The following is a 56876-nucleotide window of genomic DNA, read 5'->3' as shown; positions in this document are numbered from 1 at the left end:
GCGGGTTGATGACGATGCCATGGCACAGGCCCTTGCCGCAATAAAGACAAAGTGAGATACCGAGGCATTGAAATTTCGACGCGCCCGCATCACATCGATAGCGGAAAAGTTTAGCTGAAAGGAGAGCCAGATATGGCTACCGTAAAAGTCGATGCCGCAAACTTCCAGTCCGAAGTCCTCGAATCCGCCGAACCCGTCGTGGTGGATTTCTGGGCCGAGTGGTGCGGCCCGTGCAAGATGATCGCGCCGAGCCTCGAGGAAATTTCGTCCGAGCTTGCCGGCAAGGTCAAGGTCGCGAAGCTCAACATCGACGAAAACCCGGAACTGGCTGCCCAGTTCGGCGTGCGCTCCATCCCGACGCTCGCCATGTTCAAGGGCGGCGAAGTGGCCGACATCAAGGTTGGCGCTGCTCCCAAGACAGCGCTGTCCGCCTGGATTTCCGGCGCCGCTTAAGCGCTGTCCGATAAAATAAAAAGAGCCCGGCATCATCGCCGGGCTTTTTTATTGGGGAACCGTGCCGTTGAAGGCGAGGGCGTTTCCGGCAAGATAAAGCGATCCGCCGATCAGGATGCGCGGCGCTGGTCCCTCGGGATCGATGCGGCGGGACAGCTCTTCCAACGCATGCGTTAGGGACGAGGTGGGCGCCGCCACGAGGCCGGCATCAAAAGCGGCATGGGCGAGCACCACGGGATCGATCGCGGCATCCGTACCGCCGATCGGCACGGTGAAGACATATTCGGCGATATCGGCGAAGGCCTTGAAATAACCCACCGGATCCTTGGTATTGATCATGCCGGCGATGATGAAGAGCGGGCGCGGCATCTTTTCCTCAAAGCCAGCCATAGCCTCGGCAATGACTTCGCCGGCGCCGGGATTGTGACCGCCATCGATCCAGATTTCCGCATTCTTCGGGGCCATTTCCGCTATTTTTCCGGTCAGGATACGCTGGAGACGACCGGGCCATTCCACCGTGGTCATGGCCTTTTCGATCATCCGTTCCGTCACTTCGAAACCGGCAGCCTTAACGGCGCGGATCGCGGCGGCGGCATTGGCGAGCTGGTGACGGCCGGGAAGCCGCGGCAACGGCGCATCGGCGAGGCCGAACTCGTCCTGATAGACCATGCGGCCGAATTCTTCATGGGCGGAAAAATCCTGTCCATAGACGGAGACAGGGCAACCGAGCCGCTCCGCCGTGGCGACAAGCGTTTCCAGCGCCGCATCATATTCCTGATGGCCGATAACGACGGGCGAGCCCTTTTTCATGATACCCGCCTTTTCGGCGGCGATCAGTTCCACGCGGTCACCGAGATAGGCCTGGTGATCCAGCGAGATCGGCATGATGACGGAGACGGCCGGATTGTTGATTACATTGGTCGCATCAAAGCGGCCGCCCAGACCGACCTCAACGACGGCGGCATCGGCCGGCTGTTCCGCGAAGAGCACGAACATTGCGGCAGTCAGGATTTCGAAAACCGTGATCGTCTGACCCGCATTGGCGGCTTCAATGCGGCGCAGCGCATCCGCGAAGACATCGTCCTTGACGTAGCGGCCTTTTTCGCCGGCGATGCCGATACGGTATCGTTCATGCCAGTTCACAAGATGCGGCGAGGTATGGACATGGACCGAAAGACCTGCCGCTTCAAGCAATGCGCGGCAGAAAGCCGTGACTGAACCCTTGCCGTTGGTGCCGGCGACATGAATGACGGGCGGCATCCTGTTCTGGGGATTGCCGAGTTTTTCCAGAAGACGGGAAATTCTATCGAGTGAAAGATCAAACCCCTTGGGGTGAAGCTGCATCAGCTCTTCAATAATCTTTTCGGCCTCACCGATCGCGGGCTTCGTCATGTCTTCCGTTCGCCTTTCAGGCGTTTTGTTTGCCATTTGTCCGCCGCACCAAAAGTGAAATCATGCAACGTATAGCATCATCCCGAAGGCAGTTTATGCCTTCGGGCGACATATTTTTTTCCTCAGGCCGAAGCGGCCAGCGGGACGACCGCATTTGCATTCTCAGCGGGCGCTTTGGTCATGATCTTGAGCATATTGGCCAGCGTATCGGGAATTTCGCGGCGGTCGATCACCATGTCCACCATGCCGTGTTCCAGCAGATATTCAGAGGTCTGGAAGCCTTCGGGAAGCTTCTCGCGAATGGTCTGCTCGATCACGCGCTTGCCTGCAAAGCAAATCTCGGCGCCCGGCTCGGCGATATGCACATCGCCCAGCATAGCGTAGGAGGCCGTGACGCCGCCCGTCGTCGGGTTCGTCAGAACCACGATATAGGGCATGCCGGCTTCTTTCAGCATGTTCACGGCAACCGTGGTACGTGGCAGCTGCATGAGCGAAAGAATGCCTTCCTGCATGCGGGCACCGCCCGAGGCCGGAAACATCACGAGCGGGCAACGCTCGGAAATGGCGCGCTCGAAGGCCTTGACGATGGCTTCGCCGGCGGCAATGCCGAGCGAACCGCCCATGAACTGGAATTCATGCACGACGGCGACGATCTTCAGGCCTTTCAGGAGGCCAACACCGGCAAGGATGGTATCTTCCTGCTCGGTCTTCGTGCGGCTGTCGCGCAGGCGATCAGTGTATTTCTTGGAATCGCGGAACTTCAAGGGGTCCTGCGCTACCTTCGGCTGCGGCAGGGCCTCATAGATGCCGCCATCGAAAAGATCGGCAAGGCGTGCCTTGGCCGGCATCTTCATGTGGTAACCGGAAGCGGGGATAACCCACTTGTTATCCTCCAGATCCTTATGGAAGACCATTTCGCCCGTTTCCGGGCACTTGATCCACAGGTTCTCCGGAACTTCCGGGCGGCGGCCAAGCATGGAATTGATCCGCGGCCGAACGTAATTGGTGATCCAGTTCAACTGTCTACTCCTGACTGGGCCGCGCGCTTATTCCGCAGCGGCAAGGCGCGACGCACGCACGCCCGTTGAAAGTCCCTTTACCAGCGTCGTAACCGCCGGCACGGTATCGGCGGTCGCCTGCCCGTCCTTGGTCAGGCTGCCCGCAATCTGATTGACGATGGCGGAACCCACCACCACGCCATCCGCTACTGCGCCGATCGCCTTGGCATGATCTGCCGTCTTCACGCCGAAACCGACACACACCGGCAGTTCCGTATGCGCCTTGATACGACCGACAGCGCCCGAGATCAACGATGGATCGGGAAGCGCTGAACCGGTGATACCGTTCATCGAGACGTAATACACGAAACCTGAGGTATTTTTAAGGACGGCAGGCAGGCGCTTGCCATCCGTCGTCGGCGTGGCGAGACGGATGAAGTTGATGCCGCGCGCAAGTGCCGGGATGCAAAGCTCGTCATCCATTTCAGGCGGCAGATCGACAACGATCAGACCATCGATGCCGGCCGCGATTGCGTCGTCCAGAAATTTTTCGACGCCGTAGATGTAGATAGGATTGTAATAGCCCATCATCACGATCGGCGTCGCGTCATCTCCCTTGCGGAACTCGCGAGCAAGATCGAGCGTGGTTTTCAGCGTCTGGCCGCCTTTCAGCGCGCGCTGGCCGGCCAGCTGAATGGCCGGGCCATCCGCCATCGGGTCAGAAAAGGGCATGCCGAGTTCGATAACGTCGGCGCCCGCTTCCGGTAGCGCCTTCATGATGCCGAGCGAGGTTTGGAAATCCGGATCGCCGCCCATGAAATAGGTAATCAGGGCCGGGCGATTTTCAGCGCGCAGATCGGCAAAGCGCTTGTCCATACGTGCAGTCATGATCTTATACATCCATTCCAAGGAACTTGCTGACGGTGTGGACATCCTTGTCGCCACGGCCAGAGAGGTTCATCAGGATGATTTCATCCTTGCCCATCTTCGGTGCGCGCTTGATGACCTCGGCCAGGGCATGGCTGGGCTCCAGAGCCGGAATGATGCCTTCGAGGCGGGTGAGCATCTGGAAGGCGCCCAGCGCCTCATGGTCCATGATCGGCACATATTCCACGCGGCCGATATCGTTCAGCCAGGAGTGCTCGGGGCCGATGCCGGGATAATCGAGGCCGGCGGAGATGGAATGGCCTTCCTTGATCTGGCCGTCCTCATCCTGCAGCAGATAGGTGCGGTTGCCATGCAGCACGCCCGGCGAACCGGCGGTGATGGAAGCGCAATGCTCATCACCCGAAAGACCCTTGCCGCCGGCTTCGACGCCGACGATGCGGACATTCTTGTCATCGAGGAAAGGATGGAAAATGCCGATGGCGTTGGAGCCGCCGCCGACAGCCGCGACGACCAGATCCGGCAGGCGGCCTTCCGCCTCCAGCATCTGCGCCTTGGCTTCCTCGCCGATAACGGCCTGGAAATCGCGGACCATCTCCGGATAGGGATGCGGGCCGGCTGCGGTGCCGATCAGATAATAGGTATCCTCGACATTGGTGACCCAGTCGCGCAGGGCCTCGTTCATGGCGTCCTTCAGGGTGCCGTGGCCAGCCGTCACCGGCTTCACCTCGGCGCCAAGGAGCTTCATGCGGAAAACATTCGGGGCCTGACGGGCAACATCCGTCGCCCCCATGTAAACGACGCAGGGCAGACCGAAGCGCGCGGCCACGGTAGCGGAGGCAACGCCGTGCTGGCCGGCACCGGTTTCGGCGATGATGCGGGTCTTGCCCATGCGCTTGGCAAGCAGGATCTGGCCGAGGCAATTGTTGATCTTGTGCGAGCCGGTGTGGTTCAGCTCTTCGCGCTTGAAATAGATTTTCGCGCCGCCAAGTTCCGCCGTCAGGCGTTCCGCAAAATAAAGCGGGCTCGGGCGGCCGGTATAGTGTGCGCCGAGATGCTTGAGTTCCGCCTGAAACGCGGGATCGGTCTTGGCCTTGTCCCATTCCGCCTGCAAATCCAGAATGAGCGGCATCAGCGTTTCGGCAACGAAGCGACCTCCGTAAATGCCGAAACGGCCGTCCTCATCGGGACCAGCGCGAAAAGAATTGGGTGTTGGCGCGTCGTTCACTTCAAGCTCCCTTTGGGCCTTTCGACCAATCATTCACCACATCGAAAAATGCGTCGATCATGGACAGATCCTTGACGCCCGGCGCGCTTTCCACACCGGACGATAAATCTAGTCCGCTTGCCCTGGTCTCCGCCAGCGCCTCGGCGACATTGTCCTTGTTCAATCCCCCGGAAAGCATGTAATCCACACTTCCGTCAAGTGATCGCAGGATGGTCCAGTCGAAGGAGACGCCGTTGCCGCCCGGCAGCTCGGAACCGGCGGGCGCCTTGGCATCCAGCAGGAAACGGTCGGCTATTCCTATATAAGGATCGATTTTGGCAAGATCAGCGGCATCGCGAATGGAAATCGCCTTCATGACAGGAAGACCGTAAAGCGCCTTGATGTTCAGCAGCCGTTCCGGGCTTTCATTGCCATGCAGCTGCAGGATATCCGGCTTTACGAGATCGACAATTTCATCGAGATAATCATTATCGGCATTGACGGTAACGGCAACCACTTTGGCGGCGCCACGGGCGCCTTCCGCCAGCCTGCCGGCAATATCTGGCTCGATGTTGCGCGGGCTTTTCTCAAAGAAAATAAAACCGACATGGGACGCGCCGCGCCTGACGGCGCGCTCCAGCGCTTCCGGTGTCTTCAATCCGCAAATCTTGATATCCGGTTTCATACCCGCGACCTGACATGAAATGCGACAAGAGTCGAGCCAAATCGCATGCATTCCCGATGGAATGTTTCACGTGAATCCAGATGGCGATCCGCGTTACCGGTTTCAATCGAAATCGATGGCGTGAAGTCTGGATCCGTGGCGTTTCAGCCAGTCCTTGGCTTCCTGTGTGTGCGGACACAGCTTTTCGCACAGGGCCCAGAATTTCGGGCCGTGGTTCATTTCCTTGAGATGGGCAACCTCATGGGCGGCAAGATAATCGATAACCTTTTCCGGAGCCATGACGATGCGCCACGAGAAACTCAGATTTCCATCGTGGGAACAGGAGCCCCAGCGGCTGCGCGTATCCTTCATGCTGATGGAGCGCACCGGCCGGCCGGCGGCGTGCGCATGAATGGCGACCAGCCGTTCCAGATCGGCCTTCGCTTCCTTTTTCAGAAAGGTCGCTATCCGCCGTCGCAGATGTTCCGGCGCGCCGCTCACGTTCAGAATGGCCGTACCATCCGCATCCGTGGAAGCATGGGTGAGGCCCCGCAAGCTGCCCGTATGGTCGATACGGTGGGATATGCCGCGAATATCGATTGTCGCTCCCGGACGCAAACCGTCATCAGGGCTGAATTTCAGAAGCTTGCCTTCCAGCCAGCCCTGATGCCTCTCGAGAAAATCATCGACCTGGCGGTGATGCAGGCCCATTGGGATCGTCAGCTTCAGCGCCCGGCCGCCAGGTTCTATGCGGAGCGTAATGCGCGTGGCGCGCGGATTTTCCCTGACCGTGATCGGCACCTGCCGGCCCGCCACCGCCACCGTGCGTTGGCTCGGCGCGACCTTCTTTGGCGCCGGTAACTTCAGGGATTTTCTGAGCAGCGAAAACATGAACCCTTCTTAGCCGATTCGTGCGTCGCTTGACCATGCAAATGCACTGCGCCGCCTGTCGCCGCGCCCTAGGCGGTCTTCTGGTGCTTGCCGATGAAATCCAGCATGCGGGGCACGATTTCCTTGCGGAAGCGCGAACCGTTGAAGACGCCATAGTGGCCGACATCCGGCTGCATGTAATGGGCGCGCTTGTCTTCAGGGATGTTCCGGCAGAGATCATGGGCCGCCCTTGTCTGGCCGACCCCGGAAATATCGTCATTCTCCCCTTCCACCGTAAACAATGCGACTTTGCGAATGGCCGCGGGATCGACCGCCCTGCCCCGGTGCAGCATGTTCCCTTTCGGAAGCGCATGGTCGATGAAGACCGTTTCCACCGTCTGCAGATAGAACTCCGCCGTCAGATCCATGACGGCCAGATATTCATCGTAAAATTCGCGGTGCTTTTCAGCGGAATCGCCGTCATTCTTGACGAGGTTGAGGTAAAAATCCTTATGCGCCGTCATGTGCTTGTCGAGGTTCATCGACATGAAACCGGACAGCTGCAGGAAACCGGGATAGACATTGCGGCCAAAAGCGGGCTGCGGCCACGGCACCTGCATGACGACATTATCGCGGAACCACTCTATCGGCTTGGCCTTGGCGAGACCGTTGACGGCAGTGGGGTTGATGCGCGTGTCGATCGGACCGCCCATCAGCGTCATGGATGCCGGCGCGAATTTGTCCTCATCCGCCTCCATTAACGAGACGGCGGCCAGTACCGGCACGGATGGCTGACAGACGGCGACCACATGCGTCCCCGGTCCGATCGCGCGCAGCATCTCGATGACATAGCTGATGTAATCGTCGAGATCGAAGGTGCCCTCACTCACCGGCACCGTTCGGGCATCGGCCCAATCGGTGATGTAAATATCCGCCGAAGGCAGCAGGGCCTCCACCGTCCCACGTAACAGGGTGGCGTAGTGGCCGGACATCGGCGCCACCAGCAGCACCTTCGGATCGGACTGGCGGGCTGGATCAAGTTCCTTCTTGAAATGAAGCAGATTGCAGAACGGACGCGACCACACGGTCTCTTCGACAACATTGACGGTCTGGCCATCGACAATCGTATTTTCGAGAGCGAATTCCGGTTTTGCGTAACGGCGCGTCATGCGCTCAAAGACCTCAAAACCGGCATCGAGGCTTCTTCCAAATGCCGTGCTGGAAAGCGGATTGAGCGGATTGTTGCAGGCCTGGCGCATCATGTCGGCACCGGCGCGCAGCGGCGCCATGGCCGCGTGGTTCATTTCATAGAGGTGGTAGAACACTGATGACGCCTCCCTCGCGATCACGCTCTTTTTTTCAACCATAGCAGCTTTTCGCAGGTGCACAAAATCGAAGGCGCCGGCGGGAAACCGCCGGCGCCTCACTTTCCGTTGAACGCCGTGGCGATCAGATATCGGCGACGAAAGTCTGCTTCTGGGAACCGAGGCCCTCGATACCGAGTTCCACGACATCACCAGCCTTCAGGTAGCGCGGCGGCTTCAGGCCCATGCCGACGCCCGGAGGCGTGCCGGTGGAAATGACATCGCCGGGATGCAGCGACATGAACTGGCTGAGATAGGAGACAACGTGGGCGACGCCGTAAACCATGGTCTTGCTGGAGCCGTCCTGCATGGTCTGGCCGTTCACCTTCAGCCACATGCCAAGGTTTTGCGGATCGGTGATTTCATCCTTCGTCACCAGCCAGGGGCCGATGGGACCGAAGGTGTCGCAGGACTTGCCCTTGGTCCACTGGCCTGCACGCTCCGTCTGGAAGGCGCGCTCGGAAACGTCGTGCGAAACGCAATAACCCGCGACGTAATCGAGAGCATCGGCCTCCGAGACGTATTTCGCGGTCTTGCCAATGACGACACCGAGTTCGACTTCCCAGTCGGTCTTTTCGGAGCCGCGCGGAATGGTGACGTTGTCGTTCGGACCGACGATGGCCGAGGTCGCCTTCATGAAAATCACCGGTTCCGGCGGTACGGTGGCGCCCGTTTCGGCGGCGTGGTCGGAGAAATTGAGGCCAATGCAGATAAATTTTCCGGTTCCCGCAACGCAGGCGCCGATGCGCTCTTCGTTCAGCACCGGAAGGGTGGCGAGGTCGATTGCGGCGATCTTCTTGAGACCCTCGGGAGAAATGGCGTCGCCGCCAATGTCTTTCACATGGGCGGACAGATCGCGGACTTTTCCTTCCGCATCGAGGATCGCAGGCTTTTCCTGGCCAGATTGGCCAACGCGCATCAATTTCATGGAACTCTCTCCCGGTTGTCTGACAAGGTGATGCATATATGAACGATGCATTCATACTTGTCACCCCTTGACGACGCCAAGTTTCGAAAAATACCTTTTCCTTCCCGGCAACCAAAAGGACGTGACCCTCGTGACGAACAGCAATAACCGGCAATCCGAATATCCCGTCGATCCGCTTTTCCTTGATCGCTGGTCTCCCCGAGCCTTCGACGGCAGCGCCATGTCTCAAGAGCATCTGCTGACCATTCTGGATGCGGCGCACTGGGCGCCCTCCGCATCCAACTATCAGCCATGGCGGTTTGTCTATGCGCATAGGGAGAGCAAAGACTGGCCGCTCTTCATCGAACTGTTGATGGAAGGAAACCAGCGCTGGGCAAGAAACGCATCGGTGCTGCTCTTCGTCGTTTCACGAAGCTACAATATTTCGCGCGAAGGTGAGAAAAGGCCCTCCGCCACCCATTCGTTCGATGCAGGCGCAGCCTGGTTTTCACTCGCCATGCAGGCGCATCTGCTCGGCTATCATGCCCATGGCATGGCCGGCATCCTGAAAGACAGGATTGTCGAAGCGCTGGATATTCCGGAGGGTTACAGGGTGGAAGCCGGGATCGCCATCGGTACGCTGACCGACAAGTCCATTTTGCCTGATGATCTGGCGGAGCGGGAAGTGCCGAGCAAGCGGCTGCCTCTTTCCGAGGTGGCTTTTGAAGGACGCTTTACGGGCAAGGCCGACTGACATCCAACCATCCGCGTATAACAAAAGGCCCGGCGGATATCGACCGCCGGGCCTTTTGTTAAAGTTTCGTTTCACGTGAATCGTTACGTGAAGTGCTTCACAAGATTAAATGTCGAGGTTGGCGACACTCAGCGCATTTTCCTGAATGAAGTCGCGACGTGGTTCCACTTCGTCACCCATCAGGCGGGCAAACAGGCCATCGGCATCGGTCGCATCGCTCACTCTTACCTGAAGCAGGGAGCGGACATTGGCGTCGAGCGTGGTTTCCCACAGCTGTTCGGCATTCATTTCGCCAAGGCCCTTATAACGCTGCATCGACAGACCCTTGCGGCCGGCGGCGAAAATCGCATCCAGAAGCGCGCGCGGACCGGCGAGTTCCATCGTGCCATCCTTGCGTTGCAGCACCGGCGGCGTGGCGTAGATATCGCGGGTGCGGGCTGCGAGCTGATCGATATGGCGGGCATCGGCCGAACCGAGAAGGCCCATATCCAGGGTCGAGACTTCCTTGACGCCGCGCACCATGCGCTCGAAGCGCAAGCCGCCATCCTGCAGCACCGTTCCGGACCAGCCGCGTTCGGTTTCTTCCGCGATCATGTCGAGACGCCGGGCCACTTCGGCAACGGTTTCCTCTGCGCGGGCGGCATCGGCCGAAAGCTCGGGGTTCAGCGCGCCGGCAATGGCGGCCTGTTCCACGATCGAGCGGCTGTAACGCGAATGCAGCCCGTCAATCAGCGAGCGCATGCGCACCGCATCCAGAATGACTTCGCGAAGATCGGCGCCGACGCGCACTTCGCCAGAACCGAGCGTCAGCGACGCCTCCTCGATACCCATGGAGATCAGGTATTCTTCCAGCGCCTTTTCATCCTTGAGGTACTGCACGGATTTGCCACGTGTGACCTTATAAAGCGGCGGCTGGGCGATATAGAGATGGCCGCGCTCGATCAGCTCCGGCATTTGGCGGAAGAAGAAGGTCAAAAGCAGGGTACGGATGTGGGCGCCGTCGACGTCAGCATCCGTCATGATGATAATCTTGTGGTAACGCAGCTTGTCGGCGTTGAACTCGTCCTTGCCGATGGAGGTGCCGAGCGCGGTGATCAGCGTGCCGATTTCCTGGCTGGACAACATCTTGTCGAAGCGGGCGCGTTCGACATTGAGGATCTTGCCACGCAGCGGCAGGATCGCCTGCGTCTCGCGCGAACGGCCCTGCTTGGCCGAACCGCCAGCGGAGTCACCCTCGACGAGGAAGAGTTCGGATTTCGCCGGATCGCGCTCGGAGCAGTCGGCAAGCTTGCCAGGCAGAGAGGCGATATCGAGCGCACCCTTGCGGCGCGTCAGCTCGCGCGCCTTGCGGGCGGCTTCGCGGGCGACCGCCGCTTCCACCACCTTGCCGACGAGGATTCTCGCGTCGGAAGGATGTTCTTCCAGCCAGGTGGAGAGCGCTTCGTTGACAAGGCTTTCCACGACCGGGCGCACCTCGGACGAAACGAGTTTGTCTTTCGTCTGCGAGGAAAACTTGGGGTCCGGTACTTTGACGGAGAGAATGGCCGTCAGACCTTCGCGGCAGTCCTCACCCTGCAGGCTCACTTTTTCCTTTTTCAGGATGCCCGAGGTTTCGGCATAGGAGGTCACCTGACGGGTCAGCGCCGCGCGGAAACCGGCCATATGGGTGCCGCCATCGCGCTGGGGAATGTTGTTGGTAAAGCAGAGCACGTTCTCATGGTAGCTATCGTTCCACCAGAGCGCGACCTCAACCGTAATGCCATCCTTCTCGCCCTTGATGGCGACAGGCTTATCCACCAGCGGCTTCTTGGCGCGGTCCAGATAACGCACGAAGGCTTCGAGACCGCCGTCATATAGCAGCTCTTCCTGCTTGATATCAGAATGGCGCTTGTCGGTGAGCAGGATGCGCACGCCGGAATTCAGGAATGCCAGTTCGCGCAGGCGATGCTCCAGCGTGCCGTAATCGTAATCCGTCATGGTGAAGGTTTGCGGGCTGGCGAGGAAGGTGACCTCCGTTCCCGAGCGGCCTTCATATTCGCCAATGACGGAAAGCGGCGCATCGGCGACACCGTGGGTGAAGCCGATTTCGTGCAGCTTGCCATTGCGGCGGATTCTGAGCTTCAGCCAGACGGAAAGCGCATTGACCACCGAGACGCCCACGCCATGCAGACCGCCGGAGACCTTGTAGGAATTCTGGTCGAATTTGCCGCCCGCATGCAGCTGGGTCATGATGACTTCGGCGGCGGAAACGCCTTCGGAAGAGTGAATATCGGTCGGAATGCCGCGCCCGTTGTCCGTCACCGTCACGGATCCATCGGCGTTCAGCGTCACCGTCACCAGGTCGGCATGGCCTGCAAGCGCCTCGTCGATGGCGTTGTCGACGACCTCGTAGACCATATGATGCAGGCCGGAACCGTCATCGGTATCGCCGATATACATGCCGGGCCGTTTGCGCACGGCATCAAGGCCCTTGAGGACCTTGATCGAATCGGCTCCATATTCCGCGTTCGCGCCGACTTCGCTTGACGATGTTTCGGTCATAAATACTCTTTCCAAAGTTTTCCTGGCCAGGTTTCCAGTGAGAGGGCCTGAAGCCAGCGAATCACTCAAATCCGACATGCGACTATAGAAATTCTATACCCAATCCCAAAGGCCACCTGCTTCAGGATGCTGCATAAAGCAGGGGATAGAGGGGTTTCAATCGCAAGAACGGCTTTTTTGCAGCACGGCTGACAGTTCCTCTACCACACTCGGCGGCAGCTTGCGAATATCCCGTGCGAGACGGTTGGCGAAAGCCGTATATTGCGGCGGCAGGCCGATGGTGTCGATCACTACTTTAGGGTCGGACGAGCCGGCCAGAAAAAACAATTCCTCCGCCTCGTCCCAGATGATGTTGAAATATCCGGCGATGCGCTGGAGCAGATCGAAACTCGGCTTGCCGCGCTTGCCATGCTCCAGCGCTGAAAGATAGGCCGGCGACACGCCGATTGCGGCGGCCATTTCCTTCTGGGTCACACCTTTGCGCTCACGCAGCTGCCGCACGGCCTCCGCAAAGGGCGTCATGATTTTTCACCCCGCCGTCGCGAAAGCCGCACATAAAGCGCGCCGTCGCCGCCGTGATTGGCAGATGCATCCTCATAAGATGAGATCAGGTAGCGATATTCCGGTTTGGAGAACCACATGGGCACCGCCCTTTTCAACGCACCGTCGCTACCGATTGAACGCCCCTTGCCGGTGATGACGAGCACGTGGCGAAGACCTCGCTCATGCGCCCGCAACAGAAAATCCAGGAGCACCGCATGGGCTTCGCTCTGGAACATGCCGTGCAGATCGATCCGTCCTTCCAGCGGCAACCGGCCACGCGTGAGCTTGCGCTTGACCGGTTTTTCCAGCGGTTGATGGATTTTCGGCTTTTTATCGGACGTCGCAGGCGATACCTCGGCCGCTTCCACAAGCATGCGCGGAAAGGCGCTTTTGCCGGCCTGCGGGAGAACCGGCTCCGCGGGCGCCTCCTCCACGTCGTCGAAAGCCAGCAGGTCTTCCAGCCTGCCGGAAATCGGCCGCGTGGTTTTTGCGACCTTTCCCCACAGAACACGTTCTTCCTTGCCGAGCTTTCGACTGCCCTTCATCGCCGATACCTCTCCGCAGCGGCCCGCGGCAGCAGTATATAAAAATCGGCCTCATTGCGCACCGGGCCGGCAAGCTCACCGGCTTCAAAACCGGACCCGGTGAAAATATCACCGCGCGCCGGGCCGACAATGGCCGAGCCCGTATCGAGCGCCAGCATCAGCCGGGCAAAAGGTTTTCCATCATCCAGATGGGTCAGCGTCGGCGCGTGGATGAAAAATGGAAGACCGAAGGTATGGATGAGCCTGTCCACCGCAAGCGCACGCCCGGCAACCAGCGGCACCTTGGCGGCGGCAATCGGCCCCATATTCAAATCGGCAACTTCCGCCTCCCGGAAAAAAATGTAGGAACGATTGTGCCACAGCACCCCGTCCACCTCATCGGGATGATCGGCGAGCCATTTGCGGATCGTCTGCATCGAGATCGTTTCAGGATCGAGTTCCCCGCGATCGAGAAGCAGACGACCGATCGGCGAAAAGGGATGCCCGGCCTTCGCCGCATAGGTGATGCGTTTTACCGCGCCATCCGGAAACACCAGACGGGCTGCGCCCTGCACATGAACAAAAAACAGGTCGACCTTCGATCTTGCCCAGGCAATCTCTAAGCCCCTGCCCTGCAAATAGCCTTCATCGATTGCCCGGCGGTCGGGAAAACAGGATATGCCGTCCTTATCCGCCTTGCCGAAAGCATAGGACACATCGAAACCGGCCGGCCGATTGCTGTCATCAACATCCACCAGTTCCGGCGGTCGGCGGTAGATCGGATAACGCCAGATGTCGTCAGGCGTGGCGGACACTTGCAGCTCGGGCTCATAAAATGCGGTCACGAAGCCGCTTTTTCCCTGAGAGGGAGAAATCCTGAACGGCACACAATTGGTTTCGAAAAACTGACGTGCCTGCTCGGGTGTATCCCCTTCTTCCCTTGCCTCGGCAGCCTCCAGCAGGGAAACCAGCTCGGCCGCACTCACCCCGAGCGTACCGGTCCTGTAGGGTTTGGCACCGCGAAGATGCGACAGGATCGTTGCCATCGCCGGAAGAAGCGTGGCGGGATCGTCTTCCCGCCATCCGGGCAGATCGCGGAAAGACACTTCATCAATCGAAAATGGCGTATTCATTGCTCGGATTCGGTGGCGATCAGCTTCCAGTTCGGATCGCGCGAGCGGATATCGCGTGAGAAGGTCCAGATGTCATCCACCTCCGCAACCGCATCGGGATCGCCATCGACCAGCTTGCCGTCCTTGTCATAGGTCGCCGAAATCAGCTGGCTGACAATCCGCAGCGTGACCTGCACTTCGGAATCGCGAACACCGGCCTGGGTAATATCGGCTTTTTCGATGCCGACGAAGGTAGACTTCACCACCTCGCCACGGCTTTCCCGCTCGGAAATCGCCGCCTCGAAACCATCGAAAACCTCCTTCGACAGAAGGTTCTTGAGCGTCTTGCGGTCGCCATCGGCAAAGCCCATGACGATCATTTCGTATGCCATCCGGGCACCGTTCAGGAATTCCTTCGGCCGGAAAGACGGGTCCTTGGTCATCACGTCGCGCAGCGATGCATTAAGCGGCGTATCGGCGGGCGCAAGCGCATCCGCTTCGGCGAAGCGGTTCTCATCTTCCGCCTCGCTGCGTTTCGGCAAGGTCACGACCTTGTTATCGTCGGCGACGGGTCCTTTTGCCACATCACGGGGGCTATAGGGGTCGAATGGCGGCTTCTCGTTGCCCGTGCGGCGGCCAAGGACACTGCGAAGCTGAAAGAAAATCAGCACCGCTGCAACGAGAAAAAACAATGTGATAAAGTCGCTGAAGCCCATCTTTTACCAAAACCGCCATTTAAATTCGAAAACCACACCATCATATAGTCTGCATCTTATCATCATTCAAATGTGCAGATTCAATCATCGGTGTTCCGGGAACCGGCAATCTGCCAGAGATGCACACGCAAGGCTAGAAGATGCGTTTTTCCTTTTTCCCCATCGTCATTCTGATGATGCCCATTCTCGAAATTGCCGGCTTCATCATCGTCGGCAAGGCAATCGGCCTGTGGCTGACTCTGGCGCTTGTTCTTTTCACGTCGTTCCTGGGTTTGCTCATCCTGCGTCTCGGCGGCATCGGCATGGTGAGAAATCTTCAGAACGCCGGACGCACCGGAACACAGCCGGCCGATGAGCTCGTTAATGGCGCCATGCGTGTTGTTGCCGGGTTGCTGCTTATCATTCCGGGTTTCATCACCGATATCATCGGTCTCCTGCTTCTTTCCCCGGCCATTCGCCGGTTTTTCTGGAAGGCCTTCGGACCACGCATCATCGTGGCGGGTTCATTCAGACAATCCGGACCCCAGTCCTCCGGTTATTCCGGGTTCCGCAATGGTCCGGGAACCCCGGGCAATTCCAAGGTGGTGGATCTGGACGAAGAGGAATTTCACCGTGAAGGCCCGAACGAGTCTCCCTGGTCGCACAAGCCGGACGATCGCGACCTGCCCAAACCCTGACCGGGCGGAATGGATGGTGACGAGCCTATCACGAAGGGTTGTAAGCCCCCGGTCGAAATGATAGACCGCCTTCCACGAATTCACGCCGCGAGGAAACGTAATGACCGCTGAAAATGGCGCACAGGGCGCAGTTAGCCCTTCTCTCAACATTCTTGCCCAGTACATCAAGGATCTCTCCTTCGAAAACCCGGGTGCGCCTCGTTCGCTTCAGGCCCGTGACAATGCGCCGTCGATCAACATCAATGTCAACGTCAATGCCAACCCTATCTCGGGCTCGGATTTCGATGTTGTCCTGACGCTGAACGCGGAAGCCAAGGATGGCGAAAAAGTCCTGTTCGCTGCCGAGCTGGTTTATGGCGGCGTGTTTCGCATTGCCGGCTTCCCGCAGGAACATATGCTGCCGGTCCTGTTCATCGAGTGCCCGCGCCTGCTTTTCCCCTTCGCCCGCCAGATCATCGCCGACGTCACCCGCAATGGCGGCTTCCCGCCGTTGATGATCGACCCGATCGATTTCGCGCAGATGTTCGCACAGCGCGTTGCCGAGGAACAGGCGAAGGCCCAGGTTCAGGCCGTACCGAACTAAGCGGAAATCACCGCTTTTTATCCCAGATAAAAAACCCGGGTTCATCGCCCGGGTTTTTCTTTATCCGCATATGCCATTTCGTCGTTGGCTGATGTCAATTCTGGTAGCGGTTCCAGATCGCCTTGTCGCCCATGCCGAGAACGAGTTTTCCATGAGCCGCGACCGTTTCTGCATCCAGTCTTGAGGGCAAGGCTGTCGGCCGTTGCAGCGGCTCAAGCGGCGTGTCTTCCTCGATGACGACAGTTTCCTGCTTGGCGGCTGATCCAAAGCCGAGCGCCGTCTGACGCCCGCCAATCATTTCAATATAGACCTCGGCAAGCAGTTCAGAGTCGAGAAGCGCGCCGTGCTTGGTGCGGTGGGAATTGTCGATACCGTAACGACGGCAAAGCGCATCCAACGAATTCGGCCCCATAGGGTGCTTGCGACGGGCAAGCGAAAGCGTATCCGTCACCAGATCGGCAGCGACGGGCTCAATACCGAGGCGGGCGAATTCCGCATTGATGAAGCCCATGTCGAATGTCGCATTATGCGCTACCCAGCGCGCGCCATCGAAAAAATCGCGAATCTGGTCCACGACCTCAGCAAATTTCGGTTTGTCTTTCAGAAACTCGTCGGTGATACCATGAACCGCAAGCGCATCGGGGTGAACCTTGCGATCTTCCGGGCTGATGTAGAGATGCAGCGTGCGGCCGGTGGGAAAGTGGTTGATCAGCTCGATACCGCCAATTTCGATGACGCGGTCAAGCTTTGATTCAAGGCCGGTGGTTTCCGTATCGAAAATGATCTCACGCATTCGTCTCTCCGCGGCGCGACTGATCGGCCAATCTTTGCAAAATCTCTCTTACCTGATCCCGTGCCGCTTCGGCACCATTTCCGGAGTCGACGATAAAATCGGCACGCCGGCGCTTCTCCGCATCGGGCATCTGCCGGGCGAGGATCATCTCGAACTTTTCTTCGGTCATGCCGGGGCGCGACAAAACCCGCTCACGCTGAATCTCCGGCGCGCAACTCACCACCACGACCTTATCGACACGGCTTTCCGCCCCGGTTTCGAACAACAGGGGAATATCGAGGAGAGCGAATTGTCGATCCTCTTTCCTTGCCGCTGCCAGAAAGGCTTCCTGCCTTTTGCGCACCAGCGGGTGCACAATCTCCTCCAGTTTGCCAAAATTAGCCGGATTCTGCCGCAAAACTTCGCCAAGTTTCTGCCTGTCCACTACACCGGAAACGGTGGTGCCCGGAAAAGCTGCTTCGAGCAGCGGAACGGCTTCCGCGCGATAAAGCCCGTGCACGACCTCATCCGAATCGAGAACCGGAACCCCTTCCCCCGCAAACAGCTTGGCGGTCGTCGTTTTTCCCATTCCAATCGAGCCGGTGAGACCGATGACAATCATCAATGTTTCTCCATGTCCGCGATGATGAGCGAACGCAGGGTTTCATCAACCTCAGGCATCTTGCCGAACCACCGGCTGAAACCGGGTTTTGCCTGATGAAGCAGCATGCCCAGTCCGTCGACCGTTGCGATGCCCTGCTCTTCCGCCATCTTCAGGATCGGGGTCTTTAAAGGCACATAGACGATATCGGTCACGACCGCCTGGGCGGCCAAGGGCGAAAAATCGAGATGCGGCGCTTCCGTTCCATCCATGCCGAGCGATGTCGTATTCACGAAAAGCCCAGCGCCCTGCATGACCTCATGAAGCGCTGCCTGGGGGTGGGAAAAGACCCGTGGCCCAAAACGGTCGGCCAGTTCGCGCGCACGTTCGACGGTACGATTGAGGACGTGGATCTCGGCAATACCGCGATCGCGCAGGGACTGAATGACCGACCGGCTTGCGCCACCGGCACCCAGAACCACTGCCCGCTCAGTCTTGTCCCAGCCCGGATGTCGCTCATCGAGATTGGAGACAAAACCATAACCATCCGTATTGGTAGCGTGAAGCTCGCCCCCCTCCACCCACACAGTGTTGGCGGCGCCGAGTTCTTCCGCCAGGGCATCGGGCCTGTCCGCCAGCCGATAAGCGGCTTCCTTATGGGGGATGGTGACATTGCCGCCGACCGGCGTGCCCGGCTTACCCTGCTTCAGCACTGCGATGAAATTCGTGAAATCATCCGGAGAGACTTCAACAGCTTTATAGGAACCGGCTATGCCGAATTTCTTCAACCAGTAAGAATGGATGATGGGTGATCGCGAATGCTTGATCGGGTAACCTACAACGAAGGCGTTTATGGTTAATGTTTCACGTGAATCAGCCATCGATGACATCCATGTCGCGCAGTTTCGATAAAAGCGGCAGAAGCGGCAGGCCAAGAATGGTGAAATAATCGCCCTCGATCGAGGTGAATAGCTGGATTCCCTCTCCCTCAAGCTGGTAGGCGCCGACACTGCTCAAGGCCTTTTCCCCCACCCGGTGCAGGTGACGGGAAACGAATTCTGCGCTCAAAGTGCGAACGGCCAGCTCGGCGCTGGAAACGATCTGCCACAGTACCTCACCATGTTGAACGAGAACGGCAGCGCTGTTCAGGCGATGAACCTTGCCGGACAATGACAGCAGATGCGCCTCGGCCTCCACCATGGTTTTCGGCTTGTGGTAGACGCGGGCGCCAAGCGCCATCGTCTGGTCGCAGCCGAGGACCAGTGCTTCCGGATAAAGCGCGCTGACGGCAAGAGCCTTGGCCTTGGCTAATTCCAGCGCAACCTCTTCCGGGCTGGCGCCATCTCGCTCCAGCCGCTCATCGAGTGCGCGCTCGTCAATATCCGCCGGGATCGCTGAAAATGTCAGCCCTGCGTTGCGCATCAGCATCTGGCGGGATGCGCTGGACGAGGCAAGGATCAGCTCTTGTTTCATCGACTGTCTGCTCTCCGAATGGTGCGATCCGGATTATCGCGTCCTCGGACGAAGGGCAAGGATAGCGGCGGCCGTTTCCTCGATGGAGCGACGGGTGACATCGATCAGCGGCCAATTATTGCGGGCGCAGAGCGCGCGTGCATATTTCAACTCTTCCATGATGGTGGCGCGATCCGTGTACCGGCCGCTGTCAAATCCGCCCGTTGCGCCCAGCTCGCGGTTTTCGCGTACCTGGGATATGCGATCCGATGTCGCGACAAGACCGACGATCAGCGGCCGGGTGGCGGCATAGAGACTATCGGGCAAAGGCACATTGGGAACGACCGGTATGTTTGCGGTCTTTACGCCTCTATTCGCGAGATAGATGCTGGTCGGCGTTTTCGATGTGCGACTGATGCCGACAATGACGATGTCCGCCTCGTCGTAGTTCTCCGGCATCTGCCCGTCATCGTGGTCCATGGCGAAATTAAGCGCCTCGATGCGGGCGAAATAATCCGCATTCAAGGCGTGCTGCGCCCCTACCCGCCGTCTGGATGGCGCGCCGAGATAAGTCTGGAAAATGCCGATGATCGGTTCAAGCACATTAACGCAGGGCACCCCGATCGCATGGCAGCGCAGATCGAGGAACTCGGCCAGCTGCTGGTCGACAATCGTATAAAGGACGATGCCCGGTTCCTTATCGATGAGATCCACCACCTGCGCGAGCTGCTTCTGGTTGCGGATCATCGGATAGACATGTTCCACCGGCATGGAAGCGTGGAACTGGGCGGAGACGGCACGACCCGCCGACATCAGAGTCTCTCCCGTTGAGTCCGAAATCAGGTGCAGATGGAAGAAGCTTTTTTTGTTCTCCACGCTGTTTTTCTCCCGCTGTTGATAAACCGGGACAAATCTCCGAATTGTCCTGCGGGCCGAACCGCGATGTGAATAAGGTGGTCTTTTTCCACAATCCGCAAGTGGCTTCAATCGTCTCCGACGTGCCTGTGAATTGTTGGAAGAATGTGAAACTGTTCGAAATTTTCCCCAGATTATCCACAGCTGTCCTGTTTTTCTGTATCACCGTAAATACATGAAGTTATTTATAAAACTTCTATTTTCCAGATTATTCCAAAACAGGCGGGCCAATGAAATCCGCAGGCGCACTTAAAACTTTGCGGCTGCGGCATTTCGACTGGAATGATTTTAATCCTTGCTACCCACAGACTCTAAGAAATAGAAAATCTTTTAAATCTCTTTGATTTTATTTTTTAGAAGCTGGGTGCCATGAGCGAACGCAAGGTTATGACGGTGTTGAACGGGCAGACGGTCACACCGCCGCCTATATGGCTGATGCGCCAGGCCGGGCGCTATCTTCCCGAGTATAGGGAAACGCGAAAGAGTGCCGGAAGTTTCCTCGATCTCTGTTATAACCCCGAGCTGGCGACGGAAGTAACACTCCAACCCATTCGCCGGTTCGGGCTGGACGCCGCTATTCTGTTTTCCGATATTCTGGTGATACCTGACGCGCTTCACCGCAATGTGTCGTTCAGCGAGGGAAAGGGTCCGGCCATGGACCCGATTGATGTAAGCGGTATCGAAAAGCTTGATGCGTCGAGCGTCATGGCGCATCTCTCGCCTGTTTTCGAAACGGTTCGGCGTCTACGCACCTCATTACCGGATGAGACGACGCTTCTTGGTTTTTGCGGCGCGCCCTGGACTGTTGCGACCTATATGATCGCCGGTCACGGAACGCCGGATCAGGCGCCGGCGCGGCTGTTCGGTTATAGGGAGCCGGCGGCCATGGAAAAGCTGCTCGCCTTTCTCGCCGAGGTTTCCGCCGATTATCTGGTGGCGCAGATCGATGCCGGGGCCGATGCCGTGCAAATCTTCGACTCCTGGGCCGGCGTGCTGGGCGAAAAGGAATTCGAGGATTATGCAGTAAAGCCGGTGGCGCGCATTATTGCATCGGTGCGGGCCCGCCGGCCCGACGCGAAGATTATCGCTTTCGCCAAGGGGGCCGGTTATCTTCTGAAGGATTATCGCCGCAAGACCGGGGCCGATGCCATTGGCCTGGACTGGTCGGTGCCTTTGAGCTTCGCTGCGGATTTGCAGAAGGAAGGCCCGGTGCAGGGTAATCTGGATCCCATGCTGATGGTGGCGGGCGGCAAGGCCTTGCAGGATGGTATCGACGCGGTGCTGCAGGCTCTGGGACAGGGCCCGCTGATCTTCAATCTCGGTCATGGCATCACGCCCCAGGCTGATCCGGAGAATGTCACCCGGCTGGTTCAGCGGGTGCGTGGTGAGGGGGGCGGGGCATGAGCGACGAGAAACAGACTTCCGCCCGTTCTGGGAACAGGGCCGCTTTGCGCGCCGGTATCGCCCTGGGGGTTTTTGCGGCTTTCATCGCTTTGCTGTTCTATGCCGATCCGACCGATCTGTATCTCTGGATCAAGGCGCTGCATATCATTGCCGTGATTTCCTGGATGGCGGCGATTTTTTACCTGCCGCGGCTTTTCATCTATCACACCGACGCTCCTGCCGGTTCGCAGCAATCCGAAACCTTCAAGGTGATGGAGCAACGGCTGATCAAGGTGATCATGAACCCGGCAATGATGATATCCTGGATACTGGGACTTTATCTCGCCTGGTCCGTTTATGGTTTTTCCGGCGGCTGGTTGCATGCAAAGATCGGGCTCGTGGTGCTTTTGACCATCACCCATGTTTATTTCAGTCGCAGTGCGAAACGTTTTGCGCGGGATGAAAATACGCGACCTGCCCGTCACTGGCGGTTGATGAATGAAGTTCCGACGCTGCTGATGATCCTGATTGTCATACTTGTGGTTGTGAAACCCTTCGGTTAAGTCGGTACGACGATAAATTTCGCGGAATTCGTGCTTTCCTCTTGCAGCGGCCGTGTTCAATCGCTATTTTCGGGCCACTCATCTTCGTGGCATGTGAATTATTCAGTCATCTGCGGTATCTCCCACAGCATCTGATTCGCGAACACGCCCTCCCCCGACATTACATTATCAAACGGTCTTCTCTTCATGGCTGAAATGAAGCTTCAGGAACTTAAGAGCAAATCGCCTACCGACTTGCTGACTTTTGCCGAATCCCTGGAAGTTGAAAATGCGAGCACCATGCGCAAGCAGGAGCTCATGTTCGCAATCCTCAAGGTTCTCGCGAGCCAGGACATCGAAATCATCGGCGAAGGCGTCGTTGAGGTCCTGCAGGACGGGTTCGGGTTCCTGCGTTCTGCAAATGCAAACTATCTGCCCGGTCCGGACGACATCTATATTTCGCCCTCGCAGATCCGCCGGTTCTCGTTGAAGACCGGTGATACCGTTGAAGGTCCGATCAGAGGCCCCAAGGAAGGTGAGCGTTATTTCGCTCTTCTCAAGGTCAACACGATCAATTTTGACGACCCCGAAAAGATCCGCCACAAGGTTCACTTCGACAATCTGACGCCGCTCTACCCGAATGAGCGCTTCAAGATGGAACTGGATGTTCCGACCTCGAAGGACCTGTCGTCGCGTGTCATCGATCTCGTCGCGCCGCTCGGCAAGGGCCAGCGTGGACTGATCGTGGCGCCGCCGCGCACCGGTAAGACCGTTCTGCTGCAGAACATCGCCCATTCCATCACGGCAAACCATCCGGAATGTTACCTGATCGTTCTCCTGATCGATGAGCGCCCGGAAGAAGTCACCGACATGCAGCGTTCGGTGAAGGGCGAGGTTGTCTCCTCCACCTTCGACGAACCGGCTGTCCGTCACGTCCAGGTCGCCGAAATGGTGATCGAAAAAGCAAAGCGCCTGGTTGAACACGGTCGCGACGTCGTTATCCTGCTGGATTCGATCACCCGCCTTGGCCGCGCCTATAACACGGTTGTTCCTTCCTCCGGCAAGGTTCTGACCGGTGGTGTGGATGCCAATGCCCTGCAGCGCCCGAAGCGTTTCTTCGGTGCGGCTCGTAACATCGAAGAGGGCGGTTCGCTCACCATTATCGCCACCGCGCTGATCGATACCGGCAGCCGTATGGATGAAGTCATCTTCGAAGAATTCAAGGGTACCGGTAACTCGGAAATCGTGCTCGACCGCAAGGTCGCAGACAAGCGCATCTTCCCGGCGCTGGATATTCTGAAATCCGGCACGCGTAAGGAAGACCTGCTGGTGCCTCGTCAGGATCTGCAGAAGATTTTCGTTCTTCGCCGTATTCTTGCACCGATGGGAACGATGGACGCCATCGAATTCCTGATCGACAAGCTGAAGCAGACCAAGAACAATTCGGACTTCTTCGAATCGATGAATACCTGATCCGTACTTTAGCCGGATTCATCATAAGAGCTTTAAAGCCGTATCCGTTCGTTCGGGTGCGGCTTGACTGTTTCAGACCGAGGTGAATGATGCCAGCTTCCGCCGATACGATTTATGCGCTTTCCAGCGGCGCCCTGCCGGCGGGTGTTGCTGTTCTCCGGATCAGCGGATCGAGGGCTTTTGACGCGTTGAAGCTGCTGACAGGCCGGGATTCCCCTTCACCGAGAAGGGCGAACCTTCGTTCGATTCGGAATCGAAACGGTGACATTATCGACCAGGCACTGGTGATTGTTTTTCCTGCGCCCCGTTCCTTTACGGGTGAAAACTGCGTTGAGATTCACAGTCATGGCAGCCGCGCGGTGATGGCTTCGATTTTCGTCGAACTTGAAAGCCTAGAAGGACTTCGGCCTGCGGATGCCGGAGAATTTTCCCGCAGGGCCTTCGACAACGGAAAGATGGACCTGCTTGAGGTCGAAGGACTGGCGGATCTGTTGCAGGCGGAAACGGAAATGCAGCGGCGACTGGCGGTGGAGCAAAGCACCGGTAGACTGTCGGCGCTCTACGATGGCTGGGCCAGCCGTTTGACCCGCGCCCGCGCCCTTATCGAGGCGGAACTGGATTTCGCCGACGAGGAGGATGTCCCGGAATCCGTGGCTGCCCAGGTCTGGGATGCGGTGGCCGCGCTGAAGGACGAAATCAGCGGCCATCTCCAGAGTGGTGGAAGCAGCGAAATCATCCGCGACGGCTTCAAGGTCGCGCTGGTGGGCGAACCAAACGCGGGTAAATCGACACTTCTTAATGCCCTGAGCGGCCGCGATATTGCGATCGTTACCGATATTGCCGGGACAACGAGAGACGTTCTGAGTGTGGATATCAATCTTGACGGGTATCTGGTTCGGATTTTCGACACCGCGGGAATTCGCGACACGCAGGACGTCGTGGAGCAGGAGGGCGTGCGCCGGGCGGTCCTGACGGCGGAAAGCGCCGATCTTATCCTATTGCTCCAGGATAAAGATTCGACTCCGAAACAATCAACGGTCCTATTGGAGAATAGGAACCATTTGCGCATTAGAACCAAAACCGCGCTATCATCCCCGGGTTCGGCTGAGGGATTTGATTTGTTCATTTCGGCCAAGGAAGGTTCCGGCCTCGGCGAATTGCGGTCGGTGATCAAGCAGGAAATAGAAATGAGAGTTGGCGCCGGACAGACTTTGGTTCCTGCTCGCGCCCGGCATAAAAAACGACTTGAAGAGACGCTGAACTATGTTAGTGATGCGCTCGATTCCGAGACTCTGGACCTTGCTATCAGGTCCGAATATTTAAGGCTCGCCGCGACATCGCTCGGACGAATCACCGGCCGCGTTGATGTGGAAGATTTGCTGGGTGTGATCTTCTCGGAATTCTGCATAGGAAAATGATTCACGTGAAACATCGGCGGCCGATACGGTAATGTCGATGTTGAGAGAACAGGGCGCAGGAATATGCACCAGTCATTCGATGTCATTATTATTGGTGGAGGCCATGCGGGCAGCGAAGCTGCGGCCGCCGCCGCGAGACATGGTGCAAAGACCGCGCTCATTACTCATAAGCGTGAGACGATTGGGGTCATGTCCTGTAACCCTGCCATCGGCGGTCTGGGTAAAGGTCATCTCGTTCGGGAAATCGATGCACTTGACGGGCTGATGGGCCGGGTTGCCGATGCGGCGGGTATCCAGTTCCGTATGCTCAATCGTAAAAAAGGTCCCGCCGTTCGCGGACCGCGCACGCAGGCCGATCGGCGGCTTTATCGCGAAGCCATGCAGCGGGAGATCGATGCGATCGGGAACCTGACCATTATTGAGGGTGACGCCTTCGATATTGAAATGGCCGATGGTCGCGTCGCGGCCGTTATCATGAAAGATGGTAGCCGGATTCCTTGCGGTGCAATCGTCCTGACCAGCGGCACTTTTCTGCGTGGCCTTATTCATATCGGTTCCGAAAAGATTCCGGCTGGACGGGTTGGGGAAATGCCGTCTCTCGGCCTTTCGGAAACGCTCTCGCGCCTTGGTCTCGCGATGGGACGGTTGAAAACCGGCACCCCTGCCCGATTGGATGGACGAACGATTGACTGGAATGCCGTGGATCGGCAGGCTGCCGACGAGGACCCGGTGCCGTTTTCATTCATGACGGACCGAATTCTCAATCCGCAAATCGAATGTGGTGTCACCCGCACCACGTCTGCCGGTCATAAGGTAATTCAGGATAATATCCACCTGTCTGCGATGTATTCGGGGCAGATCGAAGGTGTTGGCCCACGCTATTGCCCGTCAATCGAGGACAAGATCACCCGTTTCGGTGAACGCGATGGCCACCAGATATTTCTGGAGCCGGAGGGCCTGGACGACCACACGATCTATCCTAACGGCATTTCAACCTCCCTGCCCGCTGCCGTTCAGGAACAATTTATCCGAACGATACCTGGTCTCGAACAGGTCACCATTCTTCAGCCGGGCTATGCGATCGAATATGACTACGTTGATCCTCGAGAACTGAAACCGTCTCTTGAATGCCGGAAAATTCCGGGGCTCTTTCTTGCTGGTCAGATCAATGGCACAACGGGTTATGAAGAAGCCGGTGCTCAGGGCCTGGTTGCCGGGCTGAATGCTTCACTTTATGCGGGCAACGCTGATCCGCTTTATTTCAGCCGAACTGAATCCTATATCGGCGTGATGATTGACGACCTGACATCGAAAGGCGTCAGCGAACCCTACCGTATGTTCACATCCAGAGCGGAGTATCGTCTTTCGCTGCGTGTGGATAATGCGGATCTGCGGCTTACACCTGTTGCACTGAAGGCTGGCATCGTAGGCAAGGATCGTTGGGAGCGCTTTGCCGATTTCATCTCCGATCTGGATAGCGGTCGCGCCTTGATGAAAAACCTCTCCATCAGCCCTTCCCAGGCGGCAAAGCAGGGGTTGAAACTCAATCAGGACGGTCAGCGCCGTTCCGTTTATGAGCTGCTCGCCTATCCTGATATGACATTGCAGGCACTGGCGGAACATTGGCCGGAACTGCACAAGCTCGACAGCAAGGTTGCAGAGGTGTTGCAGATCGAAGCGAGTTACGCCGTCTATATGCAACGGCAGAGCGCCGACATTGTCGATATCAAACGGGATGAAGACAGGAAAATTCCTGGCGACTTCGATTTTCAAAGCCTGTCTGGTCTTTCCAACGAGCTTAAACAAAAGCTGGAAAAAGCGCGCCCCGAGAATATTGCCCAAGCTGCCCGTGTTGACGGCATGACACCGGCTGCGATATCGCTGCTGCTCGCACTGCTGCGGAAAGAGTCCGCAACGCGAAGTGAAAAATTGCGCATGCACCAATAGCGAGTCGGATTATAAAGATAAACGGCCAGAGTGTTTCACGTGAAACACAGGAGAGGCTCGAACATTTTGTCGAGCTTTTTAAGAAGTGGAATAAAACCACCAATCTGGTAGCGCCTTCCACTCTAACCGAGCTTTGGAGTCGGCACGTTGCGTATAGCGCGCAAATCTTTCAACTCTCCCCTCACCCGAAGAAATGGATCGATCTCGGCAGTGGCGGCGGCTTTCCGGGCGTCATTACGGCGATTTTTCTCGCGGAGCTCGGTGATGGTTGGGTGGATCTCGTCGAAAGCAACAATAAAAAGGCAGCATTTCTGCGAATTGCGCTGAAAGAGACTGGCGCAAGGGGTGCGGTGCATCCCGTCAGAATTGAGAGGGCACCCGAGGTTCTCATAAATTGCGATGCTGTTTCCGCACGGGCCCTTGCCGAGCTGGATCTGCTTTTTGATTATATTCATCCCTGGGCGCAGATTAACCCAAACCTCAAGGCCTATTTCAATAAAGGCCGGGATTATGATTCTGAAGTACAGAAAGCACATGGTCGCTGGGAGTTTGATCTGGTAAAACATCAGAGTGCCATTGAGGCAGATTCTGTTGTTCTTGAAATCAGCAACCTCTCATTGAGGCGCTGATAAGCTGGCCAGGTGCGGCATGACTTTTGAAAAAAATCGAATTATCGCAGTTGCAAACCAGAAAGGCGGCGTTGGTAAAACGACGACGGCTATCAATCTGGCTACTGCGCTGGCGGCCATTGGTGAGCGCGTGCTGATCGTCGACCTGGACCCGCAGGGCAATGCGAGCACCGGACTTGGAATTGACCGCAAGGAACGCAAGCTTTCATCCTATGATCTTCTGGTCGGAGACCATGGTGTGGCGGAAGTTGCCGTTCCCACGGCGGTTCCCAATCTCGATATCGTGCCTTCCACGATGGACCTGCTTGGTTTCGAGATGCAGGTTGCAAATGTTTCCAACCGCGTTTTCCTGTTGCGAGCGGCGATGGAAACAGAGCAAGCCAGAGACTATTCCTATATTCTCGTTGATTGCCCGCCCTCCTTTAATCTCCTGACCATGAACGCCATGACGGCAGCGCATTCCGTGCTGGTGCCGCTGCAATGCGAGTTTTTTGCGCTGGAGGGCCTCAGCCAGTTGCTTGATACGGTCAGTCAGATACGGGGTTCGGTCAATCCGCAACTGGATATACAGGGTATCGTTCTGACGATGTTCGATGCGCGCAACAATCTAGCGCAGCAGGTCGTTACGGATGTGCGAACGCATCTCGGAGAAAAGGTTTACCACACGCTCATTCCGCGCAATGTACGTGTTTCCGAAGCGCCGTCCTATGGTAAGCCGGCAATTCTCTATGATCTGAAGTGCGCCGGCAGCCAGGCTTATCTGCAACTGGCATCCGAAGTGATCCAGAGAGAGCGCCTGCGGAAAGCCGCCTGACGTTTGCTGGAATGTATGGAGTAATATCTTATGAGTGATGATCTTTCCAAGCGTCGGCTAGGGCGCGGTCTTGCCGCATTGATCGGAGAAATGGACCAGCCCGTACCGGTGGGTGAGCCTCAGCGCGCTGTTAACGCTGATCGTACCATTCCGATAGAATTCATCGCTCGCAGCCAGAGAAACCCGCGGCGTCATTTTGATGAGAATGAGCTGCAGGATCTTGCAGCTTCTATTCGCCAGCACGGAATTGTTCAGCCTGTGGTCGTACGAACGGTTGCGGTCAACCGTTACGAGATTATCGCCGGTGAGCGGCGTTGGCGGGCGGCGCAGCTGGCCGGCTTCACGGATGTGCCTGTCATTGTTCGTGATGTGGATGATCGCACGGCGCTGGAACTCGCCATTGTCGAAAACGTGCAGCGTTCCGATCTCAATCCGCTTGAAGAAGCGATGGGGTATGAGCAGCTGATCGCCGAACATGGCTATACGCAGAACGATCTCGGTGAAATCATCGGCAAAAGCCGGAGCCACGTTGCCAATAGTTTGCGGCTCCTCAAGTTGCCTGATCCGGTGCGGGATATGCTGTCGGATGGCTCGCTTTCTGCCGGTCACGCACGGGCGCTGGTGTCCACCTCCGATCCGGCGACGTTGGCGCGGACAATCGTGTCAAAAGGACTGTCGGTGCGTGATGCCGAGCGTCTGGCGCAAAACGATATCAAATCACAGGGTGAAACTGCTGAAAAGCGCCCGAGTGCGGAGAAGGATTCGGATACGATTGCGCTCGAACGCAGCCTCTCTGACGCACTTGGCCTTGATGTAAAGATAAGCCACAAGGGCGGATCTGGGCAGATTCGTATCGGCTACCGTACGCTGGAACAGCTTGAGGCCGTCTGCCGGCTGTTGGAACAGAAATAGTTAAACAACTGTTTTAATTGATAAATACCCGCATTTGGCGGGTATTTTCATTCCAGGAAGGCTCAAAAATCGATGGCCCGGCCTTTTATTTCGTAGTCACCGAAACGCACCGGTTCCGCGCCGCCGCGTCCACCCGTTTCAGGCGGCAACTGAAGGTCCGCCTGTTGCCGACGGCGCTCTTCCGCTTCCTGCAAAGCACGTTGCGCCGCGGGCGAAAGCTGCTTCACCTTTTCCACGTCCTTGTCCGTGGTGTTGTCATTATCCGCATTCTGCATGAAATCCTCCCTATGACGGGATATTGAAATACGTTTGCCGCGTACCAGATTATATAATCGAACGGGTTTTATAAACCCTGCAATATCCCGGATAAGTGATAAGGAGAATTTGACGGATGAACATGATGCGCACGGCAATGCTTCTGGCCTTCATGACCGCATTGTTCATGGGTGTCGGTTTTCTGATTGGCGGCAAGGGCGGTATGATGATTGCGCTGCTCATCGCCGCCGGTATGAATCTCTTTTCCTATTGGAATTCGGATAGGATGGTTCTCTCCGCCTATCATGCGCGGGAGATCGATGAAGCGAATGCGCCCGAATTCTTTCACATGATCCGCGATCTCTCGCAGAATGCCGGTCTGCCAATGCCGAAGGTCTATATTTACGACAGCCCGCAGCCCAATGCTTTCGCCACCGGTCGAAATCCGCAGAACGCGGCTGTCGCCGCCTCGACCGGACTGCTGGAACGCCTGACGCCGGAGGAAGTGGCCGGTGTCATGGCGCATGAACTCGCGCATGTGCAGAACCGCGATACATTGACCATGACGATAACAGCCACGCTGGCGGGTGCGATATCCATGCTCGGCAATTTTGCTTTCTTCTTTGGTGGCAACAGGGAAAATAATAATAACCCGCTGGGTTTCATCGGCGTCTTGGTCGCAATGATCGTGGCGCCGTTGGCGGCAATGCTGGTGCAGATGGCGATCAGCCGCACGCGGGAATATTCAGCCGACCGGCGGGGCGCGGAAATCTGCGGCAACCCGCTCTGGCTCGCCTCGGCCCTGCAAAAAATCTCGGGCATGGCTCAGCGCATTCACAATGATGACGCCGAACGCAATCCGGCGACGGCGCATATGTTCATCATCAATCCCCTCTCCGGCGAGCGCATGGATAATCTCTTTTCCACCCATCCAAATACGGAGAACCGCGTGGCGGCACTGCACGCCATGGCGCAGGAGTTTTCGCCGCGAGGATCGACGCCGCCGCCCTCGGGTGATAGACCCTTGCGCAAAGCAGGCTCCGTACCCAAAACAGGCTGGGGACGAGGCGATGAAAACGAGCGCAAGGGACCGTGGTCTTGACATCCGATATTCAGAATAAGCCGGTGCGGTCCAGAAAACCGAGGCCGGGAAATGGAAGGGGCCGTGAAGACGGCCCTTCGTCTTTCCAGGATAAGCCGGGCCTTGCCGCGCGCATTGCCGCCACCCGCATTCTGGCGGCCGTGCTTGAGAAGAAGACTTCACTCGATGGAATGCTCGATAGCGAAAACGGTAATCCCATCTACCGCGCCCTGTCCGTTGCGGACCGGGCACTCGTGAGGGCCATCGTCAACAGCGCGCTTCGCCATCTTCCCCGCATCGAGGCGGCGTTGTCGATGCTGCTTGACGGCCCGCTACCGCAGGGTGCGCGGTCGCTGCATCATGTTCTTGTCGTCGGTGCGGCGCAAATGCTCTATCTTGATGTGCCCGATCATTCCGCTGTCGATCTGGCGGTGGAGCAGGCTCACCGCGATCCGCGCAATCGCCGTTTCGTCAAACTGGTCAATGCCGTGCTCAGACGACTCGGCCGTGAAAAAACGGAGATTGAAAAGGCGATCGCCGATGTTGCGGTGCTGCCGGATTGGTTCTATGCGCGGCTCGTTTCGGCTTATGGCGATGAGGTGGCTCAGAGGATTTCGGAGGCGCAGCTGACGCCCTCTTCCATTGATCTCACGGTCAAGGCCGATCCCGCTCTTTGGGCGGAGAAACTGGGCGGCACGCTCATGCCGAATGGCAGCGTGCGCCTGGGGGAATTTGAAGGCCAGATTCCGTCGCTTGACGGTTTTGCCGAGGGTGCATGGTGGGTGCAGGATCTTGCGGCCAGCATGCCGGTCAGGCTGCTCGGCGATATCTCCGGCAAACGCGTCGCCGATCTCTGCGCTGCGCCGGGTGGCAAGACTGCTCAGCTTGCTCTGGCGGGCGCCAGGGTAACGGCGCTGGACCAGTCCGGCAATCGCCTCCGCCGTCTGCGGGAAAATCTCGACCGGCTTGGCCTCAAGGCTGAAACGGTTGAGGTTAACATGCTGAAGTATCAGCCGGAGCAGCTTTTCGACGCTGTTCTTCTCGATGCACCCTGTTCTTCCACAGGAACACTCCGCAAGCATCCCGATGTCTGCTGGACCAAGGATGAAAACGACATTGCCAAGCTTGCCGCGCTTCAGGGCCAGATGTTGCGGCATGCGCTGACCCTGGTAGGTCCCGGCGGCCTCGTGGTCTTCTCCAATTGTTCGCTCGATCCTTCCGAGGGTGAAGCGATGATTGCCGATGTTCTGGCGGAACATCCGGGTGTCGAGCGTGTCGCCGTGCGCAGGGAGGATTGGCCCGGAATGGAGGCCGCGATCAGCACCGATGGCGATCTTCGCACGACGCCTGACATGTTCGGCGGCGTCGATGGGTTTTTTAGCAGTGTCTTGCGTAAGAAGTAGAAAAAAGCCAAGCTTTCGCGAATCATTAGATATTTATCGAAAACGTTCCGGTCGTCGCGGTTCACTGATAAAAACAAAACATGTGAAACGGGAAACACAGCTTGTTAGGGTCCTTTGCAGGCAGCATGAATGCCGCCGGTCTTCTGTCGCGGATGGCGTATCGTCATCTGTGTGTCGGCCTCACGCCTTTGCGTTTGCATATGTCGCGGTTTGCCAACCGCGTGCCCGATGGTCTGGTGGCCGCGCCGACCGATCTCAGGGCAATCGATCCCTATTTCGCCGAGGAACTGTTGCGCGGCCGCATTGCATTGGCCGGGCGGGTGGTCGAAACCGCTGGCGCTTCGCCATTTCAGGTGGAATATCCTTCGGCGGTTTTTGAAGAGCGGCTGCATGCATTCAGCTGGCTGCGGCATATTCGCTCGGATAAATCGAGCGAAGCCTGCAAACGGGCGCGCCGTATCGTTGCCGAGTGGATGGCACTTCACGGCAAACGGCTTACCGGGACCGCCTGGTCACCGGAAATTGCGGCGCAGCGGCTGATTGCCTGGCTTTCGCATTCTCCCGTGGTTTTGTATGAGGCCGATGCGGGTTTTTATCGCCGTTTCCTGAAAAGCCTTGCCTTCCACGTGCGTTATCTCGAGCGGATCGTTAAACATGCGCCGGATGGCGAAGCGCGGCTGAGGATCAGGATCGCGCTTGCCATGGCTTCCATCGCCATGCCCACACGTTTGTCGCGGATCACCCGGAACGGAACGAAGCTGGCTCAGGAAATGGAACGCCAGATTCTGCCCGATGGCGGGCATGTTTCCCGTAATCCGCGGGTGATGCTGGATTTGTTGCTTGATCTTCTGCCGCTGCGGCAAAGCTACATCAACCTCGGCCACGATCTGCCCCCCGGTCTGGTGCCGGCGATTGACCGGATGTTTCCGGCGATCCGGTTTTTCCGGCATCAGGGCGGCGATCTCGCCTTGTTCAACGGTGCGACGGCGACGCTTGCCAACGAACTCGTTTCCGTGCTGCGTTACGATGAAACCGCCGGCCGGCCATCCAGGGTCCTTCCGGATGTGAATTATCACCGGCTTGCGACGGATGAGACGGTCATCATCGTGGACACAGGTCACCCCGGCTCGGCGGAACTTTCACGGAGTGCCCATTCGGGGTGCCTGTCCTTCGAAATGTCCTGCGGCAAGAACCGGTTCATCGTCAATTCCGGTTTTCCGCGCAACGCCGCGCCGGAATACCAGCGGGCCAGTCGGTCCACTGCGGCGCATTCCACTGTTACGCTTGCGGATACTTCGTCTTGCAGATTGTCGCGTTCCAGGCTGCTTGGCCCGATCATGGTTTCAGGTGTGAGTGAGGTCGATAGCCGACGTGGAATGGATGCAAATGGTAACGACGTCCTATGGGCGTCCCATGACGGCTATCTGCAGAATTTCGGCTGTTATCACGAACGGGAAATAGAATTGAATGCGGCAGGCACCAAGATAAAAGGCCGCGACCTGCTTCGAGCGGATGAAAGTGCGACGAAGGCGCAGTTGCAGTCAGTCTCGGCCGTGTCGCGTTTCCATATTCATCCCCATATACAGCTGCACCAGCGGGATGAGGAGTCGGTCTATCTGGAGGCCGCCGACGGAACCACCTGGCTGTTTTCCGCGCCTGGACTGGAGCTTTTTGTTACCGAGGATGTCTTCATGGCCGATGCGTCGGGCATGCGTCCCTCGCAGCAGATCGAGCTTCCCTTCAATCTCGTGAATACACGGGAAATTCGCTGGCTGATCGAACGTCAAGCCTAGGCAATTTTTCCGGCTCAGCCGGGCAAAAACTGCATAGTTCTCGCCGTTCTGCGTCCCCGCTGTTTATTAATGCGATAAGCTGTGTTAACGCGGCGGCAATTGCTGGATCATTCCCATTCCAGCCTGTCCTCCCCGTGAAACGGAGTATGCCCGATGGCCGTCGCGTCCAAAAAAATCCCCGCCCCCGATAAGGTCAAAATCCGCACGGCGCTTCTTTCGGTGTCCGACAAGACTGACATTATCGAGCTGGCGACGGTTCTGTCGAAGCTTGGCGTCAAGCTGCTGTCGACTGGCGGAACGGCGAAAGCCATTGCCGAAGCAGGCCTGCCTGTGACGGATGTCTCCGACGTAACGAATTTTCCCGAGATCATGGACGGCCGCGTCAAGACGCTGCATCCCAATGTCCATGGCGGGCTCCTTGCCATCCGGGACGATGCGGAGCATGTCGAGGCGATGAAGGCGCACGGCATCGAGGCGATCGACCTCTCGGTCATCAATCTCTATCCCTTCGAGGAAGTTCGCGCCAAGGGTGGCGATTATCCAACGACGGTGGAAAACATCGATATTGGCGGCCCGGCGATGATCCGCGCTTCCGCCAAGAATCATGCGTATGTCACGGTGGTTACCGATCCGTCTGACTATCCCGATCTGGTTGAGGCCCTGCAGGCTGATGACGGCCAGACGTCCTATGCGCTGCGCCAGCGTTTTGCCGCCAAGGCTTATGCTCGCACCGCCGCCTATGATGCGGTGATTTCCAACTGGTTCGCCGAAGCGCTTGCAATCGAAACGCCGGATTACCGCGCTATCGGCGGCGCGCTGAAGGAAAAGATGCGGTATGGCGAAAACCCGCACCAGAGCGCTGGTTTTTACCTCACCGGCGAAAAGCGTCCTGGCGTTGCAACGGCGACGCTTCTTCAGGGCAAGCAGCTTTCCTATAACAACATCAATGACACCGATGCAGCTTACGAGCTCGTGGCGGAATTCCTGCCGGGAAATGCGCCGGCAGTCGCTATCATCAAGCATGCCAATCCCTGCGGCGTGGCGACGGGTCCGACACTTGCCGAAGCTTACCGGCGGGCGCTGGCATGCGATTCCGTTTCCGCTTTTGGTGGCGTGATTGCCCTGAACCGCACGCTTGATGCGGAAACGGCGGAAGAGATCGTCAAGCTCTTCACCGAAGTCATCATTGCGCCCGATGTGACCGAAGAAGCCAAGTCCATTATTGCCCGCAAGCCGAACCTGCGCCTTCTGGCCGCTGGTGGCCTGCCTGATCCACGCGCGGCCGGTATTACCGCAAAGACCGTCTCGGGCGGCCTGCTGGTGCAGAGCCGCGACAATGGCATGGTCGAGGATCTGGACCTCAAGGTCGTCACCAAGCGTGCGCCGACGTCGCAGGAACTTGAAGACATGAAGTTTGCCTTTAAGATCGCCAAGCATGTGAAGTCCAATGCCGTCATTTACGCCAAGGATGGGCAGACCGCTGGCATCGGTGCCGGCCAGATGAGCCGTGTGGATTCGGCCCGTATCGCTGCCCAGAAGGCGGAAGATGCCGCCAAGGCTCTTGGCCTTGCCGAACCGTTGACGCGCGGCTCCGCCGTCGCTTCGGAAGCATTTTATCCCTTTGCCGACGGTTTGCTCGCCGCGATTGCTGCGGGTGCTACCGCTGTCATCCAGCCGGGCGGCTCGATGCGCGATCAGGAAGTGATCGACGCCGCGAATGAGCATAATGTGGCAATGGTCTTTACCGGCATGCGCCACTTCCGCCACTAAGCGCGGAAACAACCAGGAATAACGAAGGCCCGGAAATCGCTTTCCGGGCCTCTTGTTTCACGTGGGACAGTCTTGGTGCCGCAGGTTCAGGTCACGGCCCCAACCTGCCACGGCACAAATTCATTGTCGCCGTAGTCGTAGATCTCGCTGACGGTCTTGTCGCCGGAAGCGACGGCCAGAATATGCTCGAAAATTCGTTTGCCGGATTCTTCGATAGTTTCAGCGCCGGTGACGATCTCGCCGCAATTGATATCCATGTCTTCCTTCATGTGTTCATACATTTCGGAATTGGTGGCTATCTTGATGCAGGGTGACGGCTTGAAGCCCGAAACCGAACCGCGGCCGGTGGTGAAACAGATGACGTTGCAGCCGCCGGCGACCTGGCCGGTGACGGCAACGGGATCATAGCCGGGCGTATCCATGAAGACGAAACCCTGTTCCGTTACGGTCTCGGCAAATTCATAAACCGCCTTCAGCGGCATGGAGCCTCCCTTGGCGACCGCGCCCAGTGATTTCTCCAGAATGGTCGTCAGGCCGCCCAGCTTGTTGCCGTGAGAGGGGTTGTTGTTGAGTTCATCGCCATTGCGGGCCGTATAGTCCCGCCACCAGTCGATGCGCTGCAGCAGTTTCTCGGCCACGGCGGGCGTGACGGCGCGTTTTGTCAGCAGATGCTCGGCCCCGTAAATCTCCGGCGTTTCCGAGAGGACGGTGGTGCCGCCGTTGCGGACGATGAGATCGGATGCATAGCCCAGGGCCGGATTGGCGGATATGCCTGAATAACCATCCGAGCCTCCACATTCCAGCGCCACTTTCAGCTTGGAGAGCGGCTGTTCCGTGCGGCGGGCGGCATTGACCATCGGCAGCATGGCCCTAATCTCGGCAATTGCCGCATCGATCGTCTTGCGGGTGCCTCCATGCTGCTGGATCGTCATTGTGCGCAGCCGCTCACCCTCTTCCATCTTGTAGTGTTCGAGGATGGGTGCGATCTGGTTGGTTTCACAACCGAGGCCGATCAGCAGAATGCCGCCGAAATTGGGATGGCGGGCATAACCCTGGATGGTACGGATCAGCAGGCGGTAACCTTCCGATTTGGTATTCAGCGCGCAGCCGCCGCCATGGGTCAGTGCGACGACGCCATCGACATTGTCGAAACCATCAAGGCCGCCCTGCTTGTTGAAATAATCCGCGATATAACGCGACACCGTGGCGGAACAGTTCACCGAAGCGATGACGCCGATATAGTTTCGTGTCCCAACGCCGCCGAGGCCGCGGTCATAACCCCTGAACGTCCGGCGCTCGGCTTCCGGCACCATGCCCTTTTCTTCTATATCAACGCTGAACTGATGTGCGTGTTCGGAAGGCACCATGGCGAGATTGTGCAGGTGCACGTGCCGGCCGGGCTCGATATCCTGGGTGGCGATACCGATGACCTGTCCGTATTTCAGCACCTCATCGCCCGATTTGATGAATTTGAGCGCCACCTTGTGCCCGCGCCCGATCAGTTCGAGCGCCGCCAGACCGCCCCTGCCCGTCGCGCCGCCGGCCGGAATGGACCGACGCGCCACCGCGACATTGTCGTTGGCGTTCAGCAAAATGGTTGCCTCGGAATTCTCACTCACGGATTTTCCTCCTCCCGGTATATTGCCTGCTATGTTTCTAGATCAGTTTTCGACCCAGCGTCTCTTCGAACCTTCCAGATGGATATGCATGGCGGCCTGCGCCAGCAGCGGATCTTTCAGTTCAAGCGCCGCCAGAATGGCCTCGTGTTCTTGAAGCGCATGTGTCCAGGTATCGCGATCTTCGAATTTCACGCGAAGCTGGGCCGAAATGGGGCTGTGGCGCTCATCGAAGAGGTTCGCCACCATTCGGGTGAGAACGCTGTTACCGGATTGCTCGGCGATGGTGACGTGAAACAGCCGATCCTGATCCAGAGGCTTGCGACCGGCCTCGATTTCCCGCTGCATGGTATTGAGTATCTGGCGGAGGGTCGCGATTGTCTCATCGGTCATCCGGCTTGCCGCCAGAACGATGGTCGCTCCTTCCAGTGCAGCACGCGCCTGCATCAGTTCGGAGGGGCTGTCACCCAGCGACTTGGTATGATGGGTCGTCTGCAGCGCTTCCACCGATACATAAACGCCCGAGCCCATGCGAATTTCGACGGTGTTATCGATTTCAAGCGCAATCAGCGCTTCGCGCAAGGACGGCCGCGATACACCGAGCTTCTGCGCCAGCTCCCGCTCAGCGGGAAGCCGCGTGCCGGGCAGGAATTCGCCGATATCGATGAGTTCACGTATCTGGTCCGCAATCTGCTGATAAAGCCTGCGCGGTTCCGCTATTTTGGCCTGACCATTCATATGTTTTCTGATGTGTCCTGTCCGCAATGTCTATTTGGCCTTACCGTAGCGCCAAGCGCAAAAATACGCAAGAAATTACTTAACTATATGAATGTACGTAGTTATTATGGAAGTGTCTTTGAACTTGTTTTTCGACATCGGGGAGGCGTAATCAATTTTTGACCAGATTGGCTTGACCATTCTGTAAAACCGGCCTAACCATTTGGCCTGTTCATGGCCCCGGTGGAGCGGGAGCACGGGTGGGAGGTTTTTCTGATGTCGCAGGGCGCATCGACAATTCGGGGCGAATTTTCGCCTGAGGGGATGGCGCGCGCGGAGCGTTCGGTCCTTCTGCGTCTCGAAAACATCAGCAAGGAGTTTCCGGGCGTCAAGGCGCTGTCGAATGTGCATTTCGATCTGCGCAGCGGCGAGGTGCATGCCGTCTGCGGCGAGAATGGTGCGGGAAAATCGACGCTGATGAAAATCATCAGCGGCGTCTATCAGCCGAGCGACGGCACCATCCTGCACAAGGGCGTGAAGGTGCAATATGCATCGCCGCTGGAATCCGAAGCTGCCGGCATCGCCATCATTCACCAGGAACTCAACCTCGTTCCACATCTTTCGGTCGCTGAAAACATCTATCTTGCGCGCGAGCCGCGCCGTGGTTTCCTTGTCGACCGCAAGAAGCTGCGGCTTGACGCCAAACGCTGCCTCGACCGGCTGGGCGTCGATATCGACCCCGACCAGATCGTACGTGGTCTCTCGGTCGCGCAATGTCAGATGGTGGAAATCGCCAAGGCGCTCTCTCTTGACGCCGAAGTGCTCATCATGGACGAGCCGACCTCGTCGCTGACCGAGCAGGAGACGCGGCTCCTGTTCAAGGTTATCCGCGATCTCAAGGCATCCGGTGTCGGCATTGTCTATATTTCCCATCGTCTCGACGAAATGGCTGAAATCGTCGACCGTGTGACGGTTCTGCGTGATGGACGTTATATTTCGACCGACGATTTCGCTTCTATCACCGTCGACGACATTGTCACACGCATGGTTGGGCGCTCGCTGGAGGACAAATTCCCCGAACGCACGTCCCGCCCGACGGAGGACATCATCTTCTCCGTCGAAGGCCTGACGCGCAGCGGTGTGTTCCACGACGTCGGTTTTTCGCTGCGGCGTGGGGAAATCCTCGGTTTTGCCGGGCTGATGGGCGCCGGCCGCACCGAAGTCGCCCGGGCGATCTTCGGCGCCGATCCGCTCGACGCGGGCAGGATCGTTTTCAACGGGCGCGAACTTTCGATCAGCTCGCCGCAGGACGCCATCCGGGAGGGCATTGCCTATCTCTCGGAAGACCGCAAAAGCGATGGCCTCGCCATCAAGATGTCGGTTGCGGCCAATACCACGCTTGCCAATCTCGGCGAGGTTTCCAACCGTTTCGGCCTGATCGATTTCAAGAAACATGACGATGTGGCCAAGCGCTATGTTGACCTTCTGAATATCCGCACCCCCTCGACCGAGCAGACCGTTCGGCTGCTTTCAGGCGGCAACCAGCAGAAAATCATCATCGGCAAATGGCTGTTCCGGCAGTCGCGTGTGCTGTTCTTCGATGAGCCGACACGCGGTATCGATGTCGGCGCGAAATTCGCGATCTACAAGATCATGGACGAGCTGGCCGCACAGGGCATCGGCGTCATTCTCATCAGCTCGGAACTGCCGGAAATTCTCGGACTGACGGATCGTATCGCCGTTTTCCATAAGGGCCGCATCACGGGCGTGCTCGAAACCGCCAAGACCAATCAGGAAGAAATCATGCGGTATGCGTCCGGTTACGGCCGGGCCGCGCAGTGAGGAACGACATGGCCAATATTGCAGAACCCAAGAAGAGCTTTGCTGTCAGCGACCGCCAGAAGGACATTATCCAGAAGTTTGCGGCACTCGGTAGCCTTTTTGCGCTTGTCGCGGTCTTCTCCGCAACCAGCAGCGCTTTCTTCACCGTCAATAATGGCATGACGATCGCTTTGCAGGTCACGTCCATCGCACTTCTCGGCATTGGCGCAACCTGTGTCATCATCACCGGTGGCATCGATCTTTCCGTCGGTTCGGTACTGGCGCTTGCCGGTGTTGTTGCAGCGCTTGCGGTGAAGGAACTCGGAATGCCGGTGCCGGTCGGCATGTTGCTCGGCATTCTGACGGGGTCGCTCTGTGGTTTCATCAACGGCCTTCTGGTCACGCGTTTCAAGCTGCCGCCCTTCATCGCCACCCTCGGCATGATGCTGATCGCCCGTGGCGTGGCGCTGCAGATCACCGGTGCGCGCGCCGTTTCCGGCCTTGGCGAATCCTTCGGCGAACTCGGCAATGGCGCTCTCTTCCGCATCGTCAATATCGGCGACGACGGCTTTCCGAACGTCGTGTTTCCCGGCATCCCCTACCCCGTCATTCTGATGGTGGTGATTGCGCTTGCGGTTTCCTTCATGCTCAACCGCTCGATCCTCGGCCGTCACATCTATGCTGTCGGCTCCAATGCGGATGCAGCGCGTCTCTCCGGTGTCAATGTCGCCCGCGTCACCAATTTCACCTACATCCTGTCCGGCACACTCGCCGGGCTGACGGGCTGCGTGCTGATGTCTCGTCTCGTCACGGCCCAGCCGAATGAGGGTGTGATGTATGAGCTGGACGCCATTGCCAGCGCCGTTATTGGCGGCACATCGCTGATCGGCGGCGTGGGCACGATTTCCGGCACGGCCATTGGCGCCTTCGTCATCGGCATCCTGCGCAACGGTCTCAACATGAATGGCGTGTCCGCCTTCACGCAACAGATCATCATCGGCCTCGTCATTCTGGTCACCGTCTGGATCGACCAGTTGCGCAACCGCCGCTGATCAAGGGCCTGCGGACCCTTTCCGCAAAAAAGATCGGCAAGGGGAGGCCCGGTATGCCGACATCACGGAGGAAGAAATGAAGAAAATTGCGACTGCCCTTCTGACATCCACAATCGCGCTGTGGAGCGTTTCCACCGTGCAGGCAGGCGAAATCGCCGTCATCGTCAAGACCGTCAATTCCACCTTCTGGCAGAACGTTCAGAAGGGCGCCGACGCGGCGATGAAGAACTCTTCGGGCAACACCATGACCTTCCAGGGTCCGGCGGCCGAATCCGCGATTGCCGACCAGGTCAACATGGTTGAAAACGCCATCAACCGCAAGGTCGCCGGCATCGTGCTTGCGCCTTCCGATCCGGACGCGCTGGTTCCTGCCGTCAAGAAGGCTTGGGAAGCCCGTATTCCCGTGGTGTTGATCGACTCGCAGCTGGCGAGCGGCTCGGAGCAATATTACCAGTCGTTCCTGGCGACCGATAACAAGAAAGCCGGCGAACTGGCTGCACAGGCGCTGATCGACAAGGTGGGCAAGGAAGGCAAGATCGCCGTCATGTCCTATGTCGCCGGTGCCGGTTCGGAAATCGGCCGTGTCGGCGGTTTCACCGATTACATCCAGATGAATTCCAATCTGAAGATCGTCGGCCCGTTCTATTCGCAGTCGCAGATGGCGACCGCGCTGAACCAGACCACCGACGTTCTGGCCGCCAATTCCGACCTCAAGGGCATTTTCGGCGCCAATGAGCCGACGGCAATCGGTGTTGGCCGTGCGCTTGCCCAGAGCGGCAAGGCCGGCAAGGTCGTCGCCATCGGCTTCGACGGCAACCAGGACCTTCAGGGCTTCGTCAAGGATGGCACGCTGGCCGGCATCGTGGTTCAGGGTTCCTACCAGATGGGTGAAAAGGGCGTGGAGACCATTTCCAAGCTCATCAACAAGGAAAAGGTCGAGAAGTTCGTCGATACCGGCGTTGTTGTTGTCACCAAGGACAATATCGAAAAGCCCGAAGCCAAGAACGTTCTTTACTGATTGCATGATGACGCGCCGCTGTGCGGCGGCGCGTCCTTCCAAAGACAAGCTGGAAAGTCCCTGCGATGAAAGTCTCCGATACACGTAAATTGCCGCGCCGCGTCGTTAATGTCACCGTCATGGGCCTCGGTTGCGCCCAGATGGGCAATCTCTACCGGGTCACGCCCTATGAAGAGTCCAAGGGTGCGTTCGACAAGGCGTGGGAAAGCGGCATGCGTTATTTCGATACCGCGCCGTTTTATGGCTACACGCGGTCGGAGCGTCGTCTCGGCACCATGGTGACGGAGCATGAACGGAGCGAATACACGCTGAGCACCAAGGTCGGCCGCGTGATGGTTCCTGACGAGACCGTCGGGCCGGAGGAAGATGCCTATATTGCACCCCTGCCCTTCCGACCGGTCTATGATTATTCTTATGACGGCATCCTGCGCTCTTTCGAGGCCAGCCAGCAGCGGCTTGGTGTTCTGAAGCCGGATATTCTTTATGTGCATGATATCGGCTCCTTCACCCATGGTGAAAAACACCGGCACTACTGGGAGCAGCTGACCACTGGCGGCGGCTTTCGCGCGCTTGGCAAGCTGCGTGAGGAAGGATCGACGGGCGCTGTCGGCCTCGGCGTCAACGAGTGGCAGATCGTCAACGATGCCATGGATGTCTTCGATATCGATGTCGCCATGCTGGCCGGCCGCTATACGCTGCTGGAACAGCAGAGCCTTGCTTTCATGAACCGCTGCGCTGAAGGCGGCGTTGGCATCGTTGTCGCCGGCGCATTCAACTCGGGCATTCTGGCCGGTAACCGCAAGTTCAATTATGCCGACGCGCCTGCCGATATCCTCACGCGTGTCGACGCGTTGCAGAGCGTCTGCGAGGAGCTGGGTGTCTCGCTGCAGGCGGCTGCATTGCAGTTTCCGCTCGCACATCCGGCCTCGGTCACGGTTGTTTCGGGAGCGCGCAATGCGCAGCAGCTTACCTCCAATATCGAATGGTTCGAACAGTCGATCCCGGATGAATTCTGGTCCGAGCTGCACAGGCGCGGCCTGATTGCCGAAGGTGCGCCTACGCCTGTCTGGAAGGCTTGAGGCATGATTATCGACGCCCACCAGCATTTCTGGCTGATGAAGGATCGCGCAGGGCAATGGCCGCCGCCATCGCTTGCCGCCATCTACCGGGATTTTCTCCCCGCCGATCTGTCGCCTCTGCTGGCTGCTGCCGGGGTTTCCGGCACGGTGCTGGTTCAGACGATGGAGACCGCGGCCGACACGGATTTCATGCTGGCGCTGGCGGAAAAGACCAATTTCATCAAAGGCGTTGTCGGCTGGGTGGACATGAAGTCCGCCGATGCACCGGATGAAGTCGCCCGCCGGGCAAAACATCCGGCGTTCAAGGGGGTGCGTCCGATGTTGCAGGGCATGGAGGATGTTACCTGGATCGATGATCCGGCACTCGATCCTGCCGTGGCGGCGTTGGTGAAGCACGGTCTGGTGTTCGACGCGCTGGTCCTGCCGCCCAATCTGTCGCATCTGCTGTCGTTCGCCCGCCGCCATCCGCAGTTACCCATCGTCATCGACCATGGTGCGAAGCCCCTGATTGCCACCGGTCACTACAGCGACTGGCGCAAGGATATGGCCGCTTTGGCGGCTCTCGCAAATGTCCATTGCAAGCTCTCCGGTCTACTGACCGAGCGCGGTGAGCAGCGGCCGGAAGCGGTGCGGCCCTATGCCGAAACCATTCTGGAACTGTTTGGCGCAAACCGTGTGATTTTTGGCAGCGACTGGCCGGTATTGCGACTGGCGGGCGATTATCCGGCCTGGCTGAATTTCTGCCGCGATATCGTGCCGGCAGAGGACCATGCGGCAGTTTTTGGCGGTAACGCCGTTCGTTTTTATTCCCTTTCGGACAGGTGATGCATGCTGGCGATTTTCTGCGAGACCCCGGGTCAACTCGTCCCCAAGGAACTGCCGAAACCGGCGCGTGGCGAAGGTGAAGTGCTGGTGCGGATCCGCCGCATCGGTGTCTGCGGGACGGATCTGCACATCTTTACTGGAAACCAGCCTTATCTTTCCTATCCGCGCATCATGGGTCATGAACTTTCCGGCACGGTGGAAGAAGCGCCGGAAGGCAGCCATCTGTCCGCCGGCGACGTTGTTACCGTCATTCCCTATATCTCATGCGGCAAATGCAGCGCCTGCCTGAAGGGCAAGAGCAATTGCTGCCGCAATATCGGTGTGCTCGGCGTTCATCGCGATGGCGGCATGGTCGAATATCTGAGCGTGCCGCAGCAATTCGTGCTGAAGGCGGAGGGGTTGAGCCTTGATCAGGCGGCGATGGCCGAATTTCTGGCTATCGGCGCACATGCGGCGCGTCGTGGAGCGGTCGAGAAGGGACAGAAGACACTGATCGTCGGCGCTGGTCCTATCGGCATGGCAGTTGCAGTTTTTGCGGTTCTCGACGGCAGTGAAGTAACCATGATCGACGGGCGCACCGACCGGCTGGATTTCTGCAAGCAGCATCTCGGGGTCGCGCATACGGTGACGCTTGGTGGCGGCGACAGCGATCGTCTTTCCGAAATTACCGACGGCGACTTCTTTGATGTGGTCTTCGACGCGACCGGCAATCCAAAAGCCATGGAGCGCGGGTTTTCCTTTGTCGGCCATGGTGGTTCCTATGTTCTGGTCTCCATTGTCGCCAGCGATATCACTTTCAACGATCCGGAGTTCCACAAGCGCGAGACGACGCTGCTCGGCAGCCGCAACGCTACGCCTCAAGATTTCGAGCGCGTCTTGCAGGCCTTGCGGGAAGGCAAGGTACCGGAAGCACTGATTACCCATCGTATGACGCTTGCCGACGTACCCTCCAGATTTGCCGGGCTGACCGATCCGAAGGCCGGAGTCATCAAGGGCATGGTGGAGGTCGCATGACGCTCGATACGCCCATCCTGCAATTCGGCACCAGCCGCTTTCTCCTGGCGCATGCGGATCTCTTTATTTCGCAGGCGTTGGACAAGGGCGAGGCCCTTGGGCGCATCGCCCTTGTCCAGACGACCGGCAATGCGGAGAGCCTGAAGCGTGTTGCGGCGCTGAATAGCGGCGCACCCTACCCCGTGCGTATTCGCGGCATCCGCGATGGGCAGGAGGTGGATGAGGAAATTCAAGGCAGGGCTGTCACGCGGGCGCTGACCGCTATGACCAACTGGGCCGAGGTGCGCCGCCTTGCCTGTGAGGTGGAGGTCATTCTGTCGAATACGGGTGATCGCGGTTATGAGCTGGATTCTGCCGACGGGCAGCATCTTGCTGCGGATTTCACGACCGTGCCGAAAAGCTTTCCGGCGAAACTCTGCATGTTGCTGCTGGAGCGTTTTCAGCGCAATCCGGAAGCGCCTGTGTCCATCTTCCCCTGCGAGCTCGTGCCGCGTAACGGCGAAAAGCTGAAGGAGCTCATTCGCCGGCTTGCCGATGAATGGCAATTGCCGGCGGGTTTTGCCTTTTATCTGAATGAGAAGTGCCGTTTCGCCAATAGCCTGGTGGATCGCATTGTTTCCGAGCCTATCGATCCGGTTGGTGCAGTGGCCGAACCCTATGCGCTCTGGGCGATAGAGAATCAGCACGGGCTTGTCCTTCCCTGCACTCACCCTGCGGTGGTGCTGACCGACGATCTCGGCCGCTATGAAAAGCTGAAGCTTTTTCTGCTCAATCTCGGACATTCCTATCTGGCGGAACGCTGGACGCAGGACGCGCGTGCGAAGGACGAGACGGTGCGGCAGGCAATGGCCGATGATGCGCTCGTTGCCGATTTGGAAACGCTCTGGCGGGACGAGGTTCTGCCGGTCTTTGCTGCGGAAGGCATGGGAGACGAGGCTGAGGCCTATATCGGCCAGTTGCGGGAGCGTTTGCGCAATCCCTTTCTCGCGCATCGGCTATCCGATATCGCCGGCAACCACGATGAAAAGAAACGTCGCCGCTTCGCCCCGGTCATTGCCGCAGCGGAGCGACTGGGGTTGAGCCTGCCGCAGTCGAAGCTGCGCGCGGCGCTTGCCACCATCAAGCAATAATGGAGTTTTTCATGCAGCGCATGGGCATGGTCATAGGCGTCAAACCGGAGATGATCGCGGAGTATAAACGGCTGCATGCCGCTGTTTGGCCGGAAGTTCTGGCGCTCATCAGCGACTGCAATATCCGCAATTACACGATCTTCCTGCGCGAGCCGGAAAATCTGCTCTTCGGTTATTGGGAATATCACGGCAGCGATATCAGCGCCGACATGGCGAAGATGGCCGCAAGCCCCAAGAACCAGGAATGGTGGTCCTTCACCATTCCCTGCCAGCAACCGCTCGAAAGCCGCAGGCAAGGCGAGTGGTGGGCGATGATGGAAGAAACCTTCCACCACGATTGAACGATTTCCTTTGACACTGACCGCGAGTGAACGGCCATGACCAAAATTACAGATCTGCGTGTTTTCGACCTGCGTTTTCCGACTTCCCAGAGCCTTGACGGTTCGGATGCGATGAACCCCGACCCGGATTATTCGGCGGCTTACGTCATCCTCGATACCGATGAGCCGGGCCTTAAAGGTCATGGGCTGACCTTCACCATCGGCCGCGGCAATGACATCTGCTGCATGGCCATCGAAGCAATGCGTCACCTGGTGGTCGGCACCGATCTTGCCACCGTCACCGAGAACCCCGGCAAATATTGGCGGCATCTGACAAGTGACAGCCAGCTGCGCTGGATCGGCCCGGACAAGGGCGCGATGCATCTCGCCACCGGCGCGGTCGTCAATGCGGTCTGGGATCTGCTGGCCAAGAAGGCGGGCAAGCCGGTGTGGCAGCTTGTTGCCGATATGAGCCCGGAAGAGATCGCCGATATTGTCGATTATCGCTATCTGACCGACGTGCTGACGCGTGACGAGGCGCTTGCGATCCTGAGACAAGCCGAAAGCGGCAAGAAGGCGCGTATAGAGACGCTGAAGAACGAGGGTTACGCCTGCTATACCACGTCGGCCGGATGGCTCGGTTATGACGACGCCAAGCTGCGTCGCCTTTGCCAGGAGGCCATCGATGCCGGATTCAACCATGTGAAGATGAAGGTCGGCCGCGATCTGGAAGACGATATCCGCCGTCTCACCATTGCCCGCGAAGTGATCGGTCCCGATCGTTACCTGATGATCGATGCCAACCAGGTGTGGGAAGTGGATCAGGCAATCGACTGGGTGAAGAAACTCGCCTTCGCCAAGCCGTTCTTCATCGAGGAGCCGACCAGCCCGGACGATGTTGCCGGCCATCGCAAGATCCGTGCCGCCATTGGCCCGGTGAAGGTGGCGACCGGGGAAATGTGCCAGAACCGTATCATGTTCAAGCAGTTCATCGCCGAAGGCGCCATCGACGTGGTGCAGATCGACAGCTGCCGCATGGGCGGTCTGAACGAGGTGCTGGCGGTGCTGCTGATCGCCACCAAATACAATCTGCCGGTTTGGCCGCATGCCGGTGGCGTCGGTCTTTGCGAATATGTGCAGCACCTGTCGATGATCGACTATCTGGTGGTGTCAGGCACGAAGGAAGGCCGCGTCATCGAATATGTCGACCATCTGCACGAGCATTTCATCGAGCCCTGCGATATCAGAAATGCCGCTTACATGCCGCCGAAACTGCCGGGCTTCTCCATCGAAATGAAGCCGGAGTCGATCGAGACCTATACTTTCGAGGGATGATCGAAGGAGAGCAGCGCCGCCTCAAGGCGCTGCCATTCCGCCTCGCTGCCAGGAAGGCCGAAACGCATGTCGTTCGGCCTTTCATCGAAGATGCGGACCAGAATGCCGCGCCGGCCAAGATGGCCGAAGAGTTCAGCGGCCCGATGGTCCCGCATAAGTGTAAACAGGGAGGTACCGCCGGCAATTTTCAGGCTCACTTTTTCCAGCAGGTGGTTCATGCGTCTTGCTTCCTCTGCGAGCCGGAGGCGCATGGATGATTGCCATTCCCTGTCCGCCAGGGCTTCGGTTGCAATATGCAGCGCCGGGCCGGAAACCGCCCAGGGGCCAAGCCTCGCTTCCAGTTCGGCGGCGATATCGGGATGCGTTATCGCGAAACCCAGCCGAACGCCCGCCATGCCGTAAAATTTGCCGAAGGACCGCAGAACCACAAGCGCATCCTCGCCGACAGCAGTTGCGAGACTTTCGGCCTGACCCGTTTCGATGAAGGCTTCATCCACAACGAGCAGACCGCCCTTGCGATGCATGGAAGCGGCGAGCGACGACAGTGATTTGCGGTCGGTCACACGGCCATCCGGATTGTTGGGATTAACAACCACGGCATAGTCGTAAGCCGGCAGCCCGCTGATATTGTCCACTTCTGTCATGACCAGCCCTGCCATCCGCGCGGTGCGGGCATGTTCGGCATAGGCGGGGGAAAGCACGGAGCCACTTCTGGCACCCCGGGCGAGCGCGATCTGGGCCAGCAGCGGCATCAGCATCTGGGTGCCGGGAGAAAGCGCGACATGCCGGGCGGAGGGTGCGCCGAAATGGGTTGCCGCCAGTTGTTTCAGCTCTTCGGCGGCATCGGGTTCCGGCAGGCGGGCGAAGGCGCTGGCGGGGACGGACGAATGCGGATAGGAGTGTGGGTTGATCCCGGTCGAAAGGTCGATCCACGGTTCAGGTGCGTCGGGAAACATCAGGCGCGCCTTGCCAAGATTACCGCCGTGACGGATCGTAGCCTGCGTCTTTTCTGATACTGTCTCGCCCATGTTCTTTGCTCTCGCTTTCCTGTCGCTCGTGATCGAACGCCTGACCGGCTATCCGGACTGGCTGTTCAACCGTATCGGCCACCCCGTCACCTGGATCGGTTCGCTTATCGCGCTGCTGGACAAAAAATGGAACCGGGAGCGTGCGCCATTTTCACAGCGCAAGATCGCAGGTGCGGCGGCTCTGGCTGTTTTTGTCGGGCTGACGGCGATCCTCACATGGTTTGTGCAATCGGCTTTGCTTGTTTTGCCTTTCGGCCTTCTGGCTGTGGCGGTCCTCGGCGCTTCTCTCCCGGCGCAGAAAAGTCTGGAGCAGCACGTGGGGGCTGTCGCCGCGGCGCTGGAGCGCGAAGGAGTGGAGGGTGGTCGCAAGGCGGTGTCGATGATCGTCGGGCGCGATCCGAAAAAGCTGGACGAAGCGGCGATCTGCCGGGCGGCGATTGAAAGCCTCGCCGAGAATTTTTCCGATGGCATTGTCGCCCCTGCCCTTTGGCTCGGCCTGCTGGGTCTGCCGGGCGGCGCGGCCTACAAGGCGATCAATACGGCCGACAGCATGATCGGCCATCGCTCGCCCCGCCATGAGGCCTTCGGCTGGGCCTCGGCTCGGCTGGACGATCTGGTCAATCTGCCGGCATCGAGGCTGAGCGGCGGTCTTTTTGTGGTCGCCGCGTGTTTTGTGAAGGGTGCGTCGCCCAAAGGGGCGATCGCCGCAATCTGCCGCGATGCACGGCATCATCGTTCTCCCAATGCCGGCTGGCCGGAGGCGGCGCTCGCAGGCGCTCTCGGCTTCGCGCTCGCCGGGCCGCGCTCCTATGGCGGGCAGATGATCGAGGCGCGCTTCATGGGTGAAGGCGGCAGGGCGGCGCTGGTTGCCGGCGATATTCGTACGGCGCTAAGGCTGGCGAGGATCGCCGACCTGTTGCTGATTGGCCTATTCGGGCTTCTGGCGGTGCTTATCGCGCTATAGACAGCAGCCCGTCGAGATCGAGATGCTGCTCCATATGCGCCGCCAGGCGGTCAAGAACAGCGTCCACCTGCTGATCATAGTTCAGCTCCGTGCCGTGACCGCCAAGCCGCTTCAGCCATGCGCCGCGCTGGCGGTCGTCCGCGAAAAGGCCGTGTATATAGGTGCCGAAGATGCGGCCATCGGGCGACATCGCGCCGTCGACATGGCCATCAATCGTCGAAAAAGGCAGATTGCCCGCTGTGCCAGTGGTTTCGCCGACATGCATTTCGTAGCCGGATAAATCAACTCCGTCGAAACTCGTACCGCGCACGGAAACGAGCCGCTTATCGCCTGCCAAAACCGTGTCGACATCAAGCAGACCAAGCCCTTCAACCTTTGCCGGTGGTCCTTCGATACCATCGGGATCGGCAATGGTTTTTCCGAGCATCTGATATCCGCCGCAAAGCCCGACAACAAAACCGCCGCGTCGTGCATGCGCCCTGATATCGATGTCGAGGCCAGCATTTTTCAGCACGGCGAGATCGGCGATGGTGGATTTCGAGCCGCACAGCAGCACCAGCCGGCAATTGGCGGGAATGGTTTCGCCCGGCCGCACGCGGATCAGCTCCACATCCGGCTCGATGTCCAGCGGATCGAGGTCGTCGAAATTGGAAATATGCGGCAGGATCGGCACGGCGATCCGGATCTTTGCGTCGGGCTTCTGCCGGGCGGGGCCGGCAAGGCCAAGCGCATCCTCCGCCGGCAGTTTCGCGGCATCGGAAAAATGCGGCAGAAGCCCGATGGGGGACCAGCCTGTCTTTTCCGCAATCATCCGCATGCCGTCCGAAAACAGGGCCGGATCGCCGCGAAATCGGTTGACGATAAAACCTTCTATCATCGTTGCATCTTCCTGTTCGAGCACGGCCTTGGTGCCGACAAGACTGGCGATGACGCCGCCCCGGTCTATATCGCCGATCAGGATGACGGGCGCATCGGCGGCGCGGGCGAAACCCATATTGGCGATGTCATTGGCGCGAAGATTGATTTCGGATGCGCTACCCGCCCCTTCCACCAGCACGAGATCGGCCTGCTGTTTCAGGCGTTCGAAGCTTTCAATCACCCGTGGCATCAGCCCGGCCTTCATGTGCTGATAATCGGCTGCCTTGGCGTTTCCGACAACCTTACCCTGTACTACCACCTGCGCGCCGGTTTCGCTCTGCGGTTTCAGGAGCACCGGGTTCATGTGGACGGAAAGCGGTACGCCGGCCGCCCGCGCCTGCAGCGCCTGCGCGCGCCCGATCTCGCCGCCGTCGGCGGTAACCGCCGCATTGTTGGACATGTTCTGCGGCTTAAACGGCATGACGGACAGGCCGCGCCGGGTGAATGCACGGGCAAGGCCGGCCACCATCAGCGATTTGCCGACATCCGAGCCGGTTCCCTGAAACATCAGCACCCGCGCAGTCATGTCAGAATTCTATCCCCGCCTGCGCCTTCACGCCCGCCTTGAAGTGATGTTTCACCAGCGTCATTTCTGTCACCATATCGGCGGCGTCGATCAGCGGTTGCTTGGCGTTGCGGCCGGTAACGATGACATGCAGATCGGGCCTGCGGCTGGAAAGCGTTTCGACGACCTCTTCCAGCGGCAGGTAATCGTAACGCAGCGCGATGTTCAGCTCATCGAAGACCAGCAGGCCGATCGTTTCGTCCGCCATCAGCGCCTTGGCTTCTTCCCAGGCTTTTGCGGCTGCAGCCACATCGCGTTTCAGATCCTGCGTGTCCCACGTGAAACCCTCGCCCATGGTGCGCCATACGACCTTGTCGCCAAACAGGGTCAGCGCCTGCTGTTCACCCGTCGACCATGCACCCTTGATGAATTGCACAATACCCACCCGACGCCCGGTGCCGAGCATGCGCAAGGCAAGGCCAAAAGCAGCTGTGGATTTGCCTTTACCGGGGCCGGTATTGATCATCAGCAGGCCTTTTTCGACGGTCTTTGCCGCGACTTCGGCGTCCTGCACCGTTTTGCGGTTGACCATTTTCCGCCGGTGGCGTTCGGCTTCGCTGTCGCTGATGTCACGTGTCATCGCGTTTTCCTTCTCATCCAGCGTTGCGGGAATACGTGCCCCGCCATTCGGAGCGGCGACTATACCCAATTTGCCGCACCCGGCAATGCGCCAGCCACGGGGCCGCGGCATTGACCCCCGCGCCCGTTCAGCCTAAGGGTAACGGACTGACGGTCTTTTCCCGGCAACGGGAAAAGCTAAGAGGGAACACGGTCAACCCCGATTGCCGGGCCATTCCGTGGCTGCCCCCGCAACTGTAAGCGGTAAGCCCGCACCGTAAAGCCACTGGACCTCTCTCATGGTTCGGGAAGGCGGTGCCCGGGTGTTGATCGAGCCGCAAGCCAGGAGACCTGCCGTTTCAGGAAAAAACGTCTGCCGGGCGGGGTGCTCCGGTCAGTCGGTCCGATCGAACAGCCGGCTTGCGCCTGTCCGCGTGCCGTTTTCGATATCCGCACCCCTGAAGATTTTTGAAGGCGCGGGAACGGGACGTTTGGATATTTCAGCAACATCTCCATGTGCAGGCGGAAACACGCAGGACGAAACGGCGCCCGGCGTGGTCGTCTTCGTTTGCCGAAGCTGTCGCGATGAAGCCGATCCGAATGCCGAACCGCGTCCCGGTTCGCGCCTTGCCGACGCCGTTATCGCAAAGGCGGAGGAGGCGGGCATTGCCGTCCGTTCCGTCAATTGCCTTGCCAATTGCAAGCGCGGCCTCAGCGCCGCACTGCGCAGCGCCAATGGCTGGTCCTACGTCTTCGGCGGGCTGACGTCCGGCGATGCGGAAGATTTGCTGACCGGCGCGCGGCTGCTGGCTGCCGCCCCCGATGGCCTGATGCCCTGGCGCGGCCGCCCCGAACCATTAAAGCGCGGCATGGTGGCGCGCATTCCCCCATTCGATTTTACCGAGGAGAGATCATGAGCACCCTTCTGGACCGCGTTCCCTGCACCATCGTCACCGGCTTTCTGGGGGCTGGCAAAACCACGCTGCTGCGCGGACTTCTCGAAAAGCTTGACGGCAAGCGGCTCGCCATCATCGTCAATGAATTCGGCGATATCGGCATCGACGGCGAAATCCTGAAAGGCTGCGGTATTGAAAGCTGCCCGGAAGAGAACATCGTCGAACTGGCCAATGGCTGCATCTGCTGCACGGTGGCGGATGATTTCCAGCCCGCCATCGAGCAGATTCTGAGCCGCCAGCCCAAGGTGGAGCACATCCTCATCGAGACCTCGGGGCTTACCCTGCCAAAGCCGCTGGTGCAGGCCTTCCAGTGGCCGGCGATCAAGAGCCGTGTCACGGTAGACGCTGTTGTGGCCGTGGTGGATGGTGCGGCCCTTGCCGAGGGACAGGTTGCCCACGACATGGAAGCGCTCGCCGCCCAGCGCGCCAATGACGAGGCGCTCGATCACGATGACCCGGTCGAAGAGGTTTTCGAAGACCAGGTCGCCTGCGCCGATCTCATCGTGCTGACCAAGGCCGATCTTCTTGACGATACCGGTCTCGACAGGGCGAAGGCGCATATTCTCGAACATCTGCCGAAAGCGGCGAAGATCGTCGTGGCTTCGAACGGCGCCATCGATCCGGCTGTGCTGATCGGTCTCGGTCTTGCGGTGGAAGAGGATATCGAAAACCGCCGCACCCACCATGATGGCGAGCTTGACCACGAGCACGATGATTTTGACAGCTTCGTCATCGATCTGCCGGCGGTGAGCGATCCGGAAGCGCTGGCGGCGCGTATCGCCGAGACGGCGGCTGCGGAAAACGTGCTGCGCATAAAAGGCTTTATCGAGGTCTCCGCCAAGCCGATGCGCCTGCAGGTGCAGGCTGTCGGCAGCCGCGTCAATCATTATTATGACCGTCCCTGGGCGGTGGGCGAGGAACGCCGCAGCCGCCTCGTCGTCATCGGCGAAAAGGGTATCAACCGCGAAAAAATCGAGCAGATGCTGGCTGCCTGACCCATGCATATTCTCGCCACCACATCCTCGTCTCTTGACGATCTGATCGAGCCGGTTGATCTCAACCAGCCCAGGTCGGATGTGGTGATCCTGTCTTTCTCGGCAAGCGATCTTGCCGGGCTGGAACAGGCCTGGCAGCGTGCTGACAGCGCTGTTCCAGCCCTGTCCGTCGCCAATCTTTCCGAGCTTCGGCACCCCATGTCTGTCGACCTCTGGATTGAAAAGACGGCGGGACATGCTCGCGTCATTCTTATCCGGATTCTCGGCGGCGCGGAGCGCTGGCGTTATGGCGTCGACCAGCTTGCCATTGTGGCGCGCAGGCGCGGCATAAAGCTCCTGCTCCTGCCGGGAGAGTGCAGCGAAAGGGACGAAAAGCTCGAAGCGGCTTCGACCGTGGACAGGCAGATGCTGGCCTCCGTTCTCTCCTTCTTCCGGGAGGGCGGACAGGAGAATATGGGCCGTCTTGCCGCCGGCCTCACCGTTCTCGCGAGCGACGGGGAGTGGCCGGATATGGAGGCCGCGCCATTGCCGAAAACCGGTTTCTATCGGCCGGATCGAGGTGTGGTCGGGCAGGCTGAAGCCTGTGCCGGTTTTCCTGCCGATGCGGCCATTTTGCCCATTCTCTTTTACCGCTCCATGCTGCTGGCGACAGACGCGGCACCCGTCGACGCACTCTTTCATGCTCTTTGCGAGCGCGGTTTTGCGCCCCTGCCGATTTTTGTCAGCGGCCTGAAGGATGGCGAGGCCATCCGTTTTCTTGATACTGTGCTGCCTGAGTTGCAGCCCGCTGCGATCATTGCCGCCACGGCTTTCGCCAGCCAGGCGGATGATAGCGGTAAGACCCTGTTCGACCGCCTGGGCGTGCCGGTTTTTCAGGTGGTCATGGCAACGACACGACGCGACGGCTGGGCGGAAAATGCGCGCGGTCTCAATCCCTCCGACCTTGCCATGCATGTGGTCCTGCCCGAACTGGATGGCCGGATTCTCGCCGGTGCGATTTCGTTCAAAGAGGCGCGGATGGATGGCGGTGTCAGTCTGCTCAACGTGCCGGAAACGGACCGCGTCGAACAGGTTGCAAACCGCATCGCGGCCTTTCTGCGATTGAAACATGCACCACCTGAAGATCGCCGCATCGTCATTCTGATGCCGGATTATCCGGGTGCCGCGCCCGGGCGCACCGGTTATGCCGTCGGTCTCGATGTGCCGCAGAGCGTGCTGGAAATGCTGCGCGATCTTGCCGGTGCCGGTTATGCGGTCGGGGATATTCCCGATACGGCGCGGGGGCTGCTCGATCGTGTCGAACAGCAGGTTGCGGCGATCGATCTTTCCGCCTACCGGGATTTTCTTGCGGCTATACCGGCGACTGCTCTTGCATCGGTGAATGCGACGTGGGGAGCAGCGGAAGACGACGACGCGTTGACTGATGGCGCATTCCATTTTCGCGTTGCCCGCTTCGGGCAGGTTTTCGTGGCGCTGGCGCCGGATCGAGGGCGCAATGAGGATCGGCGGGTGGACTATCATGACCCTGCCCTGCCGCCCCGTCACGCGCTTGTCGCTTTTGGCGGCTGGATGCAGCGGGTGGCGGATGCGCATGCCATCGTGCATGTCGGCGCACATGGCACGCTGGAGTGGCTGCCGGGCAAAACCGTGGCGCTTTCACGCGACTGTTTTCCGGAAATCGTCACCGGGTCTTTGCCGGTGATCTATCCCTTCATCGTTTCCAATCCGGGTGAGGCGGCGGTGGCCAAACGGCGGATCGCGGCCGTCACCATCGGCCATATTCCGCCAGTGCTGGTCAATGCCGGCCTGTCGCCGGAGCAATCGGCGCTGGAACAGCTGGTCGATGAATATGCGCAGGCCGACGGTCTGGATCGCCGCCGCCGCGACCGGCTGGCGACGCTGATCGTCGAAAAGGCGCTGGAGACCGGACTTGCAGCCGAGGCGGGCGTGGGTGCAAAGGACGATGCCGATGCAGCCCTGTCGCGTATCGACGCCTTTCTCTGCGACCTCAAGGATTTCGCCATCAAGGATGGCCAGCATGTTTTCGGCCGTTGCCCCGGAGGTGAGAGCGATCCCCTGAGGCTGAAAAGCGCCGAATCGGAAAAGACCGCCCTGCTTGCCGCGCTCGATGGCCGGCATGTAATGCCTGGCCCTTCCGGCGCGCCGGCGCGCGGGCGGCTTGACGTGTTACCGACCGGTCGCAATCTTTATGCCGCCGATCCGCGCACCATGCCGACGCCCACGGCTTTCGAGCTCGGACGTGTGGCGGGCGAAGAGGTGCTTCGCCATTATCTGCAGTCCCATGGTGACTGGCCGAAACATCTGGTTTTCGATCTCTGGGGCAGCGCCAGCCTTCGCAATGGCGGCGAGGATGTGGCGCAGGCGCTGCACCTGATGGGGGCGCGACCGATCCACGACGCTGCTACCGGCCGTGTTACCGGCATAGAGGTCCTGCCGCCGGCGAGCATCGGGCGTCCACGCGTCGATGTGACCTTTCGCATTTCCGGCCTGTTTCGCGACATGTTTCCGGCGTTGATCGCACTCCTCGATGCCGCCGCCAAGGCTGTGGCGCAGCGTGACGAAGCACCGGGAGACAATCCGCTTGCGGAGGAGGCGGCGAGCCTCGGATATATACCGCCGCGCATCTTCGGTTCCGCGCCCGGCACCTATGGCGCAGGTATCGAGGAAAAGCTCGCCAGCGGGAAATGGGATGAGCGTGAGGAGTTGGGGCAAGCCTATCTCGACGCGGCAAATCACGCCTTTGGCGGGGCCGATGGGCTGGAGATGTTCGAAAATGCCGGTTTTGCGGAACTGGTGCACCGGGCCGATCTTCTGGTTCATACCGGCGATGATCCGGGTCGCGACCTTCTGGATGGTTCGTCCGATGTCGCTTTCATCGGCGGTTTTTCCGCCGCGAAGGCTGCACTCGGCGCCGCTGCCGATATCGTTGCGCTGGATACGACCGATCCGGCGCGCCCGCGCGCCCGGTCGATGGCGCAGGCGCTGACCCGGGTGGTGCGCGCCCGCGCCGTCAATCCGCGCTTCATTGCGGGCCAGATGCGGCATGGTCCGCGCGGCGCGGCGGAATTTGCCGAGACGGTGGATCGGCTCGTTGGTTTTGCCGAAACCACGCATGCTGTTTCCTCCTCACTGGTCGAGGCGCTTTACGACGCCTATTTCGGTAATGAGGAGGTGCGTGATTTCATCCTGCGGGAGAACCCCAAGGCAGCGGTGGCGATGGCCGAGCGTTTTTTGTCTGCCCGCCGTCGCGGACTATGGCACAGCCGCCGCAATGCGGTGGATGTTGAGCTTGAAATGCTGATCCTGCCCCGCGCCGAAAGGGTGGGGACATGATCGCGGCCGCAGCCGATCCCGTTCAGCCATTTGGCCGCCGCGGCCTTTGCCCGGCCCTATCCGCCCCCATGCGCACCGGCGACGGTTTCCTGTCGCGGATCGCGTTCGAGGCGGATATTTCGCCCCGCGCGATGATAGCGCTTTGCCATCTTGCCGAGCGACATGGCAACGGATTGATCGATATTACCGCGCGCGGCAGTCTGCAATTTCGCGGCCTGACGCCGGCAAGCGCCTGCGCTCTGGAAAAAGATGTCCTGACAC

At 58.8% G+C, this 56876-nt stretch carries 55 protein-coding genes and 1 riboswitch (2 of these 56 only partly in view); of the genes, 31 read left to right on the top strand and 24 right to left on the bottom strand.

Going from position 1 to position 56876, the window contains the following annotated elements:
- Window positions 1-55, top strand: the 3' end of a protein-coding gene (gene addA, locus N5D22_RS15455; RefSeq protein WP_279656450.1) for a double-strand break repair helicase AddA. Its footprint begins 3503 nt before the window's first position; 55 of the gene's 3558 nt are visible here — the last part of the coding sequence; its start codon lies beyond the left edge, outside the window; the stop codon is at window positions 53-55.
- A gap of 77 nt (window positions 56-132) precedes the next feature.
- On the top strand, window positions 133-453 hold the full coding sequence (trxA, locus tag N5D22_RS15450; RefSeq protein WP_003505361.1) for a thioredoxin: 321 nt from the start codon (window positions 133-135) through the stop codon (window positions 451-453).
- A 48-nt stretch (window positions 454-501) separates the two neighbouring features.
- Here trxA and N5D22_RS15445 read toward each other — a convergent pair whose 3' ends face one another.
- The 8 genes from N5D22_RS15445 to N5D22_RS15410 form a co-directional block, all read right to left on the bottom strand.
- On the bottom strand, window positions 502-1881 hold the full coding sequence (locus N5D22_RS15445) for a bifunctional folylpolyglutamate synthase/dihydrofolate synthase (protein WP_279656451.1): 1380 nt from the start codon (window positions 1879-1881) through the stop codon (window positions 502-504).
- An 86-nt stretch (window positions 1882-1967) separates the two neighbouring features.
- The gene (gene accD, locus N5D22_RS15440) at window positions 1968-2864 is read right to left on the bottom strand and encodes an acetyl-CoA carboxylase, carboxyltransferase subunit beta (protein WP_279656452.1); all 897 of its coding nucleotides are present in this window, start codon (window positions 2862-2864) and stop codon (window positions 1968-1970) included.
- Between the two features lie 27 nt (window positions 2865-2891).
- The gene (gene trpA / locus N5D22_RS15435; RefSeq protein ID WP_279656453.1) at window positions 2892-3731 is read right to left on the bottom strand and encodes a tryptophan synthase subunit alpha; all 840 of its coding nucleotides are present in this window, start codon (window positions 3729-3731) and stop codon (window positions 2892-2894) included.
- A 4-nt stretch (window positions 3732-3735) separates the two neighbouring features.
- Window positions 3736-4956, bottom strand: a complete 1221-nt coding sequence (gene trpB / locus N5D22_RS15430) for a tryptophan synthase subunit beta (RefSeq protein WP_279656454.1) — start codon at window positions 4954-4956, stop codon at window positions 3736-3738.
- Window position 4957: 1 nt separating this feature from the next.
- Window positions 4958-5620, bottom strand: coding sequence for a phosphoribosylanthranilate isomerase (locus tag N5D22_RS15425; RefSeq protein ID WP_003492823.1), 663 nt, complete (start codon window positions 5618-5620; stop codon window positions 4958-4960).
- A 102-nt stretch (window positions 5621-5722) separates the two neighbouring features.
- Window positions 5723-6490 (bottom strand): M48 family metallopeptidase, encoded by a 768-nt coding sequence (locus tag N5D22_RS15420; protein ID WP_279656455.1) that lies wholly within the window; start codon window positions 6488-6490, stop codon window positions 5723-5725.
- A 68-nt stretch (window positions 6491-6558) separates the two neighbouring features.
- Window positions 6559-7794 (bottom strand): polyhydroxyalkanoate depolymerase, encoded by a 1236-nt coding sequence (locus tag N5D22_RS15415; protein WP_279656749.1) that lies wholly within the window; start codon window positions 7792-7794, stop codon window positions 6559-6561.
- 124 nt (window positions 7795-7918) lie between these two features.
- A complete protein-coding gene (locus N5D22_RS15410; RefSeq protein ID WP_279656456.1) occupies window positions 7919-8761 on the bottom strand; it encodes a fumarylacetoacetate hydrolase family protein in 843 nt (280 codons plus the stop codon).
- Window positions 8762-8891: 130 nt separating this feature from the next.
- Here N5D22_RS15410 and N5D22_RS15405 point away from each other — a divergent pair, with 130 nt between their 5' ends.
- Entirely contained in the window at window positions 8892-9494 is a 603-nt protein-coding gene (locus N5D22_RS15405; protein ID WP_279656457.1) for a nitroreductase family protein, read from the top strand.
- Window positions 9495-9599: 105 nt separating this feature from the next.
- On the opposite strand, the gene gyrB is transcribed toward N5D22_RS15405, so the two are convergent.
- The 5 genes from gyrB to N5D22_RS15380 all read right to left on the bottom strand — a co-directional run bounded on the left by gyrB (window position 9600) and on the right by N5D22_RS15380 (window position 14930).
- Entirely contained in the window at window positions 9600-12035 is a 2436-nt protein-coding gene (gene gyrB, locus N5D22_RS15400; protein WP_279656458.1) for a DNA topoisomerase (ATP-hydrolyzing) subunit B, read from the bottom strand.
- A gap of 156 nt (window positions 12036-12191) precedes the next feature.
- Complete coding sequence (locus tag N5D22_RS15395) at window positions 12192-12557, bottom strand: helix-turn-helix domain-containing protein (protein ID WP_003521160.1); 366 nt, start codon at window positions 12555-12557, stop codon at window positions 12192-12194.
- Window positions 12554-13123 carry a Smr/MutS family protein gene (locus N5D22_RS15390; RefSeq protein WP_279656459.1) on the bottom strand — a complete coding sequence of 190 codons (570 nt, stop codon included), beginning with the start codon at window positions 13121-13123 and terminating at the stop codon, window positions 12554-12556. Before N5D22_RS15390 ends, N5D22_RS15395 begins: the two co-directional genes overlap by 4 nt.
- Window positions 13120-14235, bottom strand: a complete 1116-nt coding sequence (locus N5D22_RS15385) for a murein transglycosylase A (protein ID WP_279656460.1) — start codon at window positions 14233-14235, stop codon at window positions 13120-13122. The genes N5D22_RS15390 and N5D22_RS15385 overlap by 4 nt, the downstream gene beginning before the upstream one ends.
- Window positions 14232-14930: a Tim44/TimA family putative adaptor protein gene (locus N5D22_RS15380; RefSeq protein WP_279656461.1), complete on the bottom strand. Its 699-nt coding sequence runs from the start codon at window positions 14928-14930 to the stop codon at window positions 14232-14234. Before N5D22_RS15380 ends, N5D22_RS15385 begins: the two co-directional genes overlap by 4 nt.
- 140 nt (window positions 14931-15070) lie before the next feature.
- Here N5D22_RS15380 and N5D22_RS15375 point away from each other — a divergent pair, with 140 nt between their 5' ends.
- Complete coding sequence (locus N5D22_RS15375; protein WP_279656462.1) at window positions 15071-15607, top strand: FxsA family protein; 537 nt, start codon at window positions 15071-15073, stop codon at window positions 15605-15607.
- 100 nt (window positions 15608-15707) lie between these two features.
- On the top strand, window positions 15708-16190 hold the full coding sequence (gene secB, locus N5D22_RS15370) for a protein-export chaperone SecB (protein WP_279656463.1): 483 nt from the start codon (window positions 15708-15710) through the stop codon (window positions 16188-16190).
- A gap of 94 nt (window positions 16191-16284) precedes the next feature.
- On the opposite strand, the gene dnaQ is transcribed toward secB, so the two are convergent.
- The 5 genes from dnaQ to N5D22_RS15345 are packed head-to-tail and all read right to left on the bottom strand — an operon-like array spanning window position 16285 to window position 19891.
- Window positions 16285-16983, bottom strand: a complete 699-nt coding sequence (dnaQ, locus tag N5D22_RS15365; RefSeq protein ID WP_279656464.1) for a DNA polymerase III subunit epsilon — start codon at window positions 16981-16983, stop codon at window positions 16285-16287.
- Window positions 16976-17584 carry a dephospho-CoA kinase gene (gene coaE / locus N5D22_RS15360; RefSeq protein ID WP_279656465.1) on the bottom strand — a complete coding sequence of 203 codons (609 nt, stop codon included), beginning with the start codon at window positions 17582-17584 and terminating at the stop codon, window positions 16976-16978. The genes dnaQ and coaE overlap by 8 nt, the downstream gene beginning before the upstream one ends.
- On the bottom strand, window positions 17584-18444 hold the full coding sequence (locus N5D22_RS15355; protein ID WP_279656466.1) for a shikimate dehydrogenase: 861 nt from the start codon (window positions 18442-18444) through the stop codon (window positions 17584-17586). The genes coaE and N5D22_RS15355 overlap by 1 nt, the downstream gene beginning before the upstream one ends.
- Complete coding sequence (locus N5D22_RS15350) at window positions 18437-19036, bottom strand: Maf-like protein (protein WP_279656467.1); 600 nt, start codon at window positions 19034-19036, stop codon at window positions 18437-18439. Before N5D22_RS15350 ends, N5D22_RS15355 begins: the two co-directional genes overlap by 8 nt.
- A gap of 33 nt (window positions 19037-19069) precedes the next feature.
- Window positions 19070-19891, bottom strand: a complete 822-nt coding sequence (locus tag N5D22_RS15345) for a kinase/pyrophosphorylase (protein WP_279656468.1) — start codon at window positions 19889-19891, stop codon at window positions 19070-19072.
- 408 nt (window positions 19892-20299) lie between these two features.
- Between N5D22_RS15345 and hemE the strand changes: the two genes are divergently transcribed.
- From hemE to N5D22_RS15305, 8 genes are all read left to right on the top strand, one after another.
- Window positions 20300-21334, top strand: a complete 1035-nt coding sequence (gene hemE, locus N5D22_RS15340) for a uroporphyrinogen decarboxylase (RefSeq protein WP_279656469.1) — start codon at window positions 20300-20302, stop codon at window positions 21332-21334.
- Window positions 21331-21876 (top strand): protoporphyrinogen oxidase HemJ, encoded by a 546-nt coding sequence (gene hemJ / locus N5D22_RS15335; RefSeq protein ID WP_279656470.1) that lies wholly within the window; start codon window positions 21331-21333, stop codon window positions 21874-21876. The genes hemE and hemJ overlap by 4 nt, the downstream gene beginning before the upstream one ends.
- A 186-nt stretch (window positions 21877-22062) precedes the next feature.
- Complete coding sequence (rho, locus tag N5D22_RS15330) at window positions 22063-23328, top strand: transcription termination factor Rho (RefSeq protein WP_004444236.1); 1266 nt, start codon at window positions 22063-22065, stop codon at window positions 23326-23328.
- Window positions 23329-23414: 86 nt separating this feature from the next.
- Window positions 23415-24746, top strand: coding sequence for a tRNA uridine-5-carboxymethylaminomethyl(34) synthesis GTPase MnmE (mnmE, locus tag N5D22_RS15325; RefSeq protein ID WP_279656471.1), 1332 nt, complete (start codon window positions 23415-23417; stop codon window positions 24744-24746).
- Between the two features lie 63 nt (window positions 24747-24809).
- Window positions 24810-26693, top strand: coding sequence for a tRNA uridine-5-carboxymethylaminomethyl(34) synthesis enzyme MnmG (gene mnmG, locus N5D22_RS15320; protein WP_279656472.1), 1884 nt, complete (start codon window positions 24810-24812; stop codon window positions 26691-26693).
- A gap of 11 nt (window positions 26694-26704) precedes the next feature.
- Window positions 26705-27322, top strand: a complete 618-nt coding sequence (gene rsmG / locus N5D22_RS15315; RefSeq protein ID WP_279656750.1) for a 16S rRNA (guanine(527)-N(7))-methyltransferase RsmG — start codon at window positions 26705-26707, stop codon at window positions 27320-27322.
- A 19-nt stretch (window positions 27323-27341) separates the two neighbouring features.
- Window positions 27342-28136, top strand: a complete 795-nt coding sequence (locus N5D22_RS15310; protein WP_279656473.1) for a ParA family protein — start codon at window positions 27342-27344, stop codon at window positions 28134-28136.
- A gap of 30 nt (window positions 28137-28166) precedes the next feature.
- Window positions 28167-29048, top strand: coding sequence for a ParB/RepB/Spo0J family partition protein (locus N5D22_RS15305; protein WP_279656474.1), 882 nt, complete (start codon window positions 28167-28169; stop codon window positions 29046-29048).
- Window positions 29049-29110: 62 nt separating this feature from the next.
- Here N5D22_RS15305 and N5D22_RS15300 read toward each other — a convergent pair whose 3' ends face one another.
- Window positions 29111-29323: a DUF1674 domain-containing protein gene (locus N5D22_RS15300; RefSeq protein ID WP_279656475.1), complete on the bottom strand. Its 213-nt coding sequence runs from the start codon at window positions 29321-29323 to the stop codon at window positions 29111-29113.
- A 116-nt stretch (window positions 29324-29439) separates the two neighbouring features.
- Between N5D22_RS15300 and htpX the strand changes: the two genes are divergently transcribed.
- The 4 genes from htpX (at window position 29440) to purH (ending at window position 35350) form a co-directional block, all read left to right on the top strand.
- Window positions 29440-30405, top strand: coding sequence for a zinc metalloprotease HtpX (htpX, locus tag N5D22_RS15295; protein ID WP_279656476.1), 966 nt, complete (start codon window positions 29440-29442; stop codon window positions 30403-30405).
- Window positions 30402-31787 carry an RsmB/NOP family class I SAM-dependent RNA methyltransferase gene (locus N5D22_RS15290; protein ID WP_279656477.1) on the top strand — a complete coding sequence of 462 codons (1386 nt, stop codon included), beginning with the start codon at window positions 30402-30404 and terminating at the stop codon, window positions 31785-31787. Before htpX ends, N5D22_RS15290 begins: the two co-directional genes overlap by 4 nt.
- Before the next feature lie 125 nt (window positions 31788-31912).
- A complete protein-coding gene (locus N5D22_RS15285; RefSeq protein WP_279656751.1) occupies window positions 31913-33580 on the top strand; it encodes a heparinase II/III family protein in 1668 nt (555 codons plus the stop codon).
- A gap of 153 nt (window positions 33581-33733) precedes the next feature.
- Complete coding sequence (gene purH, locus N5D22_RS15280) at window positions 33734-35350, top strand: bifunctional phosphoribosylaminoimidazolecarboxamide formyltransferase/IMP cyclohydrolase (protein ID WP_279656478.1); 1617 nt, start codon at window positions 33734-33736, stop codon at window positions 35348-35350.
- 86 nt (window positions 35351-35436) lie between these two features.
- On the opposite strand, the gene N5D22_RS15275 is transcribed toward purH, so the two are convergent.
- Complete coding sequence (locus tag N5D22_RS15275) at window positions 35437-36969, bottom strand: altronate dehydratase family protein (protein WP_279656479.1); 1533 nt, start codon at window positions 36967-36969, stop codon at window positions 35437-35439.
- Window positions 36970-37011: 42 nt separating this feature from the next.
- Entirely contained in the window at window positions 37012-37704 is a 693-nt protein-coding gene (locus tag N5D22_RS15270; RefSeq protein ID WP_279656480.1) for a FadR/GntR family transcriptional regulator, read from the bottom strand.
- Window positions 37705-37959: 255 nt separating this feature from the next.
- Here N5D22_RS15270 and N5D22_RS15265 point away from each other — a divergent pair, with 255 nt between their 5' ends.
- The 9 genes from N5D22_RS15265 to N5D22_RS15225 all read left to right on the top strand — a co-directional run bounded on the left by N5D22_RS15265 (window position 37960) and on the right by N5D22_RS15225 (window position 47277).
- Entirely contained in the window at window positions 37960-39525 is a 1566-nt protein-coding gene (locus tag N5D22_RS15265) for a sugar ABC transporter ATP-binding protein (protein WP_279656481.1), read from the top strand.
- 8 nt (window positions 39526-39533) lie between these two features.
- Entirely contained in the window at window positions 39534-40556 is a 1023-nt protein-coding gene (locus N5D22_RS15260) for an ABC transporter permease (protein WP_279656482.1), read from the top strand.
- A gap of 76 nt (window positions 40557-40632) precedes the next feature.
- On the top strand, window positions 40633-41574 hold the full coding sequence (locus N5D22_RS15255; RefSeq protein ID WP_279656483.1) for an ABC transporter substrate-binding protein: 942 nt from the start codon (window positions 40633-40635) through the stop codon (window positions 41572-41574).
- Between the two features lie 65 nt (window positions 41575-41639).
- Window positions 41640-42653 carry an aldo/keto reductase gene (locus N5D22_RS15250; RefSeq protein ID WP_279656484.1) on the top strand — a complete coding sequence of 338 codons (1014 nt, stop codon included), beginning with the start codon at window positions 41640-41642 and terminating at the stop codon, window positions 42651-42653.
- Window positions 42654-42656: 3 nt separating this feature from the next.
- Window positions 42657-43478, top strand: coding sequence for an amidohydrolase (locus N5D22_RS15245; protein WP_279656485.1), 822 nt, complete (start codon window positions 42657-42659; stop codon window positions 43476-43478).
- Window positions 43479-43481: 3 nt separating this feature from the next.
- Complete coding sequence (locus N5D22_RS15240; protein ID WP_279656486.1) at window positions 43482-44492, top strand: zinc-binding alcohol dehydrogenase family protein; 1011 nt, start codon at window positions 43482-43484, stop codon at window positions 44490-44492.
- A complete protein-coding gene (locus N5D22_RS15235; protein ID WP_279656487.1) occupies window positions 44489-45622 on the top strand; it encodes a mannitol dehydrogenase family protein in 1134 nt (377 codons plus the stop codon). The genes N5D22_RS15240 and N5D22_RS15235 overlap by 4 nt, the downstream gene beginning before the upstream one ends.
- An 11-nt stretch (window positions 45623-45633) precedes the next feature.
- Window positions 45634-45963, top strand: a complete 330-nt coding sequence (locus N5D22_RS15230) for an L-rhamnose mutarotase (protein ID WP_279656488.1) — start codon at window positions 45634-45636, stop codon at window positions 45961-45963.
- 36 nt (window positions 45964-45999) lie between these two features.
- The gene (locus tag N5D22_RS15225) at window positions 46000-47277 is read left to right on the top strand and encodes an L-fuconate dehydratase (RefSeq protein WP_279656489.1); all 1278 of its coding nucleotides are present in this window, start codon (window positions 46000-46002) and stop codon (window positions 47275-47277) included.
- Here N5D22_RS15225 and cobD read toward each other — a convergent pair.
- Window positions 47259-48305, bottom strand: a complete 1047-nt coding sequence (gene cobD / locus N5D22_RS15220) for a threonine-phosphate decarboxylase CobD (RefSeq protein WP_279656490.1) — start codon at window positions 48303-48305, stop codon at window positions 47259-47261. The two genes, N5D22_RS15225 and cobD, sit on opposite strands and share 19 nt — an antisense overlap.
- Between cobD and cbiB the strand changes: the two genes are divergently transcribed.
- Window positions 48304-49269, top strand: a complete 966-nt coding sequence (gene cbiB / locus N5D22_RS15215; protein WP_279656491.1) for an adenosylcobinamide-phosphate synthase CbiB — start codon at window positions 48304-48306, stop codon at window positions 49267-49269. The genes cobD and cbiB overlap by 2 nt on opposite strands.
- Here cbiB and N5D22_RS15210 read toward each other — a convergent pair.
- Both N5D22_RS15210 and cobO read right to left on the bottom strand, forming a co-directional pair.
- Complete coding sequence (locus N5D22_RS15210; protein ID WP_279656492.1) at window positions 49256-50713, bottom strand: cobyric acid synthase; 1458 nt, start codon at window positions 50711-50713, stop codon at window positions 49256-49258. The genes cbiB and N5D22_RS15210 overlap by 14 nt on opposite strands.
- 1 nt (window position 50714) lies before the next feature.
- On the bottom strand, window positions 50715-51332 hold the full coding sequence (gene cobO / locus N5D22_RS15205) for a cob(I)yrinic acid a,c-diamide adenosyltransferase (RefSeq protein ID WP_279656493.1): 618 nt from the start codon (window positions 51330-51332) through the stop codon (window positions 50715-50717).
- A gap of 133 nt (window positions 51333-51465) precedes the next feature.
- A riboswitch (cobalamin riboswitch) is annotated at window positions 51466-51684 on the top strand.
- A gap of 117 nt (window positions 51685-51801) precedes the next feature.
- Between cobO and N5D22_RS15200 the strand changes: the two genes are divergently transcribed.
- The 4 genes in view from N5D22_RS15200 to cobG are tightly spaced (at most 3 nt apart) and all read left to right on the top strand, a layout consistent with a single transcriptional unit that may run on beyond the window.
- A complete protein-coding gene (locus N5D22_RS15200; RefSeq protein WP_279656494.1) occupies window positions 51802-52227 on the top strand; it encodes a DUF1636 family protein in 426 nt (141 codons plus the stop codon).
- A complete protein-coding gene (cobW, locus tag N5D22_RS15195; protein ID WP_279656495.1) occupies window positions 52224-53261 on the top strand; it encodes a cobalamin biosynthesis protein CobW in 1038 nt (345 codons plus the stop codon). The genes N5D22_RS15200 and cobW overlap by 4 nt, the downstream gene beginning before the upstream one ends.
- A gap of 3 nt (window positions 53262-53264) precedes the next feature.
- Complete coding sequence (cobN, locus tag N5D22_RS15190; protein WP_279656496.1) at window positions 53265-56615, top strand: cobaltochelatase subunit CobN; 3351 nt, start codon at window positions 53265-53267, stop codon at window positions 56613-56615.
- On the top strand, window positions 56615-56876 hold the start of the coding sequence (gene cobG, locus N5D22_RS15185; RefSeq protein ID WP_279656752.1) for a precorrin-3B synthase. The gene runs 1091 nt beyond the window's last position; only the first 262 of its 1353 coding nucleotides appear in the window; the start codon lies at window positions 56615-56617; the stop codon falls past the right edge of the window. Before cobN ends, cobG begins: the two co-directional genes overlap by 1 nt.

The sequence above is a fragment of the Agrobacterium sp. GD03872 genome (assembly GCF_029840625.1).
In the GTDB taxonomy this organism is placed as follows: Bacteria; Pseudomonadota; Alphaproteobacteria; order Rhizobiales; family Rhizobiaceae; genus Agrobacterium; species Agrobacterium fabrum_A.
This window is presented reverse-complemented; position numbering and strand designations above follow the sequence as displayed.

Excerpts from the sequence above, each read along its gene's own strand:
- trpA (WP_279656453.1), bottom strand. The coding sequence starts at position 3,731 with ATGACTGCACGTATGGACAAGCGCTTTGCCGATCTGCGCGCTGAAAAT.
- hemE (WP_279656469.1), top strand. The coding sequence starts at position 20,300 with ATGAGCGAACGCAAGGTTATGACGGTGTTGAACGGGCAGACGGTCACA.
- N5D22_RS15245 (WP_279656485.1), top strand. The coding sequence starts at position 42,657 with ATGATTATCGACGCCCACCAGCATTTCTGGCTGATGAAGGATCGCGCA.
- dnaQ (WP_279656464.1), bottom strand. The coding sequence starts at position 16,983 with ATGCGTGAGATCATTTTCGATACGGAAACCACCGGCCTTGAATCAAAG.
- mnmE (WP_279656471.1), top strand. The coding sequence starts at position 23,415 with ATGATGCCAGCTTCCGCCGATACGATTTATGCGCTTTCCAGCGGCGCC.
- N5D22_RS15210 (WP_279656492.1), bottom strand. The coding sequence starts at position 50,713 with ATGACTGCGCGGGTGCTGATGTTTCAGGGAACCGGCTCGGATGTCGGC.
- N5D22_RS15235 (WP_279656487.1), top strand. The coding sequence starts at position 44,489 with ATGACGCTCGATACGCCCATCCTGCAATTCGGCACCAGCCGCTTTCTC.
- N5D22_RS15240 (WP_279656486.1), top strand. The coding sequence starts at position 43,482 with ATGCTGGCGATTTTCTGCGAGACCCCGGGTCAACTCGTCCCCAAGGAA.
- N5D22_RS15355 (WP_279656466.1), bottom strand. The coding sequence starts at position 18,444 with ATGGCTGATTCACGTGAAACATTAACCATAAACGCCTTCGTTGTAGGT.
- N5D22_RS15310 (WP_279656473.1), top strand. The coding sequence starts at position 27,342 with ATGACTTTTGAAAAAAATCGAATTATCGCAGTTGCAAACCAGAAAGGC.
- N5D22_RS15395 (WP_003521160.1), bottom strand. The coding sequence starts at position 12,557 with ATGACGCCCTTTGCGGAGGCCGTGCGGCAGCTGCGTGAGCGCAAAGGT.
- trxA (WP_003505361.1), top strand. The coding sequence starts at position 133 with ATGGCTACCGTAAAAGTCGATGCCGCAAACTTCCAGTCCGAAGTCCTC.
- N5D22_RS15410 (WP_279656456.1), bottom strand. The coding sequence starts at position 8,761 with ATGAAATTGATGCGCGTTGGCCAATCTGGCCAGGAAAAGCCTGCGATC.
- N5D22_RS15375 (WP_279656462.1), top strand. The coding sequence starts at position 15,071 with ATGCGTTTTTCCTTTTTCCCCATCGTCATTCTGATGATGCCCATTCTC.
- secB (WP_279656463.1), top strand. The coding sequence starts at position 15,708 with ATGACCGCTGAAAATGGCGCACAGGGCGCAGTTAGCCCTTCTCTCAAC.
- N5D22_RS15350 (WP_279656467.1), bottom strand. The coding sequence starts at position 19,036 with ATGAAACAAGAGCTGATCCTTGCCTCGTCCAGCGCATCCCGCCAGATG.
- N5D22_RS15260 (WP_279656482.1), top strand. The coding sequence starts at position 39,534 with ATGGCCAATATTGCAGAACCCAAGAAGAGCTTTGCTGTCAGCGACCGC.
- N5D22_RS15305 (WP_279656474.1), top strand. The coding sequence starts at position 28,167 with ATGAGTGATGATCTTTCCAAGCGTCGGCTAGGGCGCGGTCTTGCCGCA.
- rho (WP_004444236.1), top strand. The coding sequence starts at position 22,063 with ATGGCTGAAATGAAGCTTCAGGAACTTAAGAGCAAATCGCCTACCGAC.
- N5D22_RS15270 (WP_279656480.1), bottom strand. The coding sequence starts at position 37,704 with ATGAATGGTCAGGCCAAAATAGCGGAACCGCGCAGGCTTTATCAGCAG.
- purH (WP_279656478.1), top strand. The coding sequence starts at position 33,734 with ATGGCCGTCGCGTCCAAAAAAATCCCCGCCCCCGATAAGGTCAAAATC.
- N5D22_RS15225 (WP_279656489.1), top strand. The coding sequence starts at position 46,000 with ATGACCAAAATTACAGATCTGCGTGTTTTCGACCTGCGTTTTCCGACT.
- hemJ (WP_279656470.1), top strand. The coding sequence starts at position 21,331 with ATGAGCGACGAGAAACAGACTTCCGCCCGTTCTGGGAACAGGGCCGCT.
- N5D22_RS15380 (WP_279656461.1), bottom strand. The coding sequence starts at position 14,930 with ATGGGCTTCAGCGACTTTATCACATTGTTTTTTCTCGTTGCAGCGGTG.
- coaE (WP_279656465.1), bottom strand. The coding sequence starts at position 17,584 with ATGATTGTCATCGGTCTCACCGGCTCGATTGGAATGGGAAAAACGACG.
- gyrB (WP_279656458.1), bottom strand. The coding sequence starts at position 12,035 with ATGACCGAAACATCGTCAAGCGAAGTCGGCGCGAACGCGGAATATGGA.
- N5D22_RS15425 (WP_003492823.1), bottom strand. The coding sequence starts at position 5,620 with ATGAAACCGGATATCAAGATTTGCGGATTGAAGACACCGGAAGCGCTG.
- cbiB (WP_279656491.1), top strand. The coding sequence starts at position 48,304 with ATGTTCTTTGCTCTCGCTTTCCTGTCGCTCGTGATCGAACGCCTGACC.
- mnmG (WP_279656472.1), top strand. The coding sequence starts at position 24,810 with ATGCACCAGTCATTCGATGTCATTATTATTGGTGGAGGCCATGCGGGC.
- cobW (WP_279656495.1), top strand. The coding sequence starts at position 52,224 with ATGAGCACCCTTCTGGACCGCGTTCCCTGCACCATCGTCACCGGCTTT.
- N5D22_RS15230 (WP_279656488.1), top strand. The coding sequence starts at position 45,634 with ATGCAGCGCATGGGCATGGTCATAGGCGTCAAACCGGAGATGATCGCG.
- N5D22_RS15300 (WP_279656475.1), bottom strand. The coding sequence starts at position 29,323 with ATGCAGAATGCGGATAATGACAACACCACGGACAAGGACGTGGAAAAG.
- N5D22_RS15390 (WP_279656459.1), bottom strand. The coding sequence starts at position 13,123 with ATGAAGGGCAGTCGAAAGCTCGGCAAGGAAGAACGTGTTCTGTGGGGA.
- N5D22_RS15285 (WP_279656751.1), top strand. The coding sequence starts at position 31,913 with ATGAATGCCGCCGGTCTTCTGTCGCGGATGGCGTATCGTCATCTGTGT.
- N5D22_RS15445 (WP_279656451.1), bottom strand. The coding sequence starts at position 1,881 with ATGGCAAACAAAACGCCTGAAAGGCGAACGGAAGACATGACGAAGCCC.
- N5D22_RS15420 (WP_279656455.1), bottom strand. The coding sequence starts at position 6,490 with ATGTTTTCGCTGCTCAGAAAATCCCTGAAGTTACCGGCGCCAAAGAAG.
- htpX (WP_279656476.1), top strand. The coding sequence starts at position 29,440 with ATGAACATGATGCGCACGGCAATGCTTCTGGCCTTCATGACCGCATTG.
- cobO (WP_279656493.1), bottom strand. The coding sequence starts at position 51,332 with ATGACACGTGACATCAGCGACAGCGAAGCCGAACGCCACCGGCGGAAA.
- N5D22_RS15385 (WP_279656460.1), bottom strand. The coding sequence starts at position 14,235 with ATGAATACGCCATTTTCGATTGATGAAGTGTCTTTCCGCGATCTGCCC.
- N5D22_RS15265 (WP_279656481.1), top strand. The coding sequence starts at position 37,960 with ATGTCGCAGGGCGCATCGACAATTCGGGGCGAATTTTCGCCTGAGGGG.
- cobD (WP_279656490.1), bottom strand. The coding sequence starts at position 48,305 with ATGGGCGAGACAGTATCAGAAAAGACGCAGGCTACGATCCGTCACGGC.
- N5D22_RS15250 (WP_279656484.1), top strand. The coding sequence starts at position 41,640 with ATGAAAGTCTCCGATACACGTAAATTGCCGCGCCGCGTCGTTAATGTC.
- N5D22_RS15255 (WP_279656483.1), top strand. The coding sequence starts at position 40,633 with ATGAAGAAAATTGCGACTGCCCTTCTGACATCCACAATCGCGCTGTGG.
- cobN (WP_279656496.1), top strand. The coding sequence starts at position 53,265 with ATGCATATTCTCGCCACCACATCCTCGTCTCTTGACGATCTGATCGAG.